Source organism: Leucobacter sp. OLIS6, from assembly GCF_002752355.1.
GTDB lineage: Bacteria > Actinomycetota > Actinomycetes > Actinomycetales > Microbacteriaceae > Leucobacter.
In genome coordinates, this window is the sequence record NZ_MRAV01000011.1 from 397619 (window position 1) to 454741 (window position 57123).

The following is a 57123-nucleotide window of genomic DNA, read 5'->3' on the forward strand; positions in this document are numbered from 1 at the left end:
GGCGCCGCGGTCGTCGTCTCGGCGCTCGGCCTCTGGGGCGTCGCGGTCCTCGCCTTCGGCTAGCCGGTTCCGAACCTGCCGGGCACCTCGGAGCGGTACGGGACGACCGGGTCAGTCCTGCTGATTGGCGATCTGAACGAGTCGCGGCGGCTGCCCGCGGCGAACCAGCTTGCCTCTGCCGGGCACCGCCCCCGAGGCGTAGACCCCCGGCCAGAGCGGCCCCTCGGCGCGCTCACCGGACAGGATGATTCCCGTGCCCCCGGTGTCCTTCACGCTCTGCACCATGGATTCGAACATCGCGCGCGCGGCCCCGGCCACCGGTCGGGTGAGCACGACGTTGAAGTTGAGATCGCGTGAAGAGGCGAGATAGGGCATGAGCGGCTCGAGCGGCGACGTGCCTCCCGCGGAGAGGATGTCGTAGTCGTCGATGACGACGACGATGCGGAGCGACGCGTCGGCGCCCTCGTTCTGCCGCTTGTCGAGTTCGAGGGCGAGTGCGGCCGAGAGCTGCTTGGCTTTCACCGCGTTGTTCGCGTGTCCGCCGAGATAGTCGTCGGGGAGTGCGCCCGCGAGGCGTCCACGGGGTTCCATGAGGGCGACCACGAGCTCCTCCGGGGAGAGCCGGTCGATGAGCGCTGCGCACATCTGGCGGAGCAGCGTGGTCTTCCCGCTCCCCGCATCGCCGAGCACCAGGACGTGCTGATCGGCGCCCGCGAAGTCCAGGAGGACGGGTTCCATCGTGTCCTGGCGCAGGCCGATTGGAATCCCGTCGGGCTCCGCGAACGCGTCGGGGAGGGTCGCAGGGGCGAGATCCTCCGGGAGCAGGCGGATGGGAGAAGCCTCGGGTCCGTTCCAGGCGCGTCCGATCTGCTGGGCGAGCTCGGTCAGGGCGTCGCCGATCAGATCGTCCTCGACGTCCTCGATCACCGGCAGGGCGACCTGTGCGAAGAGCTGGCCGTCGGTGAGCACCCGTCCGGGCTGATTCGGCCGGATCGTCTCGGAGAGCTTCCGTTTGATCGTCGACTCGGTGGGGTCGTTGAGGCGGAGCTCGACGCGGTTCCCGATGAGGGGTTGGAGCCCCATCGTGACCTCGTTCCAGCGAGTGAGCGCGAGCACGAGGTGGACCCCGAAGGAGCTCCCGCGCGTGAGGAGGTCGGCCAACTGGTCCGCGAGGGCGTCGAAGTCCTGGCGGACCAGGCCGTACCCGTCGACGAGCAGGACGATGTCGGGCGAGACCACCTGCGGGAGCTTTCCGGCAGCGTGCGCGTTCCGGAACTGCGAGAGCGATTCGATCCGGTGGACGCGGAACAGGCGCTCCCGTTCGTCGATCATGTGCTGCAGCTCCTCGAGGAGCCTGACCTGCTGCTCCCGGTTCGCGCGAGTCGCGACTCCGCCGACGTGGGGGAAGTCCTCGAGCCGCGCGAGGCCCGCACCCGTGAGGTCGAGACCGTACATCGTGACCTGCTTGGGCGTGTGCGTCGTCGCGATACCCGCGGCGAAGGTGCGGAGGAAGGTGGACCGACCCGTCTGGGGCGCACCGATCACCGCGAAGTGCCCACCGGCTCGGGTGAGATCCACCGTCCAGGGCTGTTGCGACTGGCGCGCGGGCTCGTCGAGCAGCCCGATGGGGACCTGCAGCGGCGCGCGACGGTGCTCGTCGACGACTTCGAACAGCGGCAACCGGTCGGGCAGCGGCGGGAGCCAGACCGGCGTCGTCTGCAGTTCCGGAGCCCGGAGCCTCGCCACGGATTCCTCCATGAGGGAGCGCTTCGCACTCGCTGCGGGAGCGCCGGGACCCGCTCCGGCGTCCCCGGCGAACATCGCCTCGATGGTGTTGTAGGGCGGTTGCACGAACACCTCCCAGCCGTTCTCCTCGGCGGAACGCTCGAGCAGGTTGGGGCCGGGCACCGGGCCTGCGACGTATCCGGCCTTGAAACGGGTGTACACGGTCGTGTCGACCTTCAGGTACCCGTAGCCGGGGTACGGCGGGAGATGGAACGCGTCGGGGGTCTCGAGGATCACGGAGGACTCCTGCTCGGAGAACGTGCGAAGTCCGATCCGATACGACAGGTAGGTGTCGAGACCGCGCAGCTTGCCCGCTTCGATGCGCTGGCTCGCGAGCAGCAGGTGGATTCCGAGCGCGCGGCCGATGCGCCCGATCTGCAGCAGGAGGTCGATGAACTCCGGTTGCGCGGTGAGGAGCTCACCGAACTCGTCGATGACCAGGAAGAGATGCGGCAGCGGCGGCATCGCCGGGTTTGCTTCGCGTGCGCTCCGGTAGTCGGTGATCGAGGCGAAGCCGCCGGCCTCCTTCAGGAGGCGCTGCCGCCGGACGACCTCTCCGGAGATCGAGGCTCTGGCCCGTTCGATCAGCTGGGCGTCGTTCTCGAGGTTGTCCATGAGTCCGGCGATGTGCGGGACGGACTGGAACGGCGTGAACGCGGTGCCGCCCTTGTAGTCGACCAGGATCATCGCCAGGTCATCTGGCCCGTGCGAGATCACGAGGCTGAGGATGAGCGTGCGCAGGAACTCGGATTTTCCCGAGCCCGTCGCGCCGATGCAGATCCCGTGCGGACCCATGCCGCCGTGCGCGGACTCCTTGAGGTCGAGCGCGACCGGGGCGCCGTCGTCTCCGGTACCGAACGGGACCCGCAGGAAGTCGCGGGTCGAACGGCGGCGCCACTGCTCATGGGAGATGTCGGCGAGCGAGTCGACGCCGAGGATCTGCAGGATGTCGAGTTCGGAGCGCTCCTCGTCCGACTCGCTCCGCGACTGCGGCGAGAGGCGGAGCGGCGCGAGTCGCGCGGCGAGCGTCTCGAAGGGGATCGGGTCCAGGCGGTCCGGGACCGCCTCCACCGTGTCACGTCCCGGGAGGAGCCGCTCGATCTGCACCTGTTCGCCGGATTCGGCGACGGTGAGCCGGAGCTTCGTGTCGCTCGGTTCCTGCAGGCGGTCGGGCACCAGGGTGACGACGGTGATGCCGAGCTGTTCCGGGCTGAACCCCTCGGGAAGGATCAGGTTCTCGGCCCGGGCGCGCGAGTGGTCGAGCACGAGCACGAGCGGGGTCTCGGACGAGGCGGACCGGTTGCCGTTGCGCAGACGCGAGGCCGCCCGAGCCGTGCGTTCGGCCAGTTCGGCGCGGATGAGGGCGAGCAGTTCGCGCTGATCGGGCGCGATCCGGCGAGCGGGGAGCGGTCCGTCCCAGGTGTCCATTCCGAGGTGGGGCAGGAGATCCGCGTTCGGGAACTCGTGGAGCAGCTCCGGAGGGACCGCGAGCCCGAGCCGCACGTCCTCGGGAGCGTGGGACACCGCGATCTGCGCGATCAGGTTCCGGGCGATCGCGTGCGTCTCGGCCTCGGCCCCGACGATCGCGACGGTGCCGGCTCCGCGCAGCCCGATGGTCGCGGGCATTCCCGCGACGGCCGAATGCGTGCGGATCACGCTCTGCGCCTCGCCCGCCATGATCGCATCGTAGGGCTGCACTGGGTTGGCCCCGGGCGGGAGTTGCAGGTCAAACCAGGGCACGACGCCGACGCCGACGCGCACCTCCAGGAAATCCGGGTCGCTTCGACGTCGATCCCACAGCTGCTCCGGGTTGCGCGTGGCCTCGGACAGCTGCACCGGGTCGGGGTGCAGCACCCGCGCCCACGTCCGGGTGCGGGTGTGGGATTCGCGGAGTTCGGCGCGCAGATTCTCGAGGTAGTCGAGATAGCGCTCGCGCTCCCGACGCCGCGCTCGGGCGGCCTGACCGCGTTGCCCGACGGCCATCCCGATACCGCCGACGAGCGCGACGACGAGGATCACCGCGCCGATCACGACCATGACCGGGTTGGCCCGGAGCACCACGATCATCACGATCGACGACAGCGATCCGAACACGGGGAGGAGCGTGCGCAGCGGGAGGCCTCCGGGGACCGCGTCTCCCTGCTGCGGCGGGGCAGCGAGGACCCGCGGTTCCGGTCGCTCCAGCGGGGGGTTGATCCGCGCCGGCCGATGCACGAGCTTCACCATCGAGTCCCTCCCTGCAGCGGCTCGTCGGGGTCCGCCATGAGCGCAGCCGCGAGCGCGAGCGCGGACCGCCGGGTGCGCCCGCCCGGTGCGGATCCGGCGCGGAGCGCGTCATCGTAGGGAACCCCGACGACGGGGAACCCGAGCCGTTCCGAGACGATCGTCGGCCAGGTCGACCCCGTGCGCGTCACATCCGAGAGCGCGACCACGGGCCGGGAGGCCGGGCGCTGTTCCGCCACCGCGCTCGCGAGAGCGATCGCGGCTTCCGCGGCCTCTCGTTCGGCGCTCGCCACCAGGCAGATCGTATGGCTGAACCGGGCGATTCGGGCCGCCGTCTCGAACGGGCGGGCACCCCAGTCGGTGCAGGTGATGTCGAAATGGCGCACGAGGGGCGAGACCACTCGGTTCCAATCGGAGGGCTCGGCGTTCGTGAACGCCAGGGCCGCGATCCCGTCGCGGTACCCCAGCCACTGGCGCGCCTCCGCGGGAAGGCGGGAGGCCAGGGCGTCCGGCAGCGGCCTGCTCGACTGCAGGATCGTCCCAGCGGTCTGCCCAGGACTCGTATCGACCAGCAGCAGGCGGTCGGCGTGGGGCTGCCGCAGCTGCTCGAGCGCCAGACGGGCCAGGGTGGAGACCCCCACCGAGGGCTCCAGCGAGAGGAACGCGAGCGACCTGGACGCCGGAACCGGCGCCTCGGTCCGGGCTCGCTGGTCGAGGAAGGCGCGCTGCGCAGAGGCGGACAAGAGGAACGGCGGCATCAGAACACCCGGAGTAGCATCTCGTAGATGCCGAACACGCCCAGCATCAGGGGGAGGACCGCGAGCGCCGCGAGCGCCTCGAGCAGATCCCCGAGCCTGCGCAGTCGCACCCGGGAATGGGGCCGGGGGCGCAGCAGCGCGAGCAGGAGCGCGGTCGCGATGAGGATTCCTGCGGCGACCGGCAGCACCCACGCCGGATCGTGCGTTCGTGCGAGACCGCCCGCGAAGAGGCCCAGCAGGGAGAACCCCCAGAGCGCCAGCCGGTGCGTCGGGAGGGGCATGATCCTCGTGCGCAGGAGCATGATGAGGAGCAGCGCCAGCCCGAGCAGCGTCGTCCAGATTCCGCCGTCGGAGAGGAGCACCGCGGCGGACAGGCCGCCGACGCCCGCCACCGCGAAGATCGCCCAGCCGAATGCCCCGTAAGCCCGGGCCGCGCGGTCGACGACGCCGACCCGCGGGACGAGCTCTCCGGAGAGCCCGCGATCGTCCAGGAGGGACACGCCCGCGAGCGACAGCGCCGCGGTCGGCAGCATCCCGAGCGCCAGGACCAGCAGCGGAACGAGCACGGCCGCGGTCTCGGCCGGAGTCGCCCCGAGGGCGAGCGCGATGAGAGCGGTGATCGCGCTCAGACCGCCCGCGGCCGCACCGAGCGCGGCACGGCGACCCCCGCCCGCTCCGAGCTGCACCCAGAGCAGGAGCAGCGCGGTGGCGATGGTCACCGGAACTCGGGAGCCGGGGAACAGCGGGGCGACGAGCAGCGAAAGGGCCGGGACCGCACCGATGCCGAGCGCCGCGGCGAGCATGCCGGCGCGGAGCGACATCGCCCATCCGAACCCGAGCGCCGCGACCAGCGAAACGATGAACAGTGCGGGGCTCAGCCAGACGGCCTCCGGGAAGCGCAGGGTGATGAGCGCGCTCACCGCCCCGAGCGCGACGGCGGCGACGGTGAACCGGTGGGCGGCGCCCCAGGCGGATCCGATCTGCTCGAAGTGCTCGGCGACGGCGTCGGTGACGTCCGAGACCTCGGGAGGCGACGGCGCTTCGGACACCGGGAGGACACGGAGGACCGTTCCCGTCGCGATGTCCTGCTCCGCCAGGGACGCGGAGAGGTCGAGCTCGGTGCCGATCGGCGTCACCAGGGTGAACCCGGCCGGCGACGGCTGCTCCTCGAGGAGCATCGTAATGTCCGGGAGCAGCGATGCGAGGGGTTCGTCTGCGGGTACCACGATGGTGGCGCGCTTCGATGCACCCCTCACGATCATGCGGATGGAATCGTTCACTGCGACTGGGCTTTCTCGTGGACGGCGGTCGGGACGACCGGGGCCGGAACGGCCTTCGGCTGCTTCAGCGTGGGCAGGACGCTCAGGACGAACGAGACTCCGACGCAGACGGCGCAGGCGACCGCGGCGATCACGAGGCTGCCGATGAGCCGCCCGGTGAGCGTGGCGGCGCCGCGGCCGATTCCTGCGCGACCTCCGACGAAGGCGCCTCGCAGTCGTTGCCGGTGCGTGGAGACGGCCTCCAGGAGCGCCTGGTCCTCATGCCGGCTCATCGGGCCTCCAACTCGTGGGTACGGGTGCGCGGTTCGACTCGGAGCCGGTGCCCTCCGGCGAAGACCCGTTCGCCGACGCGGAGGACACGGGGAACATGGGCGACCAGCTCGTCCTCCTCCACGAACGTGCCGTTGGTCGATGCGAGGTCCGTGATCGACATGGTGCCGTCGGCGGCCTGATCCAGCCGGAAGTGGACCTTCGAGAGCTCCCGGTGCAGGTCGGGGACGGCCACCGCGACGGCGTCGGCATCCGTGTCCTGGCTCGGATTCCTCCCGATGAGCATCACCCGAGCGGTGGGGAGCCGGACCTCGTCGTCGATGACGAGCACCGCGGCGCCCTGCCTGAGCGGAGAAGCCACCCACGCGGTTCGCTCGAGGTCCTCGGGGAGCCCGGACACGGCATCCGCCGGGGGGACCGGCGCGGCGGTCCCGGGGTCGGGCGACGGGCTCTCCCGGCCCTCCTGAACCGCGACCGCGGCGCTCGCCGAATCGGTCGCGGTGCTCGCCGGGGCGCGGAGCGGCGCCGGGGCCGCGGGCAGCGCCGGGACGGCCCAGTAGGGATCGAGCGGGTCGTGCGCGCCGCTTCCGCGGACCCTGGCGAAACGGAGCCCGGACAGGCGTGCACCGGGCGCCGAACCGGTCTCGGCCGAGACCGCGCGGATCCCCCAGACGAGGCATCCGAGACTCCGCCCGCGGCGGAGGAAGCCCGCCAGCTGCAGCAGGAGCACCGCGCAGCAGAGGAACACCGCGAGCGCGACCGCGCCGAGCGGCGCGAGCAGCAGCACGGGGAGGACCGGCGCGAGCACGTCGACGAACATCGCGCCTATGATGCGTCCGGCGCTCGCCAGGGTGAACGGGCCCCGATAGGGGCGCGGCTGCACGATCTTCGGCGCTGCGCGAACGATCGGAACGCCGCAGCGGGGGCATGCCGCGGCGCGCGACGGCACGCGGAATCCGCACGACGGGCAGGGCAGCTCCCGACTCGCGCGTTTCGCGACCATGCGCGGCCTCCCTGGTGATCGGTCCCTGCCCTGCCCCACGACGCGTTTCGCGTCTCGGACGACTCGTACAGTCTAGGGAAAACAGGATCGAGGGTTCGACTTTACGGCGAAGATGAAGAATACTGGGCGTCATGAAGTTCGCTATGGGCTCAGAGACCCTCTCCCAACTCACGAAGAAGACCTCGTCTTCGAACGACGACCTCGGCGCGCTCGTCAAGCAGCTGGTGCAGGCCGGCGAACCCCTCGAGGGGAACTTCAACGGCGCCGGCCGAGCCGCGTTCGACCGTTTCAAGGCGCAGAGCGATCAGGTCGCCGCCGAGCTGAACGCCGCGCTCGCCGCAGTGCTCGGCGGTATCGCGGGCATGGATCTGTCGTTCAAGGAAGGCGACCAGGACATGTCCGATCAGACCAGGCAGACCGAGAGCTCGGTGTCCTTCGACGCCGCCCGCTTCTCATCGAGCCGCTGACCCGCACGCGAGAGAAAGACACCACACATGGCTGGGAACCAGTTCGAACGCCGCGATTTCGACCTCGCGGCCTCGCAGTCCGCGCAGGAGAACTTCCTCGCCGTCGCCGCTCGGCTCGAGACGCTCATCGAGCAGCGTGATGCCGACGTGCGCACCGCGATGAGCGACTACGAGGCGACCGGCGTCTCCGACGACTACGCCGCGAAGGAGCTCCGCTGGAAGAACGCGGCCGACGGCGTGCGCGAGATCGTCCACACGCTCAAGCAGTCGATGGCGCAGAACGACGAGACCGCGCAGGCGGCGATCAACAAGGCGAAGTCCGCGGTCGCCAACATCGGCTGATCGGGCCGTCTGGAGTGTTTGGATGACGCAGTTCGAGCATCCGCTGCTGGACTTCGGAGAAGGGCCCTACGCCTGCACGGAATCGTTCGCGGCGACGATCCATTTCAGTGAACCGCTCGCGGATTTCCTCACCGCGGCGCACGGCGCCGGCCTGACGCCTGTCGTCGTCGCCCGCGCGGATGCCTGGTGGTCCTTCGCGGCGCGTTTCTACTGCGAGGCCTTCGGCGCACGCCGGCTCGTCTGGGTCAGCGGAGGCTTCATGGACCTCGATTCCGGCGCGCGCGGTGGGACCGTGTCCGAGGCCTGCGCGGGACCCGGTGAGCCCTGGACGGGCGAGTGGCCCTCGGAACCCGATGCGCTGCAGGCGGTCGTGATGGCGTCGGCGCACCACAGCGCATCCGTGGAGGTCGAGATCGGTTCGTTCGCGGAGATCCTCGCGGAAGGGCTCGCCGGGTGCGGCATCAGCGCCTGGGGCGCGCACGAACCGGCTCCTCTCGTGTGGGAGAAACGGCGCTACACCGAGTACCTGCGCTCGCAGATGCCGACGATCCGCACCTTCCTCTCGGGCGGCGGAGGCGTGTTCCAGGGCGTGCATTCCGTGTCCCGGACACCGACCGGGGTGATGGAGATCGTGACCGCCACCATGCCGGTCGCGCCGATCGGCACCCCGTTCCCGCAGGTCGCATCGACCGCGACGGACGTGCTCTCCCAGGTCGCCGACTCCGTATCGATGCCGATGATCGGCTCCGTCTGCGTGATGCCCGGCTGGCGGAGCGGAGCGTACCCGTCGGCTCCGACTCCTGCGATCGTTCCGGCCGCCGTGCTGATCGGCCCCCGCGCCGTGCGTGCGCTCGGCGTCGACCTCGAGGCCCTCGCGACCGAGCACCGTATCAGCGCTGCCGGTCGTCGGCGCCTGCCCTCGGTGATCGCAGGCTTCGACGGCGTCTCGGGCACGCCGTGGCAGCAGGCGAAGAGCCTTGCCGAAGCATTCGGCGAATCGGCGATCGTCGGAGCGCTGGACGGGGGTGGTCGGTGATGCCGGTCGAGTTCGCACTGTTCGCTCCCGGCCCGATCTCGGTCGAGGAGCAGCGGGGCATCGCCGAGGTGATGAATCCTCCGCTGGTCGCCACGCAGACTCGGGACGGGGGAACCCTGGAGTTCACCGAGTTCGACGGGACGCCGGTGATCACCCTCGGGCGCGCTCGCGTCGTGGAGACCCAGGCCGACCTCCGCCGCGTATTCCGGCACGAGGTCGAGGTGCCCGATGACACGACCTGCTGGTACGAGGGGGCGGGTCCGCAGGGCAGCATCGAACGCGGACTCGCGGTGCTCTTCGGGCTCGCCGAGCTGTCGGGAGGCACGCCCGTGGTGAAGGGAATGCAACTGTGAGCGGTTGGCAATTGGACCCGCAGGGCATCAACACGACCCTGCAGAGCACCGAGACCGCATTCCTGGCGCTGTCGACCGCGCTGAGCGGCATGGGCGAGAGCGTGCAGCAGCCGGTCATCGACGGCGGCGGTGGCGACGGGATCGTCGCAGGCGCCCTCCAGGCGTTCCTCGTCGATCAGCGCGACGGCAGGCTGAAGCGGATCGGCGAGACGGTCAAGAACACCCTGAACTGCACCTCTGCGGCGGCGAACTGCTACTTCGCCGGCGACGAGCAGATGGCGCAGAACTCGATCACCGCCGCGGGCAAGGCGGCCAGCACCAGCGACACCACCCGGTTCTGACCCGGTACGACCAGAAAGTTCCCCACCGTGGCAGATAGCAGAACGTCGAAGTCGTCGGACGGACTGATTTACCCTCCGGGTATCCCGACGGACGATCTCAAGCCCGAGTCCATCACGAGCGCCGCCGACGCGCTCGACCTCGTCGCAGGCAAGGTGAGCGCCAGCGCCGACGGCGTCGACACGGCCTGGACCCCGATCTCGGCGTCGTTCGTCGCGCCGGATGCGCAGATCGTCTACGGCGGTATGGCTCCGGCGACCGCGTCGACCCGCACGGTCGCGAGCAAGCTGACCAAGGTCGCCGCTGCGCTCCGGACGTACGGCCAGGAGCTCGTGGCGGTGAAGAAGTCGCTCGAGGCGGTCAAATCCGAGGCCGCCAAGTGGCTCGCCTCCGACTTCGACAGCGAGAACCGGGTCTGGGTGCTCGCCCATCGTACGAAGGCGTACGAGTGGGATATCCAGGTCTCCAAGGTGAACATCGTCACCGACCCGTTCGAGTACCTCAGGGGACGGGGCGAGACGGTCCGCGCGGGCTGGCTTGGCTACCCCGAGATCCGTGCGTACTGGCGCGAGTCGGGAGACCACGTCGAGCGCAACAACGAACTGCTCGACAAGGTCGCCGACGCCTACGCGAAACTCAATGCGCTCCAGGTCGAGTGCGCGAATGCGATCAACGCGCTGCGGGACACCGCCGGTGAGAAGCTCAAGGCGATCGACGCCGAGGCGCTCAAGATCGGCGGCGAGCACGCCGCCGACCTGCCCTGGGGAAAGCAGGCGGAGCACGAGCGCACCTGCACCGAGAACTTCGGCCAGGGTGCCGCGAACACGGGCATCTCCCTGTTGAACTTCGTGGGGGTGAACTACGAGGGCCGTGAGTGGTCGTGGACCTGGGAGACCTTTGGGAACACCTGGGGTGGGCTGCTCGACGGGGCGAACTCGCTGATCGCAACGGTGAATCCCCTGGTCTGGGGACTGGCGCTGCTCGGCGACAAGGAAGCGCAGAAGCTCTGGGGTGACTCGTCAGCGAAGTCTCTGGAGATGCTGAAGGGCATCGTCTCGTGGGACAAGTGGTTCACGAACCCGGCGGAAGCCGCGGGCGAGGTCGCTGCGGGATTCGTCCCGATCGCCGGCTGGGCGGGCAAGGGATCGAAACTGGGCGCGGGCGCCCGTGCACTGGCCCGTGACACCGCGGAGGCTATTGCCAAGCGTGCGGCAGCGGCCGGTGAGCGGGTGACGCGTCTCCTGGACGATCTCAAGAACCCGAAACCGCCGAAGGTCGATGTGGCGGACGGGGTCAAGGGTCCGCATGCCGGCGAGGGACCCCGGGTCGAGATGCCGGATCGGAGCGGGTCGCAGGCGCCGCACGTTGAGCGCGGCGGTGAGACCGGTGGCGGTCCGAAGCACGACGGGGATTCCGCGGGGCAGGGTTCCCCCGGCCATCATGAGGGCGATTCCGGGAACGGATCCGCGGGGGACCGGGATCCTGCGGGGAATCCGAAGGGCGACTCCGGCCATGAAGGCTCGGGCGAGGGGTCCCACGGCGATGGTGGGCAGCGGCCCGATCCGGGCAAGGACACCGGAGGGCCGGATGGCAGCGGTGGCGACTCGGGCGCTCATCCTTCTCCGGTCGACGCCGGACCGAACGGACCGGACCACGGTCCAGGCTGGGAGCGGACCCCGGCGGATCAGGAAAAGGGCTATGTGAAGGGCGACGGCGACGGGCGCACCTATCCCGATAACGCCGACAGCGGCCCGTATCCTGTGAAGAACGATCTGAACCAGAAGACCTGGGACCTGATCGCCGATCCGGATGCTCCGTACGGGCGCGATTACAATACGAACCAGCCGCTCACCAAGGCTGAATACGACGAGAGATTCGCGAAGCCTGGGGCAGAGGAAGGGCAGGCCTGGTGGCGCTATCCTTCGAATGATGGCGCCGTCCCCGGATCGCGTGTGGTGTACTCGGATCCCGCGGAGTTCCTGAGGACATACGGCGTCCAGGTCGACCGGATCGGCGCACCCAACGGCGGATACCTCGGCGTGTTCGAGCATGGCAAGCCCGCCACCTTCGAGCAGCGTGGGTTGCCCGTGGACTCGCTCAATAAGCCGTACTATCAATACGAATTCGCTGGGGACGCTATCGAGCGAATGAAGGCAGATGGCGTGAGGCTGGAAATATCCAGAATCGATAAGGCGTTCGGTCGGGACGGCGGAGGCTTGCAGCTTCGGATCCTGGAGAAGGATCTCGAGAGCGGCAAGTGGAAAGAGCTGAGTGTCAGCGAAATGGAGATGCGAGGCTACCTTGGATAAGAGCGTCCTGTCGTGGAGCGCGGATTTTGTGTCCTGGATGTCGGAACTGGAAGCGCCGGGGCAGTCGGTCTACTTCTCGGGGCCGGGGGATAGCGCTCGCCGGACATCATTTACCGCGGACCATGGCGAAGTGGCCTATGTTCTCGAGGCGCTGCCGGATGGATGGGTTCGGCTTTCGAAATCCCTCCGGGGCTCTTCGCCCGAGTTTGTGTACGATTTCGCAACCCAGGAACAAGCCGAGGCGTACCTCTGCGTGGCATACGCCGACCTGGTGCGGGACAGGCTGGGCTACATTCATAAATCGCCGGAGGATCACCTCGACCCGAAGCAGAGGGTGGGCCAGGAATCCGGCCGCCTGGAAGTGAGATTCGTCCCGTGGCAGGGACCCGAAGCATTCGACGGTCCGAGGCGAATGCGGGTCTTCTCCGCTCAGGGCATCGACTGCTTCCGCGGCGCGTATCCCTTGGAGGACGTGCCTCGAACTCCCGGTCGAATTGATCGCGCGGTGGCGTTGAGCTGGTACATCGATCAGCCGCTTCAGCAGGTCCTCGAGTCACTGCGCGATCCGAGCGGGGGGCCTCTCTTCGAACTCCTCGGGGACCGACGCGCTTAGTGCTCTGCCTCGGTTGTGGAGACACGATCGCCGAGCGGTCCAGATGGGGCTCCAAAAGTGCCGGGAGTTGACCGCGGGACACGGTTCACAGCAGTCTTCCTGGCCCTGGGTCATCCGACCGAATGCTACTGTTCGAGTTCTTCACAAATTTCTGAGGTGGGGGAGATGACCTACGTCGGAGTACACGTGTTTCGGCAGGAGAATCCGACGCCGTGGTGGCTGCTCTGGGGCGGCATGAACGCAGTGCTGCTGCTCCTTCTGGGCGTTCGCGCAGCGATCGCGCTCGTCGTGGAGCGGTCCTGGATCGAGACCGCGGTCGCGATCCTGCTGCTGCTCGTCGTCAATGCGATCCTCGTCCCGATCCTCGCCCTCAAGCTGCGTAGACGCATCGCGCTGGACTTCGACGCCGGCACGATCGGCACCGAGCGGACCGGACCGATGCCCGCCGCCGAGTTCGTCATGATCGTCGACAACGCCCGCACCTTCCCGCAGCCGGCGCACCTGGTGGAGTTCTGCTTTCAACGGGGCAGCGTCGGCGTCGAGGTCGGCGCGTTTCGTCAGCGCCCGGAGTTCCGTGCGCGCAATGAGGCGCTGCTCGCCTTCCTCTGGACTTGGCTCCCGGTGCCGCAGCAGCATCGATCCGAGCTCGCCCCGGGGCCGGTTCCCGGGATCACCCGCGCCGCAGTCGGCAAGGAGGAAACGCTTCGACTGCTGCGACTGAGCTGATCCGTGGGCGATGCTTCGGCAAGGAGGCTCCGGAACCGGGGGAGGATTCAGAATTCCGGATCCGCGAATTCCGCGGTATTCTGCGGCAAGGTTTGCCGCCGAGCTGCCGGTAGGGAAGAATCGGCAGCGTATCGGCGCTTGCGGGGAACATGTAGAGGAGTTCGCGATATGGGGAATGCTCCCTTCTGGGTCATGTTCGGAGTATCCGGTCTGATCGGTCTCGGACTGTACATCTGGTACCTCGCCGCGCTCTCGCGGCTGTTCCCCAAGCTCGACCTGCCGTCATCCCACGGCTGGATCCCCGTCTGGAACGACTGGCGCCTGCTGCAGCGCGCCGATCTGCCGGGCTGGCTGATCCTCGCATTCCTCGTGCCCGGTCTCGCGATCGTCGGCTACATCGTGCGACTGATCGCTTACCACCGCCTCACCACCGAGGCCCGGGGCAGCGTCGGCTACACCGTCGCGGGCGCGTTCATCCCCGCGCTCTGGGCGACCCTGCTGAACGGGCACATGGCGCGTTCGGGCGGCGGCGTGATGCGCCAGTCCTCCGGATTCTCCGATTTCGCTCCGGCCGGTCAGCAGCCCGGTGGATTCGCACCCCAGCCCGGCGGGTACGCGCCCCAACCGACCCAGCAGCCGACCGGTTTCGCACCGCAGCCCGCGCACCAGCAGTTCGGCGCTCCGCCCGCCCCCGCGCAGCCCGTGGCGCCGCAGTTCGCGCCGCAGCCGGCCCCCCAGCAGAGCCAGCCGCAGTCCGCCGCCTATCAGCAGCAGACTCCGCAGCAGCCGGCGCCCCCGCAGCCGTTCGCGCCGCCGCAGCCTCCGGTCGCCGCGCAGCCCGCGCCGGCCGTGCAGGATCCGTGGGCCGTGCCGCCGGCGCAGCCCGCACCGGAGCCGACCGGCTTCGACGCGCTCCTCGCCGAGGCGCAGCAGCCGGCCGCGCCCGAGGCTGCGCCCCCGGCGCCGAGGCACGCCGCCCCCGAGGCGGCTCCCCAGCTCGACGGCCCGCTGGGCGGCGATACCGAGCGCGAGTACGCCCGGCTGGCGGCCGAGGGCCTCCAGGCACCGCCGGCGTCCCGGCTCGAGCCGCAGGCGCCTCCGCAGCCGTTCTCCTGGCCGGGTTCCGCGCCCGCGGCACCCGCGGCCGATCCCGCTCCTGCCGCACCTCCCGCGGCGGCGCCGGCCGCGCCGGCCGTGCCGCCGACTCCGGTCGCGGCACCCGCTCCGGTGCCGCCGATCGTCAGCGCTCCTCCGACTCCCATTCCGGTCGCACCGGCGGCCGACTCGGCGCTCGATCCGTCCGTCGTGAACACCGACTCCGAGTCCGCCTACACCACGCGCAAGGTCCGCAAGGCGGAGCCCGCGGCCGACGCCGCTGACGCGGCCCAGCAGGCGATGCCGGCCGAGGTCGAGCGCACCGACGACGAGCTGGATCGCACCGTGGTCGTCGCCCGCCGTCCGCGCATCGACTGGGTGCTGGAGCTCCCCGATGGCGAGCGGCTGCCGCTGCGCGACGAAGAGGTCATCATCGGCCGGAAGCCGCGCGGGCCCGAGGGCATGGCGCTGCTCACGATCCCCGATCCGACGCGCACGCTCTCGAAGTCGCACGCGCGCCTGCGGTACGACGGCGACATGTGGTCGATCGAGGATCTCGGCTCGACCAACGGCCTGGTGCTGCTGTTCGACGACGACACCGAAGAGGACGTGACCCCGCACTCGGAGGTGCTCGCCACCGAGCGCATGGTGATCGGCACGCTCGAGGTGCGGCTGATCCGCAACGGTGACGCGTGATCCGACTCGAAGCCGCGGCCCTCACCCACCCCGGCCTGCGCCGCGCGGTGAACGAGGACTCGCTGCTCGCCCGGGACCCGGTGTTCCTGGTCGCTGACGGCATGGGCGGCCACGACGCGGGCGACCGCGCCAGTCACGCCGCCATCGCGGCCTTCTCGGGGCGGTTCGCCGCGACGCCCGAGGGCGTACCGATCACCCAGATCGAGGGCGCCATCGACAGCGCCCGCGCGGCGGTCGCGGGGCTCTCCGCTCAGACCGAGCGCGGCGCCGGCTGCACGCTCACCGGCGCGATCCGCACCTCGGTCGAGGGCGTACCCCACTGGTACGTGCTCAACATCGGCGACTCCCGCGTGTACCTCCACCGGGGCTCCGAGCTCGTGCAGGTGACCCGCGACCACTCGCTGCAGGAGGAACTGCGCGCGGAGGGGAGCGCGGACGCCGGGCGGGTGTCCCGCAACGTGATCACCCGAGCCCTCGGTTCGCTCGACTCCCGGCACGATGCCTGGCTGGTCCCCATCGAAGCGGGAACGCGCGTGCTGATCTGCTCGGACGGGCTGACGACGGAGGTCGGCGACGACGACCTGCGCGCGGTACTCACGAGGACCGCCGACGTCGACGCCGCGGCCGACGAACTGGTGCGGCGCGCCTGCGCGGCCGGCGGCCGGGACAACATCACGGTCGTGCTGGTCGAGGTGGCCGGGGGCGGATCCGCGCCGAACGGCGGGTTCGACGACGAGGACGAGAACGACCGGACCATCGAACGGACCCGGCCCGGCGTGCGGGCCTGAACGGCGCGGAACGTCCCTCCGAGCGGGCGTTCAGAGCGCATCGTGGGAGAATGCTCCGGTGCTCGCGCCGGGGATCGACCCCGCGCGACCGCTGCGAGGAAGGAACACGGTGAGGATCGAAGTCGAGGCCGTCACCAAGGGGCCGGGCGGCCGTGCGCTGCCGCAGACCTCGCTGACCGTCGAGAGCGGCCGTGCCGTGTTCGTCGAGGCGGAGACCGCCCAACGGCCGACCGTGCTCGGGCTCATCGCCACGGGCCGCATGAAGCCCGACACCGGCTCGGTGCGCCTCGACGGCGAAGCCGACCGGCGCGCGCTGCGGCACCGCACCGCGCTCGTGGACGCCCCCGACGTGAGCGAGCCGCACGGCGACGTCCGGCTGGGCGACGTGGTCGCCGAGGAGCTCATGTTCGCCGGGCAGCGCCGCGGGCTGCTCGCGGTGCGGCGAGAGCTCGACCGACTCGGGCTCCGCGACGAGGAGCGCACGATCATGGCCGACCTCGCGCCCGGGGCGCGCGTGCGTGCGCTGAGCGAGCTCGCCCTGCTGCGGCCCGACGTCGAGGCGATCGTGATCGTCTCGCCCGACCGGCACGGCGGCGATCCGGAGGAATGGTGGCGCATCTCGTGCGAGATCGCCGAACGCGGTACCGCCGTGCTCGTGATCGCCGGCCTCGCGGCTCGCGCCGCGATCGAGGCGCACCCCAACGGGTGGGGGACCGGCGAGGTGACGCCGCTGCGCGCCGAGCACGCGGCGAGCATCGCCGCGGCGCTCGCGGCCGATGAAGCCGGTGCGGCCGAAAGCGCCGGTGCCGCCGATCCCGGTGCCGGAGCTGCTGGCGCCGACGAGAACGGAACGGGAGCAGACGCGTGAAGATCCTGCAGATGATCCGCTCCGAGTTCGCCCGCCTGTGGGCGACCAAGATGGCCCGCCTCGCGTTCGTGGCGCTCATGTGCGTCCCGCTGCTCTACGGCGGGCTCTACCTCTGGGCCAACCAGGATCCCTACGCCAAGCTGGACCAGGTGCCCGTCGCGCTCGTCGTCTCCGACGAGGGCGTGCAGCACGGGGACACGACGCGCAACGTCGGCGACGAGGTCGCGAAGCAACTCATCGACGACGGCAGCTTCGACTGGAACCGCGTGAGCGCGAAGGAGGCGAAGCGCGGCGTCGGCGCGGGCGACTACGACTTCTCGGTCACGATCCCGAAGGACTTCACCGCGGCCCTCGAGTCGTCGCGCGGCACCGACCCGCACCGCGCTGAGGTGCTGCTCACGACCAACGACGCGAACAGCTATCTCGCCTCGACCATCGGCGAGCAGGCGGTCAAGCAGATCCGCCAGCAGATCGTGAAGTCGGTCAACCAGGAGGCCGCGAAGCAGTTCCTCGACGGGCTCGCCCAGGTGCGCACCTCGCTGGGGGAGGCGCACGAGGGCACCGTCAAGCTCGGCACCGGCGCAGGCTCCGCGAAGGACGGCGCGAAGAGCGCGAAGGACGGCGCGGGCAAGCTCGCCACCGGCCTCGATCAGCTGCGCACGGGGACCGCGTCCCTGCCCGCCCAGACCGAGCAGCTGGCGAACGGTGCGGCGAAGGTCGCCGGGGCCGACGCCGAGATCGCCCGGATCGGGCGCGAGGTCGCGGGCGGCAGCCAGCAGGCGGTGGATCGGCTGGCGGGGGATCGTCAGGCGATCATCGACGAGCTGAAGAAGGCCGGCCTCGACCAGGCGGCCATCGACCGGGTCGCGGGCCGTCTCGACCAGGCCGGCTCCGCGCTGCGCGAGGCGAACACCAAGGTGCAGGGTGCGAGCTCGCAGCTCGACCAGCTGCAGGCCGGATCCCAGCAGGTGGCCGACGGTGCGCGCAAACTCGCCGACGCCACCCCGCAGCTCGCGAACGGCATCGCCACCGCGGCGGACGGAGCCGGAACGCTGACCGACGGGCTGGGGACGCTCGAGACCGGACTCGGCACGCTGCAGAACGGCATCGGGACCCTCGGACAGGGGCTCGCGGCGGGCATCGAGAAGATCCCCGCGAGCGACGCCGCGCTGCGCGCGAAGCAGGCGCAGAACATCTCGGATCCGGTCGACGTGCAGACGTCGAAGGTCACTTCCGCCGGCACCTACGGCGCTGGTCTCGCTCCGTTCTTCGTGAGCCTCGCCGCTTGGATCGGCATCTACGCGCTCTTCCTGATCCTGAAGCCGGTGTCGCGCCGGGCGATGACCGCGCTGCGCAGTCCGCTGCCCGTCGCGCTCGCGGGCTGGGCGACCCCGGCCCTGCTGGGCGCGATCCAGATGGCCGCGCTCTACGCGATCGTCACGGGGACCCTGGGCTTCAGAGCCGAGCATCCGTGGGCGGTGTACGGCATGATGGCGCTCGCGTCGGCCACGTTCGCGGCCATCATCCTGGCGCTCAACGTCTGGTTGGGCAGCGTCGGTCAGTTCATGGGCCTCGTGCTCATGGTGCTGCAGCTCGTCACGGCCGGCGGTACGTTCCCCTGGCAGACGCTGCCTGAACCGCTCGCGACGCTGCACCACTACCTGCCGATGTCGTTCGCGGTCGACGGGATCCGTCAGGTGATGTACGGCGGCAACCTCTCGCATGCGGTCAACGACGCGCTGCTGCTCGGGCTCGTGCTCGTGGCCGCGGTGCTGCTCTCCGCGGTCGGTGTGGGACGGCAGATGCGCTCGCGCACGCTGCGCGACCTGCAGCCGAGCCTCATCGGCTAGCACCAGGGGCGGGCCCGCGCCCTTCCCCCGACCATCGAGGTCGCAGTTGCGCATGGAATACCCGGCTGTTCCATGGACGACTGCGCTTTCGATGGGGAAGCGGTGCGTCTGAGGGACCTCGACTCCGGGAGGGCGTGAACCCGGCTGGGGCTCGCGCGCCCGGCTTCGCCAACCGGCTATGTCATATTTCTGCGGTGCACGCGATGACGCGACGCGTGCAATCGCCGCGGAGAGAACGGAAACCAGCGACCGCGGATCCAGTGCGCGCACACACGCGCACCGGCGTGTTGGAACTGTGACCTTTTCCGGTTCCTCGACGCCCCGACGGTCAGTACCATTGCACTGGTAGTCGAGGCGGACTCCCGCGGGAGCCGCACCGATCCGACGATTCGACGAAGCATCACCGGAAAGGAACACCGATGTTCTCACGCCCCTCCACCCGCCGACTGGCAGCTGCCACGGCGCTCGCCGCAGGCGCGGCACTCGCACTCTCCGGCTGCTCGGGCGGCCTCGCAAGCGGCGGCTCCGGCGGCGGCGACGACAAGGGCGCCATCAAGCTCGGCATGCTCGCCCCCTTCTCGGGATCCGAGGCCGCCTTCGGCGACTACATGAAGAACGGCGCACAGCTCGCCATCGACGAGATCAACGCCAAGGACGGCGTCGACGGCCGCAAGCTCGAGCTCGTGACCGAGGACGACGCCTGCGACGCGACCACCGCCGTCGCCGCCGCGCAGAAGCTCGTCACCGCGGGCGTCAAGGGCAGCGTCGGCGGATACTGCTCCGGTGCCACCCTGCCGACCCTGCCGATCTTCAAGGACGCCGGCATCGCCATGGTGATCCCCGCCGCGAACTCGAACCAGCTCGTCGGCCAGGGCGCGTTCCTCGTCAACGGCACCGGCACGCAGCAGGCCGAGGCGGCCGTGAAGTGGATCACGAAGGCGAACGCGAAGACGGTCGTGATCGTCGACGACAACCAGGCCTACCCGAAGGATCTGGGCGATTCGATCGAGAAGCAGGCCTCCGGATTCACCGTCAAGCGCGAGCACGTGAACCCGAAGGAGAAGGACTTCTCGGCGAACGTCAACAGCATCCTCTCGTCGAAGCCGGACTACGTCGTCTGGACGGGCTACTACCAGGCCGGCGGCCTGCTCATCAACCAGCTCCGCGGCGCGGGCTACGCGGGCCCGATCCTCGTCGGCGACGGCTCGGTCGACGCGCAGCTCTCGGCCATCGCCGGGGCCGACTCGATGAAGGACGTCTACGGCACCTTCACCCGCACGCCCGACATGCTCGAGAACGGCGACAAGTGGATCGCCGACTACAAGAAGGTCTCGGGCGGAAAGGCCCCCGGCCCCTACTCGATCCAGACCTACGAGGCGGTCAAGGTGATGGCGCAGGCCATGACCGACGCCAAGGGCACCGACTACACGAAGGTCGTCGACGCGCTCAAGGGCCTCAAGGACTTCCCGCTGCTGACCGGCAACCTGACCTTCGCCGCCGATGGCTCCCGTGAGGGCGGCGGCTTCGTGATCGTCGCCCCGACCGGGACCGACGGCGCGTTCGTGCTGAAGGACGACCTGAAGTAGCGAGCGCTCGAACGGCCCGCAGAATGCCCGCTGATTGAGCGAGTTCGCGAGTCGAAATCGAGGACCCCTTGGTTTCGACTCGCGGGCTCGCTCAACCGGCGTACGCGGATCCGATCACGCGCTCTCTCGGGTTCTGAGAGGCAACACATGTTCCAACTCATCTGGAACGGGCTCTTCGTGGGTTCGTTCTACGCCCTGGTCGCCCTGGGCTACAGCATGGTCTACGGGATCATCAAGCTGCTGAACTTCGCGCACGGCGACCTCTACATGCTCGGCTCGTTCTTCGCCTTCGTGGTGCTCGGCGGGGTCACCGGACTGTTCGGGATCGGTTCGATCCCGATCCTGCTGCTCGTGCTGCTCATCGCGATGCTGCTGACGGGCGGCATGGGCGTGCTCATCGAGCGCGTCGCCTACCGTCCGCTCCGCAAGAGCCCCCGGCTCTCGGCGCTGATCACCGCCGTCGGCGTCTCCTTCACCCTCGAGTACGCGGTGCGGCAGATCTTCGGCGCGAGCCCCCTGGTCTTCCCCGTGCGCCTCGGCGGCGGCCAGATGGAGATCCTCGGCGCCCGCGTCACCATGCCGCAGATCGTGCTCATGGTCGTCGCGGCCGTGCTCATGTTCCTGCTGCAGCGCTACGTGATGCACTCGCGCGAGGGACGCGCGATGCGCGCGATCGCGCTCGACCAGAACGCGGCGCTGCTCATGGGCGTCAACGTCAACAAGGTCATCTCGCGGACCTTCTTCATCGGTTCGGCGCTCGCGGGCGCGGCCGGCGTGATGGCGGCCGCCTACTACGGATCCATCGACTTCCTCATGGGCTTCGTGATCGGGCTCAAGGCGTTCACCGCGGCGGTGATCGGCGGCATCGGCAACCTCTACGGCGCGATGGTCGGCGGCATCGTCCTCGGCATGCTCGAGTCGTTCGGCACGAACTTCTTCGGCGGGGAGTGGCGCGACGTGTTCGCGTTCGGGTTCCTGATCCTGTTCCTCGTGTTCAAACCCACCGGCCTGCTCGGCGAGCGCGTCGTGGAGAGGGTGTAATCATGGCGAAGACCACTCGGCGCCTGGAAGCGCCCAAGCCCTTCCTCGAGCGGCCGCCGGCCGTCTCGGGCCTGCTCGCCCCCGAACGGTTCATGAAGGTGGTCGCCCTCGTGCTGTTCGTCGCGGCGGCGGTGCTGCCGTTCATCTCGGCGAGTCCGTACCTGATCTCGATCCTCACCTCGGCCATGATCTACGTCGTGCTCGCGATGGGGCTCAACGTGGTGGTCGGCTACGCCGGGCTCCTCGACCTCGGCTTCATCGCCTTCATGGCGGTCGGCGCCTACACGAGCGGCATCCTCACGACCACGTTCGGCTGGAGCATGCTCGAGACGATCCCGGTCGTGGTGCTCGCCTGCATCGTCGCCGGCCTCGTGATCGGCGGCCCCACGCTGCGTCTGCGCAGCGACTACCTCGCGATCGTCACCCTCGGCTTCGGCGAGATCATCCGCATCACGGCGAACAACCTGGACATCACGGGCGGCCCCTCGGGCATCCACGGGATCCCCACCTGGTCGTTCTTCGGCTGGTCGTTCTCGGACGGGCTGGTGCTCGGCGGCATCACCTTCAACTCGAAGATCCTCTTCTACTACTTCGTGCTGTTCGTCGGCATCGGCCTCGCGGTGGTCGCGGTCTCGCGACTCGGCAAGGGCAAGCTCGGTCGAGCTTGGAAGTCGGTGCGCGACGACGAGGACGTCAGCGAGGCGATGGGCATCAACGGCTATAAGACGAAGCTGATGGCCTACATCATCGGCGCCGTCTGGGGCGGATTCGCGGGCACCCTGCTCGCGGCGCACCTCTCGGCCATCTCGCCCAACAGCTTCGAGTTCCTGTACTCGGCGCTCGTGCTGATGGCGGTCGTGCTCGGCGGCATGGGATCGACGCCCGGCGTGATCATCGGCGCGCTCTTCGTGTCGCTCGCGCCCGAGTTCCTGCGCGAGTTCAGCGAGTGGCGCTACCTGCTGTTCGGCGTGCTGCTCGTGGTCGCGATGATCTTCCGACCCAAGGGGATCTGGCCGGCCAACGCGGTGCTGCCGTTCCTGAAGAAGCGGCAGATCCCGCAGGTGCCGCCGACGGCGGTCGTCGGCGTGGTCGGCGAGCTCGACGACGACGCAGAGGAGGGACGACGATGAGCGATACCCAGGCAACCGCAGCGGCCCCGATGGATCCGAGCCCGGGCGGCGCCCGCGGCCCCGTGATCCTCGAGGTGCGCGACCTCGCGGTCTCGTTCGGCGGCATCAAGGCGGTCGACGGCCTCAGCTTCTCGGTGCACGAGGGCGAGATCGTCTCGGTCATCGGACCGAACGGCGCGGGCAAGACGAGCGCGTTCAACTGCATCTCGGGCTTCTACCGGCCGAACGCGGGATCCGTCGTGTTCGACGGCGAAGCGATCACGCGCAAGAAGCCGTCGCGGATCACGCAGCTCGGCATGGCGCGCACGTTCCAGAACGTGCGGCTCTTCAAAGAGATGACCGTGCTCGACAACGTCAAGACGGGCATGCACTCGCGGCTCCGGCAGAACGTGTTCGACGCGATGCTGCACACGCCGCGGTACCGCCGCAGCGAAGCGCAGTGCACCGAGGACGCGCGGGGCTGGCTCGACTTCGTGGGATTCCGCGCCGACGACGAACTGCTGGTCACCCAACTGCCCTACGGCGAGCAGCGACGCGTCGAGATCGCGCGGGCGCTCGCCACGGAACCGAAACTGATCCTGCTCGACGAACCCGCCGCCGGCCTCAACCACAACGAGAAGCAGGAGCTGATGGCGCTGATCCGCAAGATCCGCGCGCTCGGCGTCGGCATCGTGCTCATCGAGCACGACATGGGTCTCGTCATGGAGATCTCGGAGCGGATCGTGGTGCTGAACTACGGCAAGGAGATCGCCGACGGCACCCCCGCACAGGTGAAGAACGATCCGCTCGTGATCGCCGCGTACCTCGGAACGGAGGAGGACGAATGAGCAAGCTCGTGCTCGAGGACGTCGAGCTCTACTACAACCGAGTGCACGCCCTGCGCGCACTGTCGTTCGAGGTCGGGGAGGGCGAGATCGTCGCCCTGCTCGGCAACAACGGAGCCGGGAAGACGTCGACGCTGTCGATGCTCTCGGGACTCGTCCGCGCGAAGAGCGGCCGGGTGACGTGGGGCGACAAGGATCTGACGCGGCTCCAGCCGTGGGACATCGTCGGCGCCGGGCTCCTGCACATCCCCGAGGGGCGCAAGATCTTCTCGACCATGACGGTGCACGAGAACCTGCTGCTCGGCGGGTACCTCGTGAAGGATCAAAAGCTCATCCAGGAGCGAGCCGACTACGCCTACGAGCTGATGCCGCGCCTCGCCGAGCGGCGCACCCAGCAGGGCGGCACCCTGTCGGGCGGCGAGCAGCAGATGCTCGCCCTCGGGCGGGCGCTCGTCGGCGGGCCGAAGCTGCTGCTGCTCGACGAGCCGTCGATGGGGCTCGCGCCGCTCATCGTGAAGCAGGTCATGGAGATCATCGCCGAGGTCAACAAGCAGGGCACCACGATCCTGCTCGTCGAGCAGAACGCGCGCGCCGCGCTGAAGATCGCGGACCGGGCCTACGTCCTCGAGTCGGGCCGAGTCACCATGTCGGGCCCGGCGGACGAGCTGGCCGCCGACCCGCGCGTGATCGAGGCGTATCTGGGGGCCTGAGCCCGCCGCCGGTCGATCCCGCCGGTTGAGCGGACGGAGCGAGTCGAAACCCCTCCGGGGTCCTCTCGTCCGCCCGCTCAATCGGCGGTCCTCGGTGCCCGCCGCAGCGCCAGCCCCGACGCGACCGCGCTGCTCGTCACGATCAGCGCGACGCCGATCCACTCGGCGGGCCGCAGCCGCTCGCCGAGCAGGATCCACCCGACGAGCGCGGCCCAGACGGGGCTCGTGCTCGTCAGGATCCCGAACAAGCCGGCCGGGAGCCGTCGCAGTGCGAGCAGATCGACCACGTAGGGCACGATCGACGACAGCAGCGCGCAGCCGGCGGCCAGCAGCAGCGCCCCCGCCGTGGGCGGGTGCGCTGCGAACCACAGGATCGCGACGGGCAGCCAGACCAGGGCCGCGACCGCGCTCGCCGCCGCGGTCCCCTCGATACCGGGCAACCGCCTGCCGAGCGTGCGGTTGAGCAGGATGTAGCCGGCCCACGCCGCGGCGGCCACGAGGCCCAGTCCGATCCCCAGGAGGTCTGAGGCGGGGCCGGGGTGCGTGAGCACGAGGACCCCCGCAGCGGCGAGGAGCGCGCAGGCGGCATCGGCGATCCGGCGGGAGGTCAGCAGGGCGACCGCGAGCGGCCCGAGGAACTCGAGAGTCACGGCGAGCCCGAGGCCGATGCGCTGGATCGAGGCGTAGAGCGTCAGGTTCATCACGGAGAACACGAGCGCGAGGCCGAGCACCGGCCACCACTCGGCGGCGCGATAGCGCGTGAAGCGCGGGCGAGCGATGGGCAGCAGTACGGCGGCGGTCACGAGCTGGCGCACCGCCACGACCCCGACCGGTCCGACCACGGGGAACGCGAGGGCGCCGAGCGCGGCGCCCACCTGGTTGACGGCGAAACCCGAGAGCGACATCGAGATCCCGAGCGCGCGGGCGCGGGGTGCGCCGGGCACGGGGCCGTCGAGCGGCGCGCGCGATGCCGGCGTCGGGGTCGAGGCGTCGGCCGCACTCCCGGGGGCGCTGCGGAGATCGGTCATGCGGGGCAGCATAGGGGCGGCCCGCACGGCGCGGTCGTGCGTTCTGCGACGCTGCCATACGATGTGGTTATGGAGTGGACGCTGCGCGAACTGCGGTGCTTCGTCGCGGTCGTCGACGCCGGATCGTTCACCGAGGGTGCCGCGCGGCTCTTCGTCTCGCAGGCCGCCGTCTCCCGGACCATCGCGGGCCTCGAACGCGGTCTCGGCGCGCAACTGCTGCGCCGGCTGCCGAACGGATGCACGCCGACACCGGCGGGGTGGGAGCTGCTGCCCGCGGCCCGGCGCGTGCTCGCCGAGGCCGACCGCTTCACCCGGTTCGCGCGATCCCGGCGGGAGGTGCTGCGGGTCGGATACGCCTGGGCGGCGCTCGGCGCGCACACGGCCCGGCTCCTGCGCGACTGGTCGCCCGCCGAATCCGGATCCGACCTCGAGCTGATGCGTGTCGAGACGGCGGAGGACAGCCTGCTCGACCAGCGCTGCGATGCCGCGATCATGCGTCGCCCGCCGAGCGATCCGGCGTTCGAGTCGACGGTGCTCGGGCACGAACGGCGCGTGGTCGCCTTCGCCGAGGATGACGCCGGCTGGGGCCGTCGGCGGCAGCTGAGCCTCGCCGAGATCTCCGAGCGCACCGTGGTGATCGACGTGCGCTCGGGCACCACCGACGCCGGGTTGTGGGCCGGGAGCGGCGCACCGGAGTTCATCGAGTCGAACAGCGTCGACCAGTGGCTCGACCTCATCGCCGCCGGCCGCGGGGTGGGCATCACCGCGGAGGCGACGTCTCACCATCACCGGAGGGACGGGGTGCGGTACCGCGGCATCTCCGACGTGAAGCCCGTGCCAGTGCTGCTCGTCTGGCGGCGCGGCGAGCGCGGTCCCGCGATCGACGCGCTCGTGGAGCGCGCGCGGGCGCTCTACGCAAGCGGGTCCTAGGCCGCTACTCCAGGTCGAGGAACGCACCCAGCGGGAGCGGCTGCGCGACCGGACGCTTCGCCGAGGTGCTCAGCGAGCCCCGGGCGTCACCGCCGCTGAGGCACGACACCGCGAACCCGCAGACGCGCCCCTGGCACCAGCCCATTCCGGCCCGGGTCACCCCCTTCTCGGTGCGCAGGTCCTCGGCCGCGAGCTCCGCCCGGGCCTCGAGCAGGGCACCCGCCGAGACCTCCTCGCAGCGGCACACGATCGTCGACTCGGCGAGGCGATCCTGCCAGCCCGCGGGAACCGGGTGCGCGAGGTGCATCGCCTCCGCGAACCCGCGCTGCCGCGCGAGCGCCCGCAGCTCCCCGGGCGCGACCGGACCGGCCGCACCGGACACGGCCTCGGCGCCCGCCGAGCGTCCGGCGATCCGCCCCTCCAGCACCGCGAGCACGGCTCCGCCGACGCCCGTGAGCTCGCCCGCGAGGAACAGGCCGGGCACCGAGGCGCGCCCGCGCTCGTCGACCTCGCAGACGAGCGAGCCGTCGACGTCCACGCGCGTCTCCGCACCGAGCTGCACGGGGAGTTCGAGCTGCGGGGTGAAGCCCCAGCCGAGGCCCACGCCGTCGACGCCGTCGATCACGCGCTCCGACCCGGGCACGACGCCGCCCGCGCTCGAGACGCGCGCCGTGCGCACCGCCTCGACCCGGTCTTCGCCCAGGATCTCGGTGATCACCGTTCGGACTCGATACGGGATCCGGTGCCGCAGGAACGTCCAGGCGTACTCGGCTCCCTCGAGCGCCTTCGCGGGCACGCCCGCCGCGCGGTGCGCGCGCGGCAGCCAGCCGGCGAGCGACGCCGATTCGCAGACCGCGGCGACCCCGCCGCCGGCCTGCACGATGTTCGCGGCGACGGGCAGCAGGAACGGTCCGGTGCCGGCGATCACGAAACGGCGTCCCGGCAGCATGCCGTTCTGCTTCACGAAGGCCTGGATGCCGCCCGCCGCCATGACGCCGGGCAGATCCCAGCCGGGCACGGGCAGCTGCCGGTCGTAGCCGCCGGTGGCCAGGACGAGGCGCGACGCGCGGATCGACGGCACGGGTGCGGATCCAGCGCCGTGCGCCGGCGCGAGCTCGAGTGCGAAGCGATCGCCGCCCCCGGGGCCGCCGCCGATACGCCGGGCCATCCACACGCTCGTCGCGGGGAAGTACGCGATGGCACCCGAAGAGACACCGGAGTCGAACGCGGCCCGCAGCGCGAGGTACTCGCCCCAGCCGTGGTGGAACGCGCCGTCGTCGGTCACGCCCGCAGCCTCGGAGCGATGCCGCCAGAACTGGCCGCCGGGCTGCTCCGCGGCGTCGACCACCGCGACGCGCGCGCCCTGTGCGATCGCGGCGCCGGCGGCGGCCAGGCCCGCGGGTCCGGCGCCGACGATCGCGACGTCGAACGCGGGCGCCGCGCCCGTGCTCCGGGCGGTCATGCTGCGCCGCCTTCGGTCTCGGACGCCTCGGCTGCCTCGCCGCGCGGTCCGCCGGCCGAGCACACCCGCATGCCCTCCTTCAGGGGGATCATGCACGCGCGCTGGCCCGATTCCCCGTCGATCTCGACGAGGCAGTCGAAGCAGACGCCGATCCCGCAGAAGAGGCCACGCGGCTTGCCCTCGCGGGTCGTGCGCCAGGCCGTGCGACCGGTGGAGATGAGCGCGGCGGCGACGCTCGCGCCCGGTTCGGCCTCGATCGGCTCGCCGTCGAAGCTCGCGCGCACGCGCTCGCCGGGATCGGGGCTCATGCGGACGCCTCCTCGGGTGCGGGTGCGGCCTCGGGATGCGCGGCCAGGAACTCGGGTTCGTCGAAGCGCTCGGGCCGGAACGGCGCGAGCGGCAGCTCGGGGTCGGCGCCGGCGATGGCCTGGGCCAGCAGCTTGCCGGTACCCGCTGCGAGGCCGATGCCGGCGCCCTCGTGGCCGCAGGCGTGCCAGAGACCGGGTGCGCGGGGGTCGGGGCCGATCACGGGCAGGTGATCGGGGCAGTACGGGCGGAAGCCGTGGTAGTGCCGCAGGATCCGGGTGCGTTCGAGGAACGGGAAGAGCTGGATCGCGTTGCCGGCGATGGTGCGCAGCGCCTCGGCGCTGATCGCGCCGTCGAAGCCGACGCGCTCGCGGCTCGACCCGATGAGGATCGTGCCGGCCGGAGTGCCCTCGACCACGGGCGAGGCCTGCAGGCCGGCGTCGGAGCTGCCGACGTTGTCGACGTACTCGGCGGCGTAGACCTTGTGGTGCACCATCGGCCGCAGCGGTTCGGTGACCAGCACGAAGCCGCGGCGCGGCAGCACGGGCACGTTCACCCCGGCCATCCCGGCGAGTTGACCGGCCCAGGTGCCGGTGGCGTTGACGACGTGCGCGGCCGAGAAGGCACCGCGCGGGGTGCGGACGCCGGTGACGCGGTCCCCGTCGCGCAGGAAGCCGGTGACGGGTGTGCGCACCTCCAGGCGCGCGCCGAGGTCCCGCGCGAGCCGCAGCAGTCCGGTCGCCGCGAGGATCGGCTGCACCTGGCTGTCCTCGGGGTAGAACGCGGCGCCGAGCGCCCGGTCGGTGACGTGCGGTTCGAGCTCGCGGAGCCCGGCGACGTCCAGGCGCTCGGCGACGATGCCGAAGTCGCGCTGCGACGCCGAGAAGCGCTCGAGCGAGGCGAGACTGCTCTCGCGCGAGGCGACGATGATGCCGCCCTTCGCCTCGAACTCCCAGCGGTGGCCGTGCTCGGCGAGCTCGCCCTTCCAGAGATCGAGCGAGTACCGGGTGAGCTCCAGCTCGGGGCCGAGCTCCTTGTCGGAGACGAGGATGTTGCCCTCGCAGCGCGAGGTGGTGCCGCTCGCGGGCAGATCCCGTTCGAGCACGGTGACCGAGAGGCCCGCGCGGGCGGCGAAGTAGGCGGTGGCGGCTCCGATGATCCCGGAGCCGATGATGAGGACGTCGGAGGTTCGGCGGGTCATGCGCTCCCGTCCTCATCGGATCCCGGCGGCGCCTCGGAACGGTCGATCTGGCCCGTCGCCCACGACTTGCGTGCGTGGCCGATGTGCTCGCGCATGAGGCGCTCCGCGGCGGCGCCGTCGCCCGCGCGCAGCAGTTCGATGAGGCGGTGGTGCTCGCCCGCGCTCTCGGCGAGGCGGCCGTCGCGCGCGAGCGTGGCGATGCCGTACATGCGGGTGCGCACGCGCAGAGAGGTGGCGAGCGAGACGAGCTGCGGGTTACCGGTGAACGAGAGTACGAGCGCATGGAACTCGCGGTCGTCGCGCAGGTACTCGACGAGGTCCTCGCGTTCCGCCGCGCGACGGCAGGAGTCGGCGAGGCGCGTCAGCTCCTCGTAGGCCGCCTCGGGAACGTTGCCGACGACGCCGTGCATCGACGGCGGCTCGACGAGCAGTCGGATCTCGGCGAGGTCGTCGAGATCCGACTGGCTCATCGCGGTGACGCGGAAGCCCTTGTTCTTGATCGTCTCGACGAGGCCCTCGCGCGCCAGATCCATCATCGCCTCGCGCACGGGCGTCGCCGAGACGCCGAGCGCCTGGCCGAGCGTGGGCGCCGAGACCAGCGAACCCTCGGCGAGTTCGCCGGTGATGATCGCGGTGCGCAGCTGGTCGAGCACGGTCTCGCGCAGGTTCAGCGGACGCTTGAGCGGCGTGAGACGGGCGCGGGGCTCGCGGGCGGGGACGGTCGACATGGGATCTCCTCAGTTCTCCCTGGCGAGCCGGCCCTCGGCGAACACCACGGAGGCGCAGATCAGATCCTCCCATGACATCCCGACACCCGTGTAGACGGCGGGGCGTCCCGGGGTGCGGACGACGCGTCCCGAGACCAGGTCGTGCAGGTTCGCGGGAGGGGTCGATTCCCACATGGCATCGTCGATCGCGGTGGCCAGATTGCCGTTCTCGCGGCGGGCGGAGGCCCGGCCCTCGACCACGATGTCGGCGCGCGAGACGAGGGCGTCGTCCAGTTCGCGGAGTCCGCGCCCGTGCGTGCCGACGGCCGCGACGACGGCGTGGTCGCGCACGAGCGAGCCGTCGAAGAGGGGTGCGCTCGCGCTGGTGACGCACAGGATCACGTCGGCCTCGCGTACCGCGTCCTCGGGATCCGACGTGCGATCGCGGAACTCGATGGGAGCGACCGCTTCACGGAGCGCCGCGACCCGTTCGGGGCGGCGGCCGACGACGTCGAATCGCGCGCCGGGGAACGCGGTGAGCGCCGCTGCGATGTGACTCGCGGCCTGCACGCCGGCGCCGAAGACGAGCACGCGAGGCTCGGCGGGCAGCTCGGCGCCGAGCGGTGCCGAGCCGGCCAGCGCGCGCACGGCGGTGAGGGCGACCGCCGGCGTGCGGATCGCGGTGAGGCTCGCGCCCTCCATCACGGCGACGGGTGCCAGCGTGTCGGACGAGTAGAGCACGTAGAGGCCCTGGATCTTCTCGAGGCCGCGCGCGGGATTGCCCGGCGCGACGGTCAGCGCCTTGAGGCCGCTGTACTCCGCGCCCTGCGCGGGCATGAGCAGGAACTCGCCGTCCGGCGCGGGGCTGAACAGGCGCGGGCCGTCGAGCTCGGGATCCACGCCGTTCAGCAGGCCCTCGCGGATCGCGCGCATGGCGCGGTCGTAGGGGAGCGCGGCGCGGACGGCGTCAGCGTCGAAGTAGGGGAGGGAGGTCACAGCAGGAACCCCCTCGGGAAGGGATCGCTCGGGTCGAGCATGTACTGGGCGGTGCCCGTGATCCAGGCGCGGCCGGTGACGGTGGGGATCACGGCCGGGCGGCCGGCGACCTCGGTCTCGGCGATGAGGCGCCCGACGAAGCGGGAGCCGATGTACGACTCGTTGACGAAGTCCGTGTCGAGGGTGAGCTCGCCTCGGGCATGCAGCTGCGCCATGCGGGCGCTCGTGCCGGTGCCGCAGGGGGAGCGGTCGAACCAGCCGGGATAGATGGCCATCGCGTGGCGGGACCGTTCGGCGGTCGAGCCGGGCGCCTTCAGGTAGACGTGGTGGCAGCCGCGGATGTCGTCGCGCTCCGGGTGCACGGGCTCGTCGGCCTCGTTGATGGCGTCCATGATCGCGAGGCCGGCCGAGAGCAGCTCGTCCTGGTTCGCGCGATCCTCGCGCCACTCGATGCCGAGGGATTCGAGGTCGACGATCGCGTAGAAGTTGCCGCCGAACGCGAGATCGTAGGCGACGGTGCCGATCCCGGGGACTTCGACGCTGGCGCCCAGCCGCTCGGAGAACGACGGCACGTTGGTGATGGTGACGCTGTCGGCGTGGCCGTCGGTAACCGCGACCTCGGCGATGACGAGGCCCGCGGGGGTGTCGAGCCGGATCGTGGTGACGGGCTCGGTGACCTCGACCATGCCGGTCTCGACGAGCACGGTCGCGACGCCGATGGTGCCGTGGCCGCACATGGGCAGCAGGCCGGACACCTCGATGTAGAGCACGCCCCAGTCGCAGTCTTCGCGGGTGGGCGGCTGCAGGATCGCGCCGCTCATCGAGGCGTGGCCGCGGGGCTCGAACATGAGCAGCTGCCGCAGCTCGTCGTTGTTCTCGATGAACCAGGTGCGGCGCTCGGCCATGGTCTTGCCGGGGATCACCCCGACGCCGCCGGTGATCACGCGGGTGGGCATGCCCTCGGTGTGGGAATCGACGGCGTGGTAGACGTGCGAGGTGCGCATTGCGTTCCTTGGATGTTCGGGGCTCGATGCGGGTGGGTCGGCGGGGATCCTGGCCGCCGATCGAGCAAGCGGAGCGAGTCGAAATCCAGGATCCCGCATCGCTCCGCTCGTCCGGCGGGGTGCTTACTTGTCGTAGCCCTTGGCCACGGCCGCCCGGGTGTCGGCGATGATCCGGTCGGCGACGCTCTGCGCGAGCGGCAGGCGCGGGGGACGGCAGGCGCCGCCCTTGCGGCCGAGCACGTCCATCGAGAGCTTGATGGCCTCGACGAACTCCGTCTTCGAGTCCCAGCGCAGCAGCGAGTGCAGGTCGCGGTAGATCTCCTGGCCGCGCACCAGGTCCTCGACGTTGCCCGAGGTGCAGAGCTCGAAGAGCTCGATGCACGACTTCGGGATCGCGTTCGGGTAGCCCGAGACCCAGCCGACGGCGCCGGCGAGGCCGACCTCGAGCACCGTGTCGTCGGTGCCGATGAGGATGTCGAGGGTCGGAGCGAGCTCCTTGATCTCGTAGATGCGGCGCGGGTCGCCCGAGAACTCCTTGATGCCGACCATGTTGCCCGCGGCATGGATCTCGGCGACGAGCTCCGGCACGAGGTCGACCTTGGTGTCGATCGGGTTGTTGTAGGCGACGACGGGGAGGCCGACCGAGGCGACCGTGGCGTAGTGGTGCTTCACCTGCTCGTGGTTCGCGCGGTAGACGTTCGGGGGCAGCTGCATGACGCAGCTCGCGCCGGCGTTCGCGGCCTGCTCGGCCCAGTGCGCCGACTGGAGCGCACCGTAGGCGCCGGTGCCGGCCATGACGGTGAAGCCCTCGGGCGAGGCCTGCACTGCGGTCTCGACGACCTTCGCGCGCTCGACGTCGCTGAGGTTCTGGTACTCGCCGAGCGAGCCGTTGGGTGCGACGCCGTCGCAGCCGTTCTCCGCGAGCCAGGCGACGTGCTCCGCGTAGGAGTCGTAGTCGACCGACAGGTCGTCGTTGAAGGGCAGAGCGGTGGCGACGATGACGCCGTGCCAGGGCTTCTTCTCGGTCATTGCGAGCGGTTCCTTTCGGGCGGTCCGGGTGCCGATCGGTCCCGGGAAGTCTCTATGGTGTGTGACATTGCACAAGCTAGCACGCTCCCGTTCCGGGGTGCAAGGAGCGATCCGCGCGAGCCGATTGCCGATGTCGGAGGTGAGGCGCACAATGGCTCCAGAGCACCGCCGATCCGGGGCGCGCCACCTGCTGAGGAGCCATCATGACCGTTCGCCTGAACCCCTATCTCTCCTTCCGCGGCAACGCCCGCGAGGCGCTCGAGTTCTATCGATCCGTGCTCGGAGGCGAACTGCGCATCATGGAGTACCGCAGCATCCCGGGCATGATGGGCGGCGACGCCGAGGGCGACAAGGTCATGCACGGACAGCTCGAGACGGCCGATGGACTCACGCTCATGGCAGCGGACATCCCCGATTCGATGGCCGACGACCCGGTGTCGGCCGGCGGCGGCACCTCGGTCTGCGTCTCGGGCGACGATGCCGAGCGGTTGACCGCGCTCTGGGAAGCGCTCCTCGACGGCGCAGAGGTGCGGATGCCGTTCGACCGCGCGCCGTGGGGCGACACCTTCGGCGACCTGCGCGACCGCTTCGGAATCACCTGGATGATCAGCCTCTCCGCGGCCGGAACGGAGTAGCGTCGGATCCATGAGCCCTGCATCGATCCGCGAGATCCCCGTCACCCTCCTCTCCGGAACAGAGACTCGCTTCGGCGACCTCGCCCCCGGAGCGGCGCTCGTCGTCAACGTCGCCTCCAAGTGCGGCTTCACCCCGCAGTACGGCGGGCTCGAGGAGCTGCACCGCGAGTTCGGCGAGCAGGGCCTCGCCGTGATCGGCATGCCGTGCAACCAGTTCCTCCGTCAGGAGCCCGGCACGTCGGACGAGATCTCCGAGTTCTGCCAGGTCAACTACGGCGTCACCTTCCCGCTGCTCGAGAAGGGCAAGGTGAACGGCCGCGGCCGGCACGCCCTGTTCGAGGAGCTGCGCCGCGGCAAGGATGCGGAGGGGCGCGGCGGCGTCGTCCGCTGGAACTTCGAGAAGTTCGTGGTGTGGCCCGACCCGGCGAACGGCGGGCAGCCGCGCATCGTGCGCTTCCGCTCGACCGTCGAGCCGCAGGATCCGGCGCTGCGCGCTGCGATCGAGAGCGCGCTGGCGGGCTGAGGCGGGGCTACGCCGGGGCGTCGGAGGGCTCCGGGGCCTGCGGTGTCTCCGATGCTCCCGTCGCGCGCCGTGCCGCGGTGAGCAGCAGGTGCACCGGGAGCACCAGCTCGGGATCCGAGAGGTCGATCCCGAGTTCGCCGGTGCGCTGCAGCCGTGCCTGCACCGTGTTCCGGTGCAGGCCGAGCCGGGCCGCGGCCGCCTGCACCGATCCACGGCAGGCGAGCACCGCGAGCACCGCGTCGATTAGCTGATCCCGGTTCGGGTCGGCGACGAGCCGCGGGAACAGGAGCTCGACGAGCCGAGCCGCCAGATCGCTCGGCACGAAGCGCGCGAGCAGGCGGGCGGGGATCCGGTCGAAAGCGATGAAGGGCCGGGCCGCACCGGCATCGGTCCGGGCATCGCTCCCGCGATCCGCGACCCGCGCCGCGAGCCAGGCCTCGTGCACCGCGATCCGCGCGTCGGCGCGGGATCGGTGCACTCGTGAGGACCCGCCCGCGACGGGCAGACCCGCTGCACGGACGAATCCTCGTTCGATCCGCTGCAGCGCGTCGGCCAGGCGCTCGCGATCGGCGGCGGGCATGAAGCCGAACCAGCCGCCGTCGAAGCGCGCGAGCGGCAGCTCCGGGAAGGCGAGGAACCACAGCTGGTGGACCAGCGCCCCCATCCGCTCGGGCTCCTCCGACACGAGGCAGACCGCGAGGTACTCGCCCTCGAGCAGCGGGACCCCCGCCGCGTCGACCAGCGACGGATCCGGGGGGTCGAACGCCGCGACCGGTGCGGATCCGATGAGCGCCGTGACCGCGATGACGGGCAACGACGCGCGGGTCGCGTCGAGCTGCTGCTCGAGCAGCAGCGCGCGCACGACGGGGGCGGCGTCGGCGAGCAGTTGCTCGGCGAACGCCCTCGCCGCGGATGCGACCTCCGCGATGAGCAGCTCGGACGTGCCCGCGGAAGGGCCGCCGGAGCCGCCCGAGCCGCGGGGCGCCCCGCTGCCGCGCGGAAGCAGCGGCACCGCGACGCGGACACCGGGCTTCGCCGCAGTGGGCGCGCGCGCCTCCGGGCTCGAACCGAACGTGCGTGTGCCCGCGGACTCGATCCAGACGGCGGCATCGTCGAGCTCGCTCGACAGCAGTGCGACCGCGTGCGCGGGATCGGCGGAGCCGGCCAACCGTTCGGCGGCCGAGCGCACCCGCGCCGCGGACTCCGCCCGTGCGGTGCCGAGTCGGATCGCCGCGTCGATCGCGAGCCGGGTCATGTCCCCGCGCGTGGTGAGCAGCGATACCTCGAGGCGCCGCGCGAGATCCACGACCGACGCGGTGAACGGCTGCTCGGGCACGATGAGCGCGCAGGCGCGTCGTTCCCATGCGTACCGCAGGGCCGCGGAGATCATCCAGCCGCCGCGCGCTCCCGCGGCGGAGAGCAGCACGACGGTGTCGGGGCCGACCGTCCCGATCTCCTCGAAGTCGGTCACGAGGGCCAGGTCACGCACCGGACCGCGCTCGGCGGCGAGGTGCAGCACCTCGAGGCCGTCGAGTCCCGGGGCGCCGATCAGATCGCGGAGCTCGACGGCCCCGGTGGAAGCGCGGGTCATGAACGGGTCCTTCCTCGGTCGGGCAGGAGGGCGTGCAGGGTTTCGGGGGCCGCGAGGCGCCGCCCTGCCGGGGAGTACCACTGGGGTGCGGCCGGCAGCACGACGAGGTCGAGGGTGTTGCCGACCCACAGGTCGTCGAGGCTCGCCACGCGCCCGTCCTCGGGATGCAGCATCGTGATGATGTCGGGGATCACGGCCTCCGCGGTGCCGTCGACCATGAGCATCAGCAGCTCGTTCTGGATCTCGAGCTGCACGAATCGACCTTGCGACTCCTCGACGAAGACGACGCTGGACGGGTGATCCGGTTCGCCCGCGGGCGCCGGCCGGGAGAGCCCTGCGACATCGGCGACTCTCGCCCGGATGATGCGCCGCACGCCCTCGGTGCGGCGGAGCAGCTCGTGCTTCTCGCGGGTGCTGCGTGACGACTCGAGGATCCGGCCGATGCGGACCATGCGGGAGACGCTGCCGAGCACTCCCGTCCTGGAGAGCTCGGCAGCGGTCATCGGGTAGAGCGCCGTCGCCGACCAGCCGCCGAACTCCTCGGCGAGCGCGCGGACGAGGCGCTCGGCACGGCGCGGCTCCCGCACGCGGAGCACTGCCGACTCGCCCACGGGGCCGGTCGCCGCGAGCGGTCCGGCAGGGAGCCCGGCCAGGGTGAACACCGACTGGTAGAGCAGCGGGAACACGCGCCCCATGGGGTCGGCGTCGACCACGGGACGGTCGAGCTGCATGCCCGTGAGCAGCGGAACCATCGAGTTCACGTTGGCGGCGGCCAGCGGGAACAGGCCTCCGATGCGCTGCCCCAGCTCGCGTTCGAGGAGCCGGACGCTGGTGACGAACTCGTCTCCGGCCGGTCGGATCTCGGACAGCGGCAACCCGTTGTTGACGAAGCCGACCGCGGCCACGAGCGTGTCGTCCGGGAGCTCTTCGACGCCGAGCAGCTCGGGCCCGGCCCGGCCGGTGGCCAGCCGTGTGAGGATCCGATCCTGCTGTTCGTCGCACCACTCCGGATCCGCGGCGCAGGCGAGGAAGAGGGCGCCGGTGCGCAGGTGCCGCACGTCCTCAGCGTTCAGCCGCACGGGACGGTCTCCCCTCGGAGAGCAGGGCCCCGGCCGGCTCGCCAGCGACGCCGTGCACGCGCACGGAGACGACCCTGGCGTGTTCGTAGGTCGTCGCGGTGAAGCGCGATTCGAGGATCCGAACCGTCGACGGCAGCGCGCCGAAGGCGGCGAGGCGGGTACGGACCCGCGCTTCGGCGGCCTGCAGCTCGTGCGCCATCTCGGCGGCGCTGCCCGCGCCGACGATGTCGACGGCCCAGTCGGTCAGCGGGGCGCAGGCCGCGCCCAGCGCGCGCAGGTCGAGGTCGGTCTCGACCAGCTCCGAGAGATCGAGCCAGTCGGGAAGCGCTGCTCCGCGGGCGCGGACGACGCGCGGGGCGGGGTTGCGCCCGCTGAGCAGGATCTCGCTCGCGGGCACGAGGTGCGCCGTCTGCGTGGCGAGCCGGGCACCACCCCACCGCAGCTGGGGAACGACGACGGCCGCGCCGAAGCGCAGGGTGCCGAGACGGAGGCCGTCGCCGGTTGCGAGCACGAGGTCGCCGTCGTCGAGGCCGCAGAGCGCCGCGGCGCCGATGAACTCGATCGGGCTGCCGGAGAAGGCGGAGTGGACGGGTGCGTCGGCCAGGCGGCTCAGCGGGACCCGGCCCCCGTCGTTCCGCGTCACCGAGAGCCGCGCATCGGGATGGTGGCGGCCGGCGACGAGCGCGAGCGCCGTGGAGAGCGCCTCCGCGTCGGGCAGCAGGGCGCTGTTCAGCAGCGCGGTCCGCTCGCGGGTCGCGAACGAGTTGCTGTCGAAGGCGTGCGAGAAGGAGACGCTCAGCGCCCCGGGACGCTCGAGCAGGATCTCACCCGCTGCGAGCTCGTGGGCTGGATTCACGAGGGCTCCCGCACTCGTGATCACGACTCGGGAGCCGGCGGGGATGCGGGCCGAGGCCTCCCGGAACCCCGTCGAGTCGAAGGGTGCGAGCTCCTCGCCGAGGGTCGTGTGCCCGCCGCGCGCATGCAGGATCGGCGCCTCGCCGACCCTCGGTTCATCGCCGGGATCGATGGGCGGGCGCGGCGCGATGCGGACCACGGTGAGCGGAAGCCGGTCCGAGCGGCGGAGCACCTCGCTCAGGTCGAAGGCGATGGACCGTACCGGATCGCGCGGGGCGCCGATGCCCGAGAGGAGACGATCGAGCGCCGAATCGATCTCGTCGCCGCTGCCGGGCGTCGAGTGCGTCGACAGTGTTCCGTCGGGGCGCAGGCACACCGCGTCGAGTCGTCGGTGGTGGACGCCGATCCCGATCCGCATGCGCGCTGCTCCGTTGCCGACCCGCAGAGCACCGGAATTCGGCGAGATCGCGGGTCGGTTTCATTCTTTTGCACTCGGAGGCCTGCGCGCAAGGTGCAATCTGCACACAATACGCCGAGCGGGTGCGGCTAGTTTCATGGCAGCGCCGCGGATCCCGATGACCGCGACCCCGGCGCAACGGCACACCACGATCGACACAACGGAGTACGAGACCTGATGATCCGCTCAGTCCTGACCCTGCACACCACCCCCGAGCAGACGGGTTCCGTGCTGGAGCTCTACCGCCGCGAGGCGATCCTGCAGGAGTCGCTCGACCTCACCCGGGCACTCGGATCCGAGATCGCCTCGGCCGTCGACGGATCGGGCGAGATCATCGTGACCGCGCTGTGGCCCGACGAGGCCGCCTACCAGGAATGGCTCGATCACCCGAACCGGGGCCGCACGGCGCCGGAGCTGTCGGGACTGCTCCCCGACGCCCGTATCGGCGTCGGCCGCCTCTACGCCGTCGACCAGCGGGTCTCGAAGACCGAGATCTGATCCCGCACCCCGCACCCACGAAAGAAGAATGCAATGACGCACCTCTCACGGATCATCGCCGGCGCCGGCGTCCTCGCGCTCGGCGTCTCCCTCGCCGCCTGCAGCTCCGATCCCGGATCGGGCGGCGGTGGAGACAAGTACTCGATCGTGGTCCTCGCCTCCTCCTCGCAGAACGGGTACAACCAGGCCGTCTACGAGGGGGTGCAGAAGCAGGCGAAGGCGCTCGGCGAGAAGCTCGGGATCACGATCACCACCAAGATCCAGGACGGCCAGTTCGACGCCAACACCCAGCTGTCGCAGCTGCAGAACGCTGGCACCAACGGGCAGGCGAACGGCATCATCGTCGTGCCGCAGGACGGACCCGGGCTCGCGGCGGCATTCCCGCTCGGCAACGACATCCCCGTCGTCTCGGTGCTGAACCCCATCGGCCCGGATATCGACAAGATGGAGCCGCAGACCGAGGGCGTCGTCTCAACGGTGGCCTCCCCGCCCTCGGCGGGTGCAGCGCGCCAGGCCGAGACGGTCGTCGAGTACTGCAAGGACATCAATCCCTGCAAGATCGGTCTGCTCGCCGGACTCTTGAACTCCCCGCTCGATGTCGCGCGGATCAAAGCCTGGAAGCAGGTGCTCGGGCAGCACAAGAACATCACGATCGTCGGTACCGTCGAGGGCGCTTACGATCGCGACAAGTCGCTCACCGCCGTGTCCAACCTGCTGCAGGCGAACACCGACATCAACGGGATCCTGAGCAATGCCGACCAGCAGACGATGGGTGCCCAGATCGCGCTCGAGAACGCCGGCATCGACCCGGCGACGATCTTCCTCACCGGCGGCGGCGGAACCACCGAGGCGGTGAAGGCCGTACGCGACGGAAAGTGGACCAACGACTATCTGAACTACCCCGTGAGCATGGGCGAGGCCGCACTGGAGCAGCTCGTGAACAAGCTCCGCGGCGAGAAGGTCACGGCCGTCGTCGACGCCGACTCGCTCGTCAAGCTCCCGCCGATGGCGACGAAGCAGGATCTCGATGCGATGCCGGACTTCACCGGCGAGTGGAACGGCTGAGACCGTGCAGAATTCTGCGACCGGCCCGGTGCTCGTCGAGCTCCGCGGCGTCGACAAGCGGTTCGGGGCGACCCAGGCGCTCGACGGTGTCTCGCTCGAGGTGCGCGGGGGAGAGATCCACGCGTTCGTCGGCGAGAACGGCGCAGGCAAATCGACCCTCGGAAAGGTGATCTCGGGGGTCTACGCCGCCGACCGGGGCGACGTCGTCGTCGACGGAGCCCCGGTCGACCGGTGGAACCCGGGGATCGCGCAGCGCCGAGGGATCGCGATGATCGCCCAGGAACTGGCGCTCGTGCCCGATCTCACCGTCGGTCAGAACGTCTTCCTCGGCGCCGAAGCCCACCGTTTCGGCATCGAACGGCGCAACCTCGCCGAGCGCTTCGCGGCGCTCGACGCGCAGGTCGGCTTCGGGCTCGACCCGGCGGAGAAGGTGCGCGACCTGCGCATCGCCGACCAGCAGAAGGTCGAGATCCTGCGAGCCCTCGCCCGCGACGCCCGCATCATCGTGATGGACGAACCGACCTCCTCGCTGACCGCGCACGAGATGTCGCAGCTCGAGGACCTGATGCGCATGCTCAGGGATCGCGGCTGCTGCGTGATCTACGTCTCGCACTTCCTCGACTCGGTGCTCGGCGTGGCCGACCGCATCACCGTGATGCGCGACGGCAGGCGGATCGACACGGTCGAGGCGGCAACGGTCTCGAAGCACGACCTCGTCACCGCGATGCTGGGTCGCGAGATGGAGCAGGCCTACCCCGAGCGACCGCCGGTCCCCGGACCGTCCGAAGCGATCCTGTCGGTGCGCGAGCTGCGCACGGCGACGGGCGTCGAGCGGATGAGCTTCGAGGTGCGCCCCGGCGAGATCGTCGGGCTGCTCGGGCTCGTCGGCAGCGGCAGGACCGAGTGCCTCCGCGCAGTGTTCGGCCTCGACGCGGTGGTCTCGGGCGAGGTCCGCTTCGACGATCGCGACTGGGCCGGGCGGAGCCCCGGGGACTCCATCGAGGCCGGCCTCGTGCTCGTGTCCGAGGACCGGCACAAGGACGGGCTCGTACTGCAGCGCTCGGTGCGCGAGAACATCGCGCTCGCGAGCCTCCCGTCACGGTCCCGCGGCGGCGTGGTCGACGGACGGGCCGAGCGGCGGATCGCGCAGGAACTCGCGGAGTCGCTCGAGATCCGTCCACCGGACATCGATCTGCCCGTCGGGTGGTTCTCGGGCGGCAACCAGCAGAAGGCGCTGCTCGGCAAGGCCCTCGCTGCGCGGCCGCGCCTCATCATCCTCGACGAACCGACCCGCGGCGTCGACGTCGGAGCCAAGCGGACCATCTACGAGCTCATCGCGAGGCTCGCCACGGAGGGGGTCGGCGTGCTGCTGATCTCCTCGGAGCACGAGGAGATCATGGAGCTCGCTCACCGCGCCTACCTGGTCTCCGACGGCCAGACCTTCGGGGAGATCATCCCCGAGCAGACCACCGTGGAGGACGTGCTGTTCCAGCTCTTCCACGTGAACACCGGAGAGGGGACGGCAGCGTGAGCGAAGCCGCAAACACCACCGTCACGCGGACGCGAGCCCGCAAGAAGTTCTCGGCCAAGGAGCTCGTCATCGAGTACGCGGTCCTGCTGCTGCTCGCGGCGGTGCTGATCGCGCTCGCGATCCTGTCGCCGTCGTTCTTCACCTTCGGCAACATCGTGAACATCCTGAACCAGAACGCCCCGCTCGTGATCATCGCATCGGCGGGCACCTTCGTGATCATCTCGGGAGCCTTCGACCTCTCGACCGGCGCGATCTACAGCGTCGCCGGAGTGGTCTCGGCCTGGCTCGCGGTCACCACGGGCAATGTCGCGCTCGCGCTCGCCGCCGCACCCCTGGTCGGAATCGTGCTCGGCGCGTTCAACGGCACGGTGATCACCCGGCTCCGGGTGCATTCGTTCCTCGCGACCCTCGCGTCGTCGATGATCTTCACGACGATCGCGGTGCTCATCACGGGAGGCAGCCTGATCACCGTCACGACGCCCGGATTCACCGTACTCGGCCGCAACCGCGTCGGCGGCGTCTTCGTCGCGGTCTTCGTGATGATCGTCGCGGTCGCCATCCTGTGGTTCGTGCTCTCCCGCACGGTCTTCGGACGCCGGGTCTACGCGGTCGGCGGCAACGCCGAGGCCGCCGAGCTCTCCGGCATCCGCGTCGATCGCACCCGGATCCTCGTCTTCGTGATCAGCGGGCTCGCCGCCGGAACCGCCGCGGCCATCGGCGTCTCCCGGATCGCATCGGGCCAACCGCTCGCCGGTGCAGGGCTCGAACTGAGCGCCATCGCCGCGGTGATCCTCGGCGGCACGAGCATCTACGGCGGCATCGGTGCCGTCTGGCGCTCGGTCGCCGGTGTGTTCCTGATCGCCCTGATCGGGAACGGCTTCGACCTGCTGAACCTCAACCCCCAGCTCAAGGACATGGTGACGGGCTTCATCATCCTCGCCGCGGTCGGCCTCGCCGCCGCCGGACGGGGGAAACGCTAGCTCCGTCCCAGCACGATAGCGCCCCGCGCAGCGCGGCCCGGCCGACCCCGGGTCCGCGCGGGGTGCCCGAAAACCCCGAAGACACCCCACACGGAAGGACCATCCCATGTCCGAAAACGTCCGAATCGCCGTCGACGTCGGCGGCACCTTCACCGACGTCGTCAAGCTCGTCCCGGAGACGGGAGAACTGCGCTTCGAGAAGGTCCCGACCACGCCGAGCGAGCCGACGGCCGGCGTGCTCGCGGCCTTCGACAAGGCCGACGCCGATCCGGCGCAGGTCTCGATGTTCAACCACGGCAGCACGCTCGGCCTGAACTCGCTGCTGACCCGTACGGGTGCCCGGATCGCGACGATCGCGACGCGCGGCTTCCGCGACGTGTACCTGCTCGGCCGCACCGACCGGCGCGTCATGTACGACATCGCGTACCGAAAGCCGGAGGCGCTGCTCGAGCGCTACGACACCTTCGAGGTGACCGAGCGCAGCATGTTCGACGGCTCGGTCGCCACTCCGTTCGACGAGGACGATGCGCGCGAGGTGGCGCGCGAGATCCTGCGCCGCGGCTACGATGCGGTGGCCGTCGCGTTCCTGCACGCCTACGCGAACCCGGCGCATGAACTCCGCATGCGCGAGATCCTGGCCGAGGAGGCGCCCGGCGTCGAGGTGACGATCTCGCACGAGCTGTCTCGCGAGTACCGCGAGTACGAGCGCACCAGCACGGCCGTGCTCGACGCCTACATCAAGCCCATCATGCGCAGCTACCTGAAGGCGCTCGAGGGGGAGCTCGAACGGCGCGGCTTCGGCGGTCGCTTCCTGATGTCGCGCTCGGGCGGCGGCGCGATGACCGCATCCGCGGCGCGCGAGCAGCCGGTGAACCTGATCCTGTCGGGACCCGCCGGCGGCGTCGTCGGCGCCGCGGCCTTCGCGAAGCTCATCGACCGGCCCAACCTCATCACGATCGACATGGGCGGTACGAGCCTCGACGCCTCGCTCGTGCAGGGCGGACATCCCGTGCTCTACCACGGTGCCGAGTTCGAAGGCCTGCCGATCAACACTCCCTCGCTCTACATCCACACGATCGGCGCGGGCGGTGGATCGCTGGGATACCTCGACGAGGCCGGTGCCCTGCAGGTCGGACCGAAGAGCGCCGGCGCCATGCCCGGTCCCGCGGCCTACGGCCGGGGCGGCACGCAACCGACCTTCACCGACGCGGCGCTCGCGATCGGCTACCTCGGCACCGATACCCCGCTCGGCGGCGAGCTGACGCTCGACCGCGAGAAGTCGCTCGAGTCGCTCGCTCCGATCGCCGAGACCCTGGGGCTCAGCGCTACCCAGCTGGCGCGCGGCATGGTGCAGATCTCGAACACCAAGATCATGGGCGCGGTCCGAGCCATCACGATCGAGCTCGGGCACGACCCCAAGGACTTTGCGCTGCTGTCGTTCGGCGGCGGCGGCGGGCTCGTCGCGGTCGATGTCGCCCGCGAGCTGGGGATCCCGGAAGTGATCGTGCCCCCGGGGCAGGGCGCCTTCTCGGCCCTCGGCATGCTCATGGCCGACGTGCAGCACGACTACTCGCGCACGAGCCTGCAGGCGCTCGAAGACCTGGACGCGGCCGCGGCCGACGCCCTCTACGCCGGGATGGAGGCCGAGGCGCGCGAGACCCTGCGCTCCGAGGGATTCCCTGACGAACGCATGGTCTTCCACCGGGTCGTCGCCGTGCGCTACTCGGGCCAGGAGCACGCGGTGACGGTCGACTACCCCGAGGACGGATCGGATCCCCGTGAGGCGATCCGCTCGGAATTCGACCGGCTGCACCTGCGCCAGTACGGGCACACCATGGACGATCCCATCGAGACCACGACCCTGCGCCTCGGCGCGGTGGGCATCGTCGACAAGCCCGGACTGCCGAAGGTTGCGCAGCGCGGGCCGGGGACCGGGCCGGAGCTGCGTACCCGGACGGTCGTGCTCGACGGCGACGAGAGCGCCGAGTACGCGCTCGTCGCCCGTGAGCAGCTCCTGGCCGGCGACGTGCTCGAGGGCCCGGCCGTCGTGACCGAGCACACGGCGACGACCGTGCTGCACGCCGGCGACCGACTCGAGGTCGGCGCCTACGGCGAGCTCGTCATCTCGATCCAGTACGCGAAGAAGGGAATCTGACGTGGCCGACGCAATCACCACCGAGATCATCAGGCACGGCCTGCTGGCCGCTGCGGAGGAGGTCGCGCGCAATCTCTGCCGCACCGCCTACAACACCGTGGTCTACGAGATCCACGATTACGGCATCGGGATCCACGACGTCAACGGAGATGTGGTCGCGGATGCGCCGGGCATCGCGGTGTTCACGCGGGGCAACGATGCCGGTATCAAGCACTCGATCGAGTTCCTCGGGGCCGACGCTATGGAGCCGGGCGACGTCTTCATCATCAACTTCCCGTACTGGTCGAGCGCGCACACTCTGGATCCGCTCGTGTTCGCCCCGATCCACGTCGGAGACGAGCTGATCGGCTTCGCTTCGTGCCGCGTGCACGTCACCGACCTCAACCAGAAGGATCCGGGCTACGTGCTCGACTCCACGGACCGCTCGCAGGAGGGTCTCATGCTCCCGGCCTCCAAGCTGTACCGCAGGGGCGAGCGCAATGACGACGTGTTCAACATCATCCGTTTCAACAGCCGGATGCCGAAGCACACCATCGGCGACATCCAGGCGCAGGTGTCGGCCTGCGTGACCGGTGTTCGCCGCACCCAGGAACTCGCGGACAAGTACGGCGTCGGCACCCTGACCGAGGCGATGCGCACCATCAACGCGCACGGCGAGAAGCTCGCGCGGCTCGCCCTCGCGAAGCTGCCGAAGGGGACATGGAGCGCGGTCGACTACGTCGACGACGACGGGATCACCAAGGATCGACTCGTGAAGCTGCAGTGCACGGTGACCGTCAGCGATGAGGAGATGGTCGTCGACTGGACCGGCAGCGCCGAGAACGTCGAGGGGCCGATCAACTTGCCGCCCGGCCAGACCGAAGCGCTCTCGAGCCTCATCTTCAAGTCGCTCACCACGCCGGACTCCCCGGTGGTCGCGGGCAACTTCGCACCGCTGCGCGTGGTCACGGTGCCCGGCTCGGTCATGCACGCGGTCTCGCCGATGCCGACCTTCACGCTCTGGACCGGCCTGCTCGCCGGAGAAGTGATCCTCAAAGCGCTCGCCCAGGGCATGCCGGAACTCGTGCCCGCCTGCTCGGGCGGCGATGTCTGCTCGATGATGGGTCTCGGCGTGAACCCCCGCACGGGGGAGCCGTGGCAGGAAGCGACGAACGAGGCGGTGGGCTTCGGCGGCACCGCGCGGCACGACGGGGAGGACGGCATCATGCACCTCTCGGAGCCGGGCTGCCGCAACAACCCCGTCGAAGTGCTCGAAGCGAAGTCGTCGATGATCATCGACCACTACGGATACCGCGCCGATACGGGCGGGGCGGGCGAGCATCGCGGCGGTGTCGGCGTGAGCCGCTCCTACCGGTTCACGGCCCCCGCCACGGGCATCTGCCTCGTCTACAAGACCAAGACGGAACCCTGGGCGATCGGCGGCGGGTCGGCCGGAAAACCGAACCGGGTCGTGCTGAACCCGGGTACCGAGCGGGAGACGGTGCAGGGCGGCAGCTACAACCGGCTCGCCGCGGGCGACGTGCTCGTCAACCAGACCGGCGGCGGCGGCGGATACGGCAACCCCTTCGACCGCGACCCGGCGGCCGTGGCGCACGACGTGCGCAACGGATTCGTCTCGCGGGGATCGGCCGAACAGGACTACGGTGTGGTGGTGACGGCCGATTTCGGGATCGACGAAGCCGCGACGGCGGCGATCCGAGGCCGATGAACGATCGCGGCGGTGCGCCCGGATACCGGAGCGCACCGCCGCGCCGCGCGGAACAGCAAAGGAGCGGAGCGGAATGCGAACGGGATCGCTGAACATCGTCGGAGCGCACGTGTGGGACGGCGAGGCCTTCGTCGATCGGGTGGTGCACATCGTCGAGGGACGCGTCGCCGACGGCCCGGCCGAGGGCGCCGAGACGCTCGACGCGACGGGGCGATGGCTCGTGCCGGGCCTCATCGACGCGCACTTCCACGCCTACGCCACGAGCATGGACGGCATGGAGAACGAGCGGGGGCCGCTCAGCTTCACCGCGATCAACGGCACCCGTCGGCTCGAGCGCGCCCTGCGCCGCGGCTTCACGACCGTGCGCGACGTCGCCGGCGGCGACATCGGGCTCGCCCGCGCGATCGACGCCGATCTCTTCGACGCACCCCGCTACCACTTCACCGGGCCCGCGCTCAGCCAGACCGGTGGGCACGGCGACCCCCGCGCGCCCCACATCGACGTCTGCTTCTCGCACGGGCACATGTGCGAGGTCGTCGACGGCGTCGAGAACCTCCGCCTCGCGGTGCGCGATCGACTGCGCACCGGCGCGCACGCCATCAAGATCATGACCTCGGGCGGCGTGTTCTCGCTCGCCGATCCGCTGCCCATTCCGCAGTACTCTCCGGAAGAGGTGCGCGTCGTGACCGAGGAAGCGAAGCGGCGGGGCAGCTACGTCGCCGCGCACGCCTACTCGTCCGAGGCGGTGCTCCATTCGATCGAGAACGGCGTGCGTTCGATCGAGCACGGCAACCTCATCGACTCCGCTACCGCGGTCCGCATGGCCGAGCTCGACGCATTCCTCGTGCCGACGCTCGCGGCGTACGACGCGATGGACCGTCGCGGTGCGGGGATCGGCCTCAACGAGATCTCGCTCGCGAAGAACGCCGAGGTGCTCTCGCGCGGCCAGGAGGCCGTGCGGATCGCGCTCGCCGCGGGGGTGCGGGTCGGATTCGGCACCGATCTGATGGGCGACCTCGAGGACGATCAGCTGCGCGGTGTCCGGTTGCAGATCGAGGCGAGCGGCGCGGCCGCGACGCTCAGAGCGATGACGGAGGTCAACGCCGAGCTGATCGGCGATCCGGCCCTCGGGCACCTCGGCGCCGGTGCCTACGGCGATGCTCTGCTGCTCTCGGCCGACCCGATCGAGGAGCCGGCCGCGCTCTGGGCGGAGGACGCCCGCGTCTCGGTCGTGCGAGGCGGCCACGTCGTCGCGTAGCTGTGCCGAGGGGTTATCCACAGGTCTGCGCACCCCGCTGACGTGCCGTGCGGCGCTCGGGTAGCTTTGCGGTCAGGCGCGGCAGGTCGCGCCGGAAAGCGAGGGTCGACATGCCTTCTGAGACGATCGTCACGCTCGTAGCGGTCATCGGCGCGGTCGCGACGATCTTCGGCGGCCTCCATACGATGCTCCGTCGGCTGGAAGGGCGACTGGACGGTCGCTTCGAGCAGATCGATCGCAGGTTCGAGCAGATCGATCGCAGGTTCGAACTGGTCGACCATCGGTTCGAACTGGTGCATCAGCAGATCCAGGAGGTGAAGGCGGAGGTGCACGAGCTGCGTGGCGAGGTGAATCTGGTGAAGGCGGAGGTGCACGAGCTGCGTGGCGAGGTGAATCTGGTGAAGGCGGAGGTCCACGAACTCCGTTGTGAGGTGCACGAACTGCGCGGTGACGTCCGCGCGGTCGAAGCGGGACTCAGCGAGGTCAAGGTCTCCGTCGCGCGTCTCGAAGGGCCGCATCCGGGGCCGAGCACGGGGCTCGTCGGCGTGCGCTGACCCATCGGGTCGCGGGCGGCCAGGAACTGACGCCGACGCCGACACCGGCGCAGGCGTCAGCGCAGCACGAAGCCGTCGCCGAGGGCATCCGCAGGGTCGAGCATGAACCGGTGCTCACCGGTGCGGTAGGCGGTTCCCGAGACCGAGGGGATCACGGTCGGGCGCCCCTCCGCAGCGACCGGTCCGGCGTTCCAGCTCGCGGCGAACACGGTATCGACGATTGAACGGTGCTTGAGCGTTTCATCTGAGCCGAGCGTGCCGTCGTCGGCGAGCAGGGCGACGCGTGCGCCCGTGCCGGAACCGCACGGGGAGCGATCCACCTCGCCGTCGGCGAACACGGTCACGTTGCGCTGGCGGGGGCCTCCGTCATGGCGACCGAGATCGTCCCACAGGATCGTGCCGTACACCCCCGAGAGTCGCGGGTCGGCGGCGTGCTGCGCCTCGGGCGACTCGTTGAGCGCCCACTTCACCTCGCGCCCGAGCGCGATCAGCTCGGTGTAGTGATCCGGGGTCACGGAGAGCCCGAGATCGGCCGCGCGGACCGATGCGTAGATGGCGCCCGAGAAGCTGAGATCGGCCCGCACCGTGCCGCGAGAGGTCTCGACCTCGACGCCTCGCGCGATCGCGTGCGAGGCGACGTTGCGGAACGTGGCGCGCACGAGGGCGCCGCCGCTCCGCTCCACGAGTGCGGCCACCCGGCCCGAGGGCACGTCGATGCGGACCTCCGTGACGCCGTCGGGGTCGGACTCGACGAGCCCGGTATCGGTCGCCCACACGCCGAGCGCGATCGTGCCGTGACCGCACGCGGTCGAGAAGCCGTCCTTGTGCCAGAACAGCACCCCGAAGTGAGCCCCCTCATCATCCGGCGGGGTGATGAAACCGCCGTACATGTCGGCGTGCCCGCGCGGCTCGTTGCAGAGCAGGCGGCGCAGCCCGTCGATCCCGCTCTCGTCGGCCATCGCGTTCACTCGCCTGGCGCCCACGGTCGCGCCGGAGGGCACGGGCGCCCCCTCCGTGACGATCCGGAACGGCTCGCCGGCGGTGTGGTAGTCGGTGGTCGAGATCCAGGTCTCGGTCATGGCGCCTCCTCGCGCGTTTGTGGGGTGTGACATTTCATCTAGAAGTGAATTGGATCGCGGAGCAATCGACGGCCGGATCAGCGGAGCAGCAGGAGCAGGGCGGCGGTCAGGAACAGTGCGATGACTCCCGGCGTGAGCCAGGGCAGCCAGGAGCGCACCGGGAGCGAGAGCCCGCGCTGCGATCGGCTGAGACCGGCGAGCGTCGGGTCGCCGACGGCCGCCGCGTGCTCGGCAGGCGCGGCGAGCACGTCGATGACCGCGACCGCCGGATCGTGCGGTGCGAGGCGGAGCCGGGCCCCGCTGAACTGCGGCGGAGCCTCGCCGGGCGCGATCCGGACGGCGACCGGCAGTGTGCCGCGCTCCGCAGTGCGTGCGACGTAGAGCGCGGTGCGGAACGTCGCGCGCTTCCGCGTCGGCATCGCCCGCGAGAGGATCGCGTTCGCCGCGGGCCACTGGGCGATCGTCGCCGGCTCCCGCCCGACGGTCTCGGTGACCGCCGCGAGCCGTCGCTGCAGCTGCCCCTCGTTCCGCGCGGTCAGCACCAGCGTGACGACGATGCCGAAGAACCAGAGCAACCAGCCGACGACGAGCGCCACGATCGGGGCCGGGCCGAGGACCGGCCCGCCGAGCAGGAGGCCGGTGAGCGCGCCGAGCATGATTCCGAGCGGAACGGACTGCAGCAGCAGTACGAGCCGCAGAAACGCGGCCTGCTGTTCGGGGATGGTGCGCATGCCGGTGAGCCTATCCGCGACCGGCCGGCCGGCGACGCGCGGGGACGACGCGCAGCGGCATGGTGCTCGTGTCGATGAACGGGTTCTCGTCCTGCGTCGCCACGAGCTCCTGCGCCTCGGCGCGCGTGGCGACGGTGGGCACGGAGCCGAGCAGCGGTCGGGCGCCGGTCTCGCGCATCGCGAGCACGGCGAGCACGGCGATGGCCGAGAACGTCATGATCCACAGCGCGGGCATGAACGGACTGATCCAGGATCCGGCCGTCGCGTTGACGAGCAGGTCGGCGATCAGCGGGGTGGTGCCGGCGAAGAGCGAGGCGGCGAGGTTGTAGGTGATCCCCATCCCGCTGAAGCGGGCCGCGGTGGGGAACAGCGCCGGCAGCGCGGACGCGGTCATCGACACGAAGAATGCGACGGGGATCGCCACGATCCCGAGGGCCAGGAACACGACCCACATGCCGGCCTGCGGCGCCGTCTGCAGGATCAGGAACGCGGGCAGCATGAGCACGAGCGAGGATCCCGTCGCGAGGAAGTAGACCCGCCTGCGCCCCACCCGATCCGACCAGCGGCCGATCGTGGGCAGCAGCAGCGACATGATCACGAGCACCGGGACCGTCGCGATGGCGGCGTTCAGATTCGAGATCCCGAGATCCTTCTCGAGGTAGGTCGGCATGTAGCTCGTGAGGGCGTAGCCGGCCGTGCCCTCGGCGGCGACGATCGAGATGCCGATGAGGATCTGCTTCCAGTAGACGCGGATCAGGCTACCGAGCCCGTGCCGGTACTGCAGGTCGTGCGGGTCGGTCGGCGGCTGCTCGTGCTGCAGCTCCTTCGTCTCCTCGAAGCCCGGAGGCTCGGGGATCCGCATGCGGAAGTAGATGGCGATCGCGCCGAGCGGGATCGCGAGCAGGAACGGGATGCGCCAGCCCCACTCGACCATCGCGTCCTCGATGCCGAGCAGGTTCTCGGTGGTGAGGGTGGTCAGTGCGACGACCGTGGCCCCCGCGGCGAAGCCCAGGTAGGAGCCGACGTTGAGCTTCGACGCCCAGTAGCCGCGGTCCTTGTCGGGCGAGAACTCGGAGACATAGGTGGTGGCGCCGGCGAACTCGCCGCCCGTCGAGAACCCCTGCGTCATCTTGAGCAGGTAGAGCGGGATGATGATCCAGAAGCCGCCGGCCTGCGCCGCCGACGGGAGCATGCCGATGACCGCGGTGGAGACGGCCATGATCGCCATCGTGAAGTAGAGCACCTTCTGCCGGCCGATCCGGTCGCCGATGGGGCCGAGGATCATGCCGCCGAAGGGGCGGACGAGGAACGAGACTGCGAAGCCGAGCAGCGTGACCGTGAGCCCGAGGGAGTCGGGCATGCCGGCGGTGAACACCTTGGTCATGGTCACAGCCAGGTAGCCGTAGATGCCGAAGTCGTACCACTCCATGAAGTTGCCGACGAAGGCGCCACGGAGAGCGAGCTTCATCTTCGCCGGCTCCACGACGATGACGTCGTCGACCTCCAGGCGTCGGCCGGTCGGCGCATGCTGCGTGCCGCTGGTGTGCTCAGGCATCGTTGCCTCCTCCTCGGAGTCGAGCCGTGCGGCTCGCGTGTGCGGAACGGTCTGCGCTGGTCCCGAGCCTACGCGCAGAGCGCGGGGGCGGGCCAATCGCCCGGATCGGCCCGCCCCCGTCCCGGTGCTAGACCAGGCCGTCCGACAGGTGGTTCGGCGTGCCGAAACGGTGCGCCGTGATCGAGACCGCCTGCTCGTGCAGGTGCGGCAGCAGCTCGACGCGGCCGGCCGATACGACGGGGCCGTCGTAGATCGCGACGTCCGGCTTGCCGTTCGCGGCGGCGTGCGCCTCCGCCGAGACCCGCTCGCGGGACTCGCCCGCGACGATCCGGATCCGAGCCGAGGCGTGCGGGCCGTCCTGCGCGGCGATCGCGGCGACGCGGCGGGTCCACGCCGCCGCGTCCTCGACGAACACCGGCACGCGCGCCGCTGCGAGGGCCGCGGTGAGCTGCGCGGGCAGCGCGGTTTCGGCGCTGACCGTGGGCGAGCCGCCGGCTGCGAGGCCCGCGGCGACCGCGCGCACGGTCTCGCGCAGCGGGGCGTCGGCGGTCGCACGCACCGTGACCGGCACCGGCAGGTAGCGCAGCACGTTGCGCTCGACGCCGAGCTGCGAAGCATCGCGGGCGATGCCGAACTCGTCGTCCCAGGCACGGGCGTCGGAACCGAGCGCGGCGCGCAGCCAGGCGAGGTCGTCACCGGCGATGCCGGCCTGCTCGGCCGCGAGCAGCAGCGGGGCAGCAGCCTGGCGCGGAGCGCGCAGCTCGGACTCGACGGGGGCGTCGATCCAGGAGCCGAGGCCGTGCAGGTAGTTCGGGCCGCCGGCCTTGGTGCCCGCGCCGATCGCCGACTTCTTCCAGCCGCCGAACGACTGGCGGCGCACGATCGCGCCGGTGATGCCGCGGTTGACGTAGAGGTTGCCGGCCTGGATGCGGCGCAGCCACAGCTCGAGGTCGTCGCGGTCGAGCGAGTGCAGGCCGCTGGTGAGGCCGTAGTCGATCTCGTTGACCATGTCGATCGCCTCATCGAGCGTCTTCGCGGTCATGATGCCGAGGATCGGGCCGAAGTACTCGGTCAGGTGGTACTCGGATCCGCGCTTCACTCCCTCGCGGACGCCCGGGCTCCACAGTTTGTTCTCGCCGTTGCGGTCGACCGCGAGGGGGCTGTCGCTCGAGATCGGCTCGGGCGTGATCGCCCAGGTCTCGCCGGCGCCCAGCTGAGTGAGGCCGCGCAGCAGCTTGCCCGAGGGCGCGGTGATGATGGTGCCCATCTGCGTCTCGAGGTTCTCGGGGGTGCCGACCTTGAGCGAGCGGACCGCGTCGAGCAGCTGCCCGCGGAAGCGCTTCGACGTGGCGACGGATCCGACGAGGATCACGAGCGATGCCGCCGAGCACTTCTGGCCCGCGTGACCGAATGCCGACTGGGCGACGTCCTTCGCGGCGAGGTCGAGGTCGGCGTTCGGGGTCACGATGATGGCGTTCTTGCCGCTCGTCTCGGCGAGGATCGGCAGGTCCTTGCGCAGCTCGCGGAACGCGACGGCGGTCTCGTAGGCGCCGGTGAGGATGAGGCGGTCGACGCGCGGATCGGCGACGAGCTTCGAACCGAGCTCGCGGTCGCCGAACTGCACGAACTGCAGCACGTCCTTCGGGACGCCGGCCTCCCACAGCGCCTCGATCATGACGGCGCCCGAGCGGGCCGAGTTGGTCGCGGGCTTGATGATGACGGACGAGCCCGCCGCGAGGGCCGCGAGGGTGCCGCCGGCGGGGATCGCGACCGGGAAGTTCCACGGCGGGATCACGGCGATGAGTTTCTGCGCGCGGTACTCGGCACCGTCGACGTGCTCGAGCTGCTGGCCGAGCATCGCGTAGTAGTTCGCGAAGTCGATCGCCTCGGAGACCTCGGGATCGCCCTGATCGAGGGTCTTGCCGCACTCGGAGCCCATGACCTCGAGCAGTTCGGCACGACGCTCCTCGAGCTTCTCGCCGGCGCGGTACAGGATCCGGGCGCGCTCGTCGGCGCCGAGGGCCTGCCAGGCGTCGGCGGCCGCGACGCCGCGGGCGATGGTCTCGTCGAGCACCTTCGCATCGGTAATGCGCGAGGACGCGACGAGCTCGGAGCCGAGGGTCGACGCGACCATGCGTTCGGAGATCTCGCGGCCCCAGGCCCGGTTGCCGGGCAGATCGGGGTCGGAGTCGGGGGTGTTGTCGAAGCGACCCTCGCGACCCTCGGCCACGCGGGCCTCGACGCGGGCCTCGGCGCCGGCGGCGTCGTAGAGGCGGCGATCCTGCTGCCGGTTCGCCGGGGGCACCGCGTAGCTCTCGGGGGTGCCGTCGCCGGTGATCGCGGCCAGGTCTGCGAGCGAGGCGAGGAAGCGGTCCTGCTCGCGGGCGAACAACTGTGCGCTGTCGTTCAGCTCGAACACGGCCGACATGAAGTTCTCCTGGCTCGCGCCCTCCTCGAGGCGGCGGATCAGGTAGGCGATCGCCACGTCGAACTCCTGCGGGTGAACGACGGGAGTGTAGAGCAGCAGCGAGCCGACCTCGCGCTTCACCGCCTCGGCCTGGCCGGTGGCCATGCCGAGCAGCATCTCGAACTCCACGCCGCTCTCGGCGCCGCGCGCCTTCGCGAGCAGCCAGGCGAGGGCGACGTCGAAGAGGTTGTGGCCGGCGACGCCGATGCGCACGTTGCGCACGCGCTCGGGGTCGAGCGCGTAGTCGATCACGGCCTTGTAGCTCGTGTCGCTCTGCTGCTTCGAGCCCCAGGTGGCCGCGGGCCAGCCGTGGATCGCGGCATCCACGTGCTCCATGGGCAGGTTCGCGCCCTTGACGATGCGCACCTTGACGGGGGCCCCGCCGTCGGCGACCCGCTTCGCGGCCCACTCCTGCAGCTGCATCATCGCGCCGAGGGCGTCGGGCAGGTAGGCCTGCAGCACGATGCCGGCCTCGAGGGTCTTGAACTCGGGGCGATCGAGGATCCCGGTGAACACCGCGAGGGTGAGATCGAGGTCCTTGTACTCCTCCATGTCGAGGTTGATGAACTTGTTCGGGCTCGCCGCCGCGGCGCGCTGGTAGAGGGGGAGGAGCTGGTCCTCGATGTGCGCGACGGCCTCGTCGAACGCCCAGTGGTTGTGCGGGGCGACGGTCGAGGAGACCTTGATCGAGACGTAGTCGACGTCGTCTCGGGCGAGCAGTTTGTGGGTGCCTTCGAGGCGACGTTCGGCCTCGTGCTGGCCGAGGATCGCCTCGCCGAGCAGGTTGATGTTGAGCTTCACGCCGTCGCGCTTGATCTTCGCGATCGCCGGCCCGAGCTTCGCGTCGCTCGCGTCGATGATGAGGTGGCTGACCATCTCGCGCAGCACGCGGCGCGCGATCGGCACGACGACGCCGGGCAGGGGCTTCGCGAACGCGCCGCCGAGGCCGATCGCGCCGCGCAGCGCTGCGGGAAGGAACTTGGGGGTGAGAGGGGTGAGCTCGTTCAGCTTCTTCGCCGCGGCGCCCAGGTCTTCCGGCCGCACGACGCCGTCGACGAAGCCGACGGTGAAGTCGAGGCCGTTCGGGTCGCGCAGCACGCCGGCGAGGCGCTCGGCGGAGGCGTCTGCGGGGATCTCGGCCGCCTCGCGCAGCCAACGCTGCACGAGCGCGATGGCGTCCTCGGCGAGGTCCTGCGGGCGAACGGTGGGGCTCCCGGTGCGGGTGCTCTGGGTCGTGTTCACGTCTGGTCTTTCTTCGATGCTGGGGTGCACGGCCTCGTGCTGATGGGGTCAGTTTCCCGCGGTTCAAGCGTGAAGAAAAGCGATTCTTTCTGAGCAATAATGTGAAGCAGAACTGATGGATTGGATTCCGCACCGATGCTCGACATGAAACGCCTCCGCCTGCTCTGGGAGCTCTCGGCCCGCGGCACCGTCGCGGCCGTCGCCGAGGCCCTCAACTACACGCCCTCGGCGGTGTCCCAGCAGCTCGCGATCCTGGAGCGCGAGGCGGGGGTCCCGCTGCTGCGCAAGTCCGGTCGGACGCTCGAGCTCACCGCCGAGGCCGAGGCGCTCGTCGCCGACACCGAGGGCCTGCTCGCGGGGCTCGAACGGGCTGAGGCAGCCCTGCACCGGGGCCTCCCCGAGGTCTCGGGCAGTATCCGCGTCGCGGTGTTCCAGACCGCCGTGCTCGCGATCATGCCGCAGGCGCTGCGCCGCCTCCGTACCGAGCATCCGCAGCTGCGCGTCGAGATGGTGCAGTACGAGCCGGAGCAGGCGCTGCGCGAGACCTGGGCGCGCGGCTTCGACCTCGTCGTCGCGGAGCAGTATCCGGGGCACGCCGCCCCGCACTTCGCCGGTCTCGACCGGCAGCCGCTCACGAGCGACCGGATCCGCCTCGCCCTTCCGGCTCCGGGCGTCGGTGGCGAGGCGTTCGATCGCGTCCGCACCCTCGCCGACGCCGCGGACCTGCCCTGGGTGATGGAGCCCCGCGGTGCGGCCTCGCGCCACTGGGCCGAGCAGGCCTGCCGGGCCGCCGGCTTCGAGCCCGACGTGCGCTCCGAGACCGCCGACCTGCAAGCGCACGTGCGCCTCATCGAGTCGGGCAACGCCGTCGCGCTGCTGCCCGGGCTCGTACACGTCGGTCCCGGTTTCGGGGCGGATGCGGGATCGGAGCGCCCGGGGCTCCGGCTCGTCGCCCTCGAGGGCGATCCCGACCGCACCATCTTCACCTCGGCCCGCGCCGCATCGGGCGGACGCCCCGCGCTCGCAGCGGTGCGTGAGGCGCTCGAGCGCGAGGCGGCGATCCTCGATCTGGCGTGACCCCGAGCGGTCGAGCTGAGGAAAAGCAGGGAAACCCGGTCCGCGTCGAGGTGCGCAGGCATAGGCTGGCGGCGTCGAACCGAATGGGGTGAGCGTGAAGATCATCAGCTACAACCTGCGCAAGAACCGCGCGGTGACCGAACTCGAGTCGCTCGCCTCCGATCACGGACCCGACGTGCTCTGCCTGCAGGAGGCCGACGCCGTCACCCTGCCCGCGCGACTCGATGCACCGGACGGCGAACTGCGGCTCGTGCACGCGACCGAGCGCAACCGGCTCGGGCTGGCGATGTACGTCCGCGACGAGCAGCTGCATGTGCAGGCCGCGCACACCTACGAGCTCAAGAAGTCGCTGCACGACCGCGTGCTCGCGCCCGCGCACGAGCGCCTCCTCGGGGTGCGCCTGCACGACCGGGGAACGGGCCGGGATCTCGTGGTCGCCTCGTTCCACGCGGCGCCGCTCACGGCGCTCAACTCGCTGCGCCGCGCGCAGATCCACGCCTCGCTCGACCAGCTCCGGCAGCTGGGTCCCGGCCTGCCGGCCCTCATGGTCGGCGACTTCAACTACCCGGTGTTCCAGAACCGGCTCGACGCCGAGATGCGCGAGGCCGGCTACGAGCTCTCGATCAGCGACAAGCGCACCTATACCCGGTACAAGGTGTTTCGCGGACACTTCGACTTCGCCACGTCGGCGGGCTTCGACATCGACCGGGTGCGGACCCTGAACCGCGGGACCTCGGATCATCTGCCGATCCTCGTGCACGCCCACCCCACCCTCGCCACGCAGGCCATCGCGCCCGAGACGCTGCGGGCGGAACGGGCGCACTCCGTCGCGTAGCGCGGGAGCGTGCCCCCGCTAGCATGAGCGCATGGCAGGGGCGTCGAGGAGCGGAGCGCTGCTCGTGCTGGCGGCCGCGATCCTGTGGGGCACCACCGGAACCGCCGCGACCTTCGCCCCGCACGCGGGGCCCCTCGCCATCGGCGCCGCGGCCATGGGTATCGGCGGGCTGCTGCAGGCGCTCATCGCCTGGCCGCAGCTGCGCCGGGACCGCGCGCTGCTGCGCCGGCACCCGGCCCTGATCGGCGTCGGCGCGCTCGCCGTCGCGATCTACCCCCTCGCCTTCTACGCGGGCATGCACCTCGCGGGCGTCGCGGTGGGCACGGTCGTCGCGCTCGCCTCGGGCCCGATCTTCGCCGCGATCCTCGAGCGCGCGATCGACCGGACCCCGCTCGACGGGCGCTGGTTCGCGGGCGCCGGGCTCGGCATCGCGGGCACGGTGCTGCTCGCGTTCGGCGGGCACAGCGGCGCGGCGGGCGGCGGGTCCTCAGCG

At 70.6% G+C, this 57123-nt stretch carries 52 protein-coding genes (2 of these 52 only partly in view); 32 read left to right on the forward strand and 20 right to left on the reverse strand.

Annotated features, from left to right (window positions below):
• Positions 1-63, forward strand: partial view of a hypothetical protein gene (locus BMH31_RS08290; RefSeq protein ID WP_099723433.1) — the 3' end only. It extends 663 nt beyond the left edge of the window; only the last 63 of its 726 coding nucleotides appear in the window; its start codon lies beyond the left edge, outside the window; it ends in the stop codon at positions 61-63.
• 48 nt (positions 64-111) lie between these two features.
• On the opposite strand, the gene eccCa is transcribed toward BMH31_RS08290, so the two are convergent.
• The 5 genes from eccCa to BMH31_RS08315 form a co-directional block, all read right to left on the reverse strand.
• A complete protein-coding gene (eccCa, locus tag BMH31_RS08295) occupies positions 112-4011 on the reverse strand; it encodes a type VII secretion protein EccCa (RefSeq protein WP_099723432.1) in 3900 nt (1299 codons plus the stop codon).
• Positions 4005-4649 (reverse strand): hypothetical protein, encoded by a 645-nt coding sequence (locus tag BMH31_RS08300; protein WP_143469827.1) that lies wholly within the window; start codon positions 4647-4649, stop codon positions 4005-4007. Before BMH31_RS08300 ends, eccCa begins: the two co-directional genes overlap by 7 nt.
• 116 nt (positions 4650-4765) lie before the next feature.
• Positions 4766-6046, reverse strand: coding sequence for an EsaB/YukD family protein (locus tag BMH31_RS08305; RefSeq protein WP_099723430.1), 1281 nt, complete (start codon positions 6044-6046; stop codon positions 4766-4768).
• Complete coding sequence (locus BMH31_RS08310) at positions 6043-6318, reverse strand: hypothetical protein (protein WP_099723429.1); 276 nt, start codon at positions 6316-6318, stop codon at positions 6043-6045. The genes BMH31_RS08305 and BMH31_RS08310 overlap by 4 nt, the downstream gene beginning before the upstream one ends.
• The gene (locus tag BMH31_RS08315; protein WP_099723428.1) at positions 6315-7319 is read right to left on the reverse strand and encodes an FHA domain-containing protein; all 1005 of its coding nucleotides are present in this window, start codon (positions 7317-7319) and stop codon (positions 6315-6317) included. The genes BMH31_RS08310 and BMH31_RS08315 overlap by 4 nt, the downstream gene beginning before the upstream one ends.
• A 131-nt stretch (positions 7320-7450) precedes the next feature.
• Here BMH31_RS08315 and BMH31_RS08320 point away from each other — a divergent pair, with 131 nt between their 5' ends.
• The 17 genes from BMH31_RS08320 (at position 7451) to BMH31_RS08400 (ending at position 24092) form a co-directional block, all read left to right on the forward strand.
• Positions 7451-7786: a hypothetical protein gene (locus BMH31_RS08320; protein ID WP_099723427.1), complete on the forward strand. Its 336-nt coding sequence runs from the start codon at positions 7451-7453 to the stop codon at positions 7784-7786.
• Positions 7787-7813: 27 nt separating this feature from the next.
• Positions 7814-8128 (forward strand): pore-forming ESAT-6 family protein, encoded by a 315-nt coding sequence (locus tag BMH31_RS08325; protein WP_099723426.1) that lies wholly within the window; start codon positions 7814-7816, stop codon positions 8126-8128.
• A 22-nt stretch (positions 8129-8150) separates the two neighbouring features.
• On the forward strand, positions 8151-9164 hold the full coding sequence (locus BMH31_RS08330; RefSeq protein WP_099723425.1) for a DUF6177 family protein: 1014 nt from the start codon (positions 8151-8153) through the stop codon (positions 9162-9164).
• Positions 9164-9517 (forward strand): hypothetical protein, encoded by a 354-nt coding sequence (locus BMH31_RS08335; protein WP_099723424.1) that lies wholly within the window; start codon positions 9164-9166, stop codon positions 9515-9517. Before BMH31_RS08330 ends, BMH31_RS08335 begins: the two co-directional genes overlap by 1 nt.
• Positions 9514-9858 carry a DUF6507 family protein gene (locus tag BMH31_RS08340; RefSeq protein ID WP_143469828.1) on the forward strand — a complete coding sequence of 115 codons (345 nt, stop codon included), beginning with the start codon at positions 9514-9516 and terminating at the stop codon, positions 9856-9858. Before BMH31_RS08335 ends, BMH31_RS08340 begins: the two co-directional genes overlap by 4 nt.
• Positions 9859-9885: 27 nt before the next feature.
• Entirely contained in the window at positions 9886-12165 is a 2280-nt protein-coding gene (locus BMH31_RS08345) for a glycohydrolase toxin TNT-related protein (protein WP_099723422.1), read from the forward strand.
• Positions 12158-12778: a hypothetical protein gene (locus BMH31_RS08350; RefSeq protein WP_143469829.1), complete on the forward strand. Its 621-nt coding sequence runs from the start codon at positions 12158-12160 to the stop codon at positions 12776-12778. The genes BMH31_RS08345 and BMH31_RS08350 overlap by 8 nt, the downstream gene beginning before the upstream one ends.
• Positions 12779-12943: 165 nt before the next feature.
• Positions 12944-13504, forward strand: coding sequence for a hypothetical protein (locus BMH31_RS08355; protein WP_099723420.1), 561 nt, complete (start codon positions 12944-12946; stop codon positions 13502-13504).
• Between the two features lie 168 nt (positions 13505-13672).
• Complete coding sequence (locus BMH31_RS08360) at positions 13673-15295, forward strand: FHA domain-containing protein (protein ID WP_099723419.1); 1623 nt, start codon at positions 13673-13675, stop codon at positions 15293-15295.
• Positions 15292-16083, forward strand: a complete 792-nt coding sequence (locus BMH31_RS08365; RefSeq protein ID WP_099723418.1) for a protein phosphatase 2C domain-containing protein — start codon at positions 15292-15294, stop codon at positions 16081-16083. Before BMH31_RS08360 ends, BMH31_RS08365 begins: the two co-directional genes overlap by 4 nt.
• A gap of 109 nt (positions 16084-16192) precedes the next feature.
• On the forward strand, positions 16193-16951 hold the full coding sequence (locus BMH31_RS08370; protein WP_199068265.1) for a hypothetical protein: 759 nt from the start codon (positions 16193-16195) through the stop codon (positions 16949-16951).
• A complete protein-coding gene (locus tag BMH31_RS08375; RefSeq protein ID WP_099723417.1) occupies positions 16948-18801 on the forward strand; it encodes a YhgE/Pip family protein in 1854 nt (617 codons plus the stop codon). The genes BMH31_RS08370 and BMH31_RS08375 overlap by 4 nt, the downstream gene beginning before the upstream one ends.
• A 419-nt stretch (positions 18802-19220) precedes the next feature.
• Positions 19221-20387 (forward strand): branched-chain amino acid ABC transporter substrate-binding protein, encoded by a 1167-nt coding sequence (locus tag BMH31_RS08380; RefSeq protein WP_099723416.1) that lies wholly within the window; start codon positions 19221-19223, stop codon positions 20385-20387.
• A gap of 147 nt (positions 20388-20534) precedes the next feature.
• Positions 20535-21428, forward strand: a complete 894-nt coding sequence (locus BMH31_RS08385; protein ID WP_046453886.1) for a branched-chain amino acid ABC transporter permease — start codon at positions 20535-20537, stop codon at positions 21426-21428.
• Between the two features lie 2 nt (positions 21429-21430).
• Positions 21431-22558: a branched-chain amino acid ABC transporter permease gene (locus BMH31_RS08390; protein WP_084820840.1), complete on the forward strand. Its 1128-nt coding sequence runs from the start codon at positions 21431-21433 to the stop codon at positions 22556-22558.
• Positions 22555-23385, forward strand: a complete 831-nt coding sequence (locus BMH31_RS08395; protein WP_199068262.1) for an ABC transporter ATP-binding protein — start codon at positions 22555-22557, stop codon at positions 23383-23385. Before BMH31_RS08390 ends, BMH31_RS08395 begins: the two co-directional genes overlap by 4 nt.
• Entirely contained in the window at positions 23382-24092 is a 711-nt protein-coding gene (locus BMH31_RS08400; protein WP_099723414.1) for an ABC transporter ATP-binding protein, read from the forward strand. Before BMH31_RS08395 ends, BMH31_RS08400 begins: the two co-directional genes overlap by 4 nt.
• A 77-nt stretch (positions 24093-24169) precedes the next feature.
• Here the strand turns inward: BMH31_RS08400 and BMH31_RS08405 are convergent, their stop codons facing one another.
• Positions 24170-25120 carry an EamA family transporter gene (locus tag BMH31_RS08405; protein WP_168187893.1) on the reverse strand — a complete coding sequence of 317 codons (951 nt, stop codon included), beginning with the start codon at positions 25118-25120 and terminating at the stop codon, positions 24170-24172.
• 69 nt (positions 25121-25189) lie between these two features.
• Between BMH31_RS08405 and BMH31_RS08410 the strand changes: the two genes are divergently transcribed.
• Entirely contained in the window at positions 25190-26050 is an 861-nt protein-coding gene (locus BMH31_RS08410; RefSeq protein WP_099723413.1) for a LysR family transcriptional regulator, read from the forward strand.
• A gap of 4 nt (positions 26051-26054) precedes the next feature.
• Here BMH31_RS08410 and BMH31_RS08415 read toward each other — a convergent pair whose 3' ends face one another.
• From BMH31_RS08415 to BMH31_RS08445, 7 genes are all read right to left on the reverse strand, one after another.
• Positions 26055-27512: an FAD-dependent oxidoreductase gene (locus tag BMH31_RS08415; protein WP_099723412.1), complete on the reverse strand. Its 1458-nt coding sequence runs from the start codon at positions 27510-27512 to the stop codon at positions 26055-26057.
• Positions 27509-27820, reverse strand: a complete 312-nt coding sequence (locus tag BMH31_RS08420; protein WP_099723411.1) for a (2Fe-2S)-binding protein — start codon at positions 27818-27820, stop codon at positions 27509-27511. The genes BMH31_RS08415 and BMH31_RS08420 overlap by 4 nt, the downstream gene beginning before the upstream one ends.
• Positions 27817-29019: an FAD-binding oxidoreductase gene (locus tag BMH31_RS08425; protein WP_099723410.1), complete on the reverse strand. Its 1203-nt coding sequence runs from the start codon at positions 29017-29019 to the stop codon at positions 27817-27819. Before BMH31_RS08425 ends, BMH31_RS08420 begins: the two co-directional genes overlap by 4 nt.
• Positions 29016-29747 carry a GntR family transcriptional regulator gene (locus BMH31_RS08430; RefSeq protein ID WP_099723409.1) on the reverse strand — a complete coding sequence of 244 codons (732 nt, stop codon included), beginning with the start codon at positions 29745-29747 and terminating at the stop codon, positions 29016-29018. Before BMH31_RS08430 ends, BMH31_RS08425 begins: the two co-directional genes overlap by 4 nt.
• 9 nt (positions 29748-29756) lie before the next feature.
• Positions 29757-30722: an ornithine cyclodeaminase family protein gene (locus BMH31_RS08435; RefSeq protein ID WP_099723408.1), complete on the reverse strand. Its 966-nt coding sequence runs from the start codon at positions 30720-30722 to the stop codon at positions 29757-29759.
• The gene (locus BMH31_RS08440; RefSeq protein WP_099723407.1) at positions 30719-31726 is read right to left on the reverse strand and encodes a proline racemase family protein; all 1008 of its coding nucleotides are present in this window, start codon (positions 31724-31726) and stop codon (positions 30719-30721) included. The genes BMH31_RS08435 and BMH31_RS08440 overlap by 4 nt, the downstream gene beginning before the upstream one ends.
• A 123-nt stretch (positions 31727-31849) precedes the next feature.
• Positions 31850-32755 (reverse strand): dihydrodipicolinate synthase family protein, encoded by a 906-nt coding sequence (locus BMH31_RS08445; RefSeq protein WP_046454103.1) that lies wholly within the window; start codon positions 32753-32755, stop codon positions 31850-31852.
• Positions 32756-32958: 203 nt separating this feature from the next.
• Here BMH31_RS08445 and BMH31_RS08450 point away from each other — a divergent pair, with 203 nt between their 5' ends.
• Together BMH31_RS08450 and BMH31_RS08455 are read left to right on the forward strand one after the other, a co-directional pair.
• Complete coding sequence (locus BMH31_RS08450; protein WP_099723406.1) at positions 32959-33390, forward strand: VOC family protein; 432 nt, start codon at positions 32959-32961, stop codon at positions 33388-33390.
• 10 nt (positions 33391-33400) lie between these two features.
• On the forward strand, positions 33401-33913 hold the full coding sequence (locus tag BMH31_RS08455; RefSeq protein ID WP_099723405.1) for a glutathione peroxidase: 513 nt from the start codon (positions 33401-33403) through the stop codon (positions 33911-33913).
• A gap of 7 nt (positions 33914-33920) precedes the next feature.
• Here BMH31_RS08455 and BMH31_RS08460 read toward each other — a convergent pair whose 3' ends face one another.
• From BMH31_RS08460 to BMH31_RS08470, 3 genes are read right to left on the reverse strand one after another with little or no spacing between them, the layout of a single operon-like run.
• Positions 33921-35504 carry a PucR family transcriptional regulator gene (locus BMH31_RS08460; protein WP_099723404.1) on the reverse strand — a complete coding sequence of 528 codons (1584 nt, stop codon included), beginning with the start codon at positions 35502-35504 and terminating at the stop codon, positions 33921-33923.
• On the reverse strand, positions 35501-36583 hold the full coding sequence (locus BMH31_RS08465) for a DUF917 domain-containing protein (RefSeq protein ID WP_158234909.1): 1083 nt from the start codon (positions 36581-36583) through the stop codon (positions 35501-35503). The genes BMH31_RS08460 and BMH31_RS08465 overlap by 4 nt, the downstream gene beginning before the upstream one ends.
• Positions 36567-37856, reverse strand: a complete 1290-nt coding sequence (locus BMH31_RS08470) for a hypothetical protein (RefSeq protein WP_099747402.1) — start codon at positions 37854-37856, stop codon at positions 36567-36569. Before BMH31_RS08470 ends, BMH31_RS08465 begins: the two co-directional genes overlap by 17 nt.
• Before the next feature lie 216 nt (positions 37857-38072).
• Here BMH31_RS08470 and BMH31_RS08475 point away from each other — a divergent pair, with 216 nt between their 5' ends.
• The 8 genes from BMH31_RS08475 (at position 38073) to BMH31_RS08510 (ending at position 47644) form a co-directional block, all read left to right on the forward strand.
• A complete protein-coding gene (locus BMH31_RS08475) occupies positions 38073-38393 on the forward strand; it encodes a hypothetical protein (RefSeq protein ID WP_099723401.1) in 321 nt (106 codons plus the stop codon).
• Positions 38394-38426: 33 nt separating this feature from the next.
• Positions 38427-39458, forward strand: a complete 1032-nt coding sequence (locus BMH31_RS08480) for a sugar ABC transporter substrate-binding protein (RefSeq protein ID WP_099723400.1) — start codon at positions 38427-38429, stop codon at positions 39456-39458.
• A gap of 4 nt (positions 39459-39462) precedes the next feature.
• Positions 39463-40989, forward strand: coding sequence for a sugar ABC transporter ATP-binding protein (locus BMH31_RS08485; protein ID WP_158234910.1), 1527 nt, complete (start codon positions 39463-39465; stop codon positions 40987-40989).
• The gene (locus BMH31_RS08490) at positions 40986-41969 is read left to right on the forward strand and encodes an ABC transporter permease (RefSeq protein WP_099723398.1); all 984 of its coding nucleotides are present in this window, start codon (positions 40986-40988) and stop codon (positions 41967-41969) included. Before BMH31_RS08485 ends, BMH31_RS08490 begins: the two co-directional genes overlap by 4 nt.
• Positions 41970-42075: 106 nt before the next feature.
• Positions 42076-44124: a hydantoinase/oxoprolinase family protein gene (locus tag BMH31_RS08495; protein WP_099723397.1), complete on the forward strand. Its 2049-nt coding sequence runs from the start codon at positions 42076-42078 to the stop codon at positions 44122-44124.
• A 1-nt stretch (position 44125) separates the two neighbouring features.
• Complete coding sequence (locus tag BMH31_RS08500) at positions 44126-45832, forward strand: hydantoinase B/oxoprolinase family protein (RefSeq protein WP_099723396.1); 1707 nt, start codon at positions 44126-44128, stop codon at positions 45830-45832.
• Between the two features lie 73 nt (positions 45833-45905).
• Entirely contained in the window at positions 45906-47090 is a 1185-nt protein-coding gene (locus BMH31_RS08505; protein ID WP_099723395.1) for an amidohydrolase family protein, read from the forward strand.
• Between the two features lie 110 nt (positions 47091-47200).
• Entirely contained in the window at positions 47201-47644 is a 444-nt protein-coding gene (locus BMH31_RS08510; protein ID WP_099723394.1) for a hypothetical protein, read from the forward strand.
• Positions 47645-47700: 56 nt separating this feature from the next.
• Here the strand turns inward: BMH31_RS08510 and BMH31_RS08515 are convergent, their stop codons facing one another.
• The 4 genes from BMH31_RS08515 to BMH31_RS08530 form a co-directional block, all read right to left on the reverse strand.
• Positions 47701-48723, reverse strand: a complete 1023-nt coding sequence (locus tag BMH31_RS08515) for a proline racemase family protein (protein ID WP_099723393.1) — start codon at positions 48721-48723, stop codon at positions 47701-47703.
• A 77-nt stretch (positions 48724-48800) separates the two neighbouring features.
• Complete coding sequence (locus BMH31_RS08520; protein WP_099723392.1) at positions 48801-49454, reverse strand: hypothetical protein; 654 nt, start codon at positions 49452-49454, stop codon at positions 48801-48803.
• A 10-nt stretch (positions 49455-49464) separates the two neighbouring features.
• On the reverse strand, positions 49465-51009 hold the full coding sequence (locus tag BMH31_RS08525; RefSeq protein WP_099723391.1) for an MFS transporter: 1545 nt from the start codon (positions 51007-51009) through the stop codon (positions 49465-49467).
• A gap of 127 nt (positions 51010-51136) precedes the next feature.
• Positions 51137-54718, reverse strand: coding sequence for a bifunctional proline dehydrogenase/L-glutamate gamma-semialdehyde dehydrogenase (locus BMH31_RS08530; RefSeq protein WP_099723390.1), 3582 nt, complete (start codon positions 54716-54718; stop codon positions 51137-51139).
• Positions 54719-54853: 135 nt separating this feature from the next.
• On the opposite strand from BMH31_RS08530, the gene BMH31_RS08535 reads away from it, so the two are divergent.
• The 3 genes from BMH31_RS08535 to BMH31_RS08545 all read left to right on the forward strand — a co-directional run.
• A complete protein-coding gene (locus BMH31_RS08535) occupies positions 54854-55795 on the forward strand; it encodes a LysR family transcriptional regulator (protein ID WP_099723389.1) in 942 nt (313 codons plus the stop codon).
• 94 nt (positions 55796-55889) lie between these two features.
• Positions 55890-56630 (forward strand): endonuclease/exonuclease/phosphatase family protein, encoded by a 741-nt coding sequence (locus tag BMH31_RS08540; protein WP_099723474.1) that lies wholly within the window; start codon positions 55890-55892, stop codon positions 56628-56630.
• 31 nt (positions 56631-56661) lie between these two features.
• Positions 56662-57123 carry the 5' portion of an EamA family transporter gene (locus tag BMH31_RS08545; protein ID WP_099723388.1) on the forward strand. The gene runs 426 nt beyond the window's last position, so 462 of the gene's 888 nt are visible here — the first part of the coding sequence; its start codon is at positions 56662-56664; its stop codon lies beyond the right edge, outside the window.

Bases quoted from the DNA above. Each gene is read 5' to 3' on its own strand.
- BMH31_RS08430 (WP_099723409.1), bottom strand. From the start codon at position 29,747: ATGTCGACCGTCCCCGCCCGCGAGCCCCGCGCCCGTCTCACGCCGCTC.
- BMH31_RS08460 (WP_099723404.1), bottom strand. From the start codon at position 35,504: ATGACCCGCGCTTCCACCGGGGCCGTCGAGCTCCGCGATCTGATCGGC.
- BMH31_RS08450 (WP_099723406.1), top strand. From the start codon at position 32,959: ATGACCGTTCGCCTGAACCCCTATCTCTCCTTCCGCGGCAACGCCCGC.
- BMH31_RS08380 (WP_099723416.1), top strand. From the start codon at position 19,221: ATGTTCTCACGCCCCTCCACCCGCCGACTGGCAGCTGCCACGGCGCTC.
- BMH31_RS08475 (WP_099723401.1), top strand. From the start codon at position 38,073: ATGATCCGCTCAGTCCTGACCCTGCACACCACCCCCGAGCAGACGGGT.
- BMH31_RS08440 (WP_099723407.1), bottom strand. From the start codon at position 31,726: ATGCGCACCTCGCACGTCTACCACGCCGTCGATTCCCACACCGAGGGC.
- BMH31_RS08505 (WP_099723395.1), top strand. From the start codon at position 45,906: ATGCGAACGGGATCGCTGAACATCGTCGGAGCGCACGTGTGGGACGGC.
- BMH31_RS08320 (WP_099723427.1), top strand. From the start codon at position 7,451: ATGAAGTTCGCTATGGGCTCAGAGACCCTCTCCCAACTCACGAAGAAG.
- BMH31_RS08385 (WP_046453886.1), top strand. From the start codon at position 20,535: ATGTTCCAACTCATCTGGAACGGGCTCTTCGTGGGTTCGTTCTACGCC.
- BMH31_RS08480 (WP_099723400.1), top strand. From the start codon at position 38,427: ATGACGCACCTCTCACGGATCATCGCCGGCGCCGGCGTCCTCGCGCTC.
- BMH31_RS08535 (WP_099723389.1), top strand. From the start codon at position 54,854: ATGCTCGACATGAAACGCCTCCGCCTGCTCTGGGAGCTCTCGGCCCGC.
- BMH31_RS08310 (WP_099723429.1), bottom strand. From the start codon at position 6,318: ATGAGCCGGCATGAGGACCAGGCGCTCCTGGAGGCCGTCTCCACGCAC.
- BMH31_RS08325 (WP_099723426.1), top strand. From the start codon at position 7,814: ATGGCTGGGAACCAGTTCGAACGCCGCGATTTCGACCTCGCGGCCTCG.
- BMH31_RS08455 (WP_099723405.1), top strand. From the start codon at position 33,401: ATGAGCCCTGCATCGATCCGCGAGATCCCCGTCACCCTCCTCTCCGGA.
- BMH31_RS08415 (WP_099723412.1), bottom strand. From the start codon at position 27,512: ATGACCGCCCGGAGCACGGGCGCGGCGCCCGCGTTCGACGTCGCGATC.
- BMH31_RS08520 (WP_099723392.1), bottom strand. From the start codon at position 49,454: ATGCGCACCATCCCCGAACAGCAGGCCGCGTTTCTGCGGCTCGTACTG.
- BMH31_RS08335 (WP_099723424.1), top strand. From the start codon at position 9,164: ATGCCGGTCGAGTTCGCACTGTTCGCTCCCGGCCCGATCTCGGTCGAG.
- BMH31_RS08445 (WP_046454103.1), bottom strand. From the start codon at position 32,755: ATGACCGAGAAGAAGCCCTGGCACGGCGTCATCGTCGCCACCGCTCTG.
- BMH31_RS08420 (WP_099723411.1), bottom strand. From the start codon at position 27,820: ATGAGCCCCGATCCCGGCGAGCGCGTGCGCGCGAGCTTCGACGGCGAG.
- BMH31_RS08425 (WP_099723410.1), bottom strand. From the start codon at position 29,019: ATGACCCGCCGAACCTCCGACGTCCTCATCATCGGCTCCGGGATCATC.
- BMH31_RS08470 (WP_099747402.1), bottom strand. From the start codon at position 37,856: ATGCGGATCGGGATCGGCGTCCACCACCGACGACTCGACGCGGTGTGC.
- BMH31_RS08355 (WP_099723420.1), top strand. From the start codon at position 12,944: ATGACCTACGTCGGAGTACACGTGTTTCGGCAGGAGAATCCGACGCCG.
- BMH31_RS08330 (WP_099723425.1), top strand. From the start codon at position 8,151: ATGACGCAGTTCGAGCATCCGCTGCTGGACTTCGGAGAAGGGCCCTAC.
- BMH31_RS08405 (WP_168187893.1), bottom strand. From the start codon at position 25,120: ATGACCGATCTCCGCAGCGCCCCCGGGAGTGCGGCCGACGCCTCGACC.
- BMH31_RS08515 (WP_099723393.1), bottom strand. From the start codon at position 48,723: ATGACCGAGACCTGGATCTCGACCACCGACTACCACACCGCCGGCGAG.
- BMH31_RS08360 (WP_099723419.1), top strand. From the start codon at position 13,673: ATGGGGAATGCTCCCTTCTGGGTCATGTTCGGAGTATCCGGTCTGATC.
- BMH31_RS08390 (WP_084820840.1), top strand. From the start codon at position 21,431: ATGGCGAAGACCACTCGGCGCCTGGAAGCGCCCAAGCCCTTCCTCGAG.
- eccCa (WP_099723432.1), bottom strand. From the start codon at position 4,011: ATGGTGAAGCTCGTGCATCGGCCGGCGCGGATCAACCCCCCGCTGGAG.
- BMH31_RS08495 (WP_099723397.1), top strand. From the start codon at position 42,076: ATGTCCGAAAACGTCCGAATCGCCGTCGACGTCGGCGGCACCTTCACC.
- BMH31_RS08410 (WP_099723413.1), top strand. From the start codon at position 25,190: ATGGAGTGGACGCTGCGCGAACTGCGGTGCTTCGTCGCGGTCGTCGAC.
- BMH31_RS08525 (WP_099723391.1), bottom strand. From the start codon at position 51,009: ATGCCTGAGCACACCAGCGGCACGCAGCATGCGCCGACCGGCCGACGC.
- BMH31_RS08510 (WP_099723394.1), top strand. From the start codon at position 47,201: ATGCCTTCTGAGACGATCGTCACGCTCGTAGCGGTCATCGGCGCGGTC.
- BMH31_RS08395 (WP_199068262.1), top strand. From the start codon at position 22,555: ATGAGCGATACCCAGGCAACCGCAGCGGCCCCGATGGATCCGAGCCCG.
- BMH31_RS08400 (WP_099723414.1), top strand. From the start codon at position 23,382: ATGAGCAAGCTCGTGCTCGAGGACGTCGAGCTCTACTACAACCGAGTG.
- BMH31_RS08315 (WP_099723428.1), bottom strand. From the start codon at position 7,319: ATGGTCGCGAAACGCGCGAGTCGGGAGCTGCCCTGCCCGTCGTGCGGA.